Annotated in this window: 50 protein-coding genes and 1 pseudogene (1 of these 51 running past the window's edge); 21 read left to right on the forward strand and 30 right to left on the reverse strand. The window is 72.9% G+C overall.

Going from position 1 to position 56,691, the window contains the following annotated elements; all coding sequences use genetic code 11:
- Positions 1-517: the 5' portion of a LysR family transcriptional regulator gene (locus ACFY0D_RS13360; protein WP_390798452.1), read on the reverse strand. Its footprint begins 362 nt before the window's first position; 517 of the gene's 879 nt are visible here — the first part of the coding sequence; the start codon lies at positions 515-517; its stop codon lies beyond the left edge, outside the window.
- A gap of 308 nt (positions 518-825) precedes the next feature.
- On the opposite strand from ACFY0D_RS13360, the gene ACFY0D_RS13365 reads away from it, so the two are divergent.
- The 4 genes from ACFY0D_RS13365 (at position 826) to ACFY0D_RS13380 (ending at position 5,078) form a co-directional block, all read left to right on the forward strand.
- Positions 826-1,530, forward strand: a complete 705-nt coding sequence (locus ACFY0D_RS13365) for a succinate dehydrogenase (protein WP_390798453.1) — start codon at positions 826-828, stop codon at positions 1,528-1,530.
- A gap of 2 nt (positions 1,531-1,532) precedes the next feature.
- A complete protein-coding gene (locus ACFY0D_RS13370; protein WP_390798454.1) occupies positions 1,533-3,572 on the forward strand; it encodes a fumarate reductase/succinate dehydrogenase flavoprotein subunit in 2,040 nt (679 codons plus the stop codon).
- Positions 3,569-4,315, forward strand: a complete 747-nt coding sequence (locus ACFY0D_RS13375) for a succinate dehydrogenase/fumarate reductase iron-sulfur subunit (RefSeq protein ID WP_390798455.1) — start codon at positions 3,569-3,571, stop codon at positions 4,313-4,315. The genes ACFY0D_RS13370 and ACFY0D_RS13375 overlap by 4 nt, the downstream gene beginning before the upstream one ends.
- A gap of 103 nt (positions 4,316-4,418) precedes the next feature.
- A complete protein-coding gene (locus tag ACFY0D_RS13380) occupies positions 4,419-5,078 on the forward strand; it encodes a hypothetical protein (protein ID WP_390798456.1) in 660 nt (219 codons plus the stop codon).
- A 3-nt stretch (positions 5,079-5,081) separates the two neighbouring features.
- Here the strand turns inward: ACFY0D_RS13380 and ACFY0D_RS13385 are convergent, their stop codons facing one another.
- From ACFY0D_RS13385 to ACFY0D_RS13395, 3 genes are read right to left on the reverse strand one after another with little or no spacing between them, the layout of a single operon-like run.
- Complete coding sequence (locus tag ACFY0D_RS13385; RefSeq protein ID WP_390798457.1) at positions 5,082-5,420, reverse strand: hypothetical protein; 339 nt, start codon at positions 5,418-5,420, stop codon at positions 5,082-5,084.
- A gap of 10 nt (positions 5,421-5,430) precedes the next feature.
- Complete coding sequence (locus tag ACFY0D_RS13390; RefSeq protein ID WP_390798458.1) at positions 5,431-7,863, reverse strand: ABC transporter; 2,433 nt, start codon at positions 7,861-7,863, stop codon at positions 5,431-5,433.
- Positions 7,864-7,887: 24 nt separating this feature from the next.
- Entirely contained in the window at positions 7,888-8,877 is a 990-nt protein-coding gene (locus tag ACFY0D_RS13395) for an LLM class flavin-dependent oxidoreductase (RefSeq protein ID WP_390798459.1), read from the reverse strand.
- Positions 8,878-8,933: 56 nt separating this feature from the next.
- Between ACFY0D_RS13395 and ACFY0D_RS13400 the strand changes: the two genes are divergently transcribed.
- Complete coding sequence (locus tag ACFY0D_RS13400) at positions 8,934-9,425, forward strand: hypothetical protein (RefSeq protein ID WP_390798460.1); 492 nt, start codon at positions 8,934-8,936, stop codon at positions 9,423-9,425.
- A gap of 78 nt (positions 9,426-9,503) precedes the next feature.
- On the opposite strand, the gene ACFY0D_RS13405 is transcribed toward ACFY0D_RS13400, so the two are convergent.
- Positions 9,504-9,719 (reverse strand): dodecin, encoded by a 216-nt coding sequence (locus tag ACFY0D_RS13405; protein WP_390798461.1) that lies wholly within the window; start codon positions 9,717-9,719, stop codon positions 9,504-9,506.
- A gap of 164 nt (positions 9,720-9,883) precedes the next feature.
- On the opposite strand from ACFY0D_RS13405, the gene ACFY0D_RS13410 reads away from it, so the two are divergent.
- The 3 genes from ACFY0D_RS13410 (at position 9,884) to ACFY0D_RS13420 (ending at position 13,111) form a co-directional block, all read left to right on the forward strand.
- Entirely contained in the window at positions 9,884-11,146 is a 1,263-nt protein-coding gene (locus ACFY0D_RS13410; protein ID WP_390798462.1) for an extracellular solute-binding protein, read from the forward strand.
- Positions 11,147-11,312: 166 nt separating this feature from the next.
- Positions 11,313-12,164: a GNAT family N-acyltransferase gene (locus tag ACFY0D_RS13415; RefSeq protein WP_351158117.1), complete on the forward strand. Its 852-nt coding sequence runs from the start codon at positions 11,313-11,315 to the stop codon at positions 12,162-12,164.
- On the forward strand, positions 12,161-13,111 hold the full coding sequence (locus ACFY0D_RS13420; protein WP_390798463.1) for a lysophospholipid acyltransferase family protein: 951 nt from the start codon (positions 12,161-12,163) through the stop codon (positions 13,109-13,111). Before ACFY0D_RS13415 ends, ACFY0D_RS13420 begins: the two co-directional genes overlap by 4 nt.
- On the opposite strand, the gene egtD is transcribed toward ACFY0D_RS13420, so the two are convergent.
- Genes egtD through egtA form a run of 4 tightly spaced genes read right to left on the reverse strand, consistent with a single transcriptional unit; the run spans position 12,994 to position 17,391 of the window.
- Positions 12,994-13,968, reverse strand: coding sequence for an L-histidine N(alpha)-methyltransferase (gene egtD / locus ACFY0D_RS13425; protein ID WP_390798464.1), 975 nt, complete (start codon positions 13,966-13,968; stop codon positions 12,994-12,996). The two genes, ACFY0D_RS13420 and egtD, sit on opposite strands and share 118 nt — an antisense overlap.
- Positions 13,965-14,723 (reverse strand): ergothioneine biosynthesis protein EgtC, encoded by a 759-nt coding sequence (egtC, locus tag ACFY0D_RS13430; protein ID WP_390798465.1) that lies wholly within the window; start codon positions 14,721-14,723, stop codon positions 13,965-13,967. Before egtC ends, egtD begins: the two co-directional genes overlap by 4 nt.
- On the reverse strand, positions 14,723-16,081 hold the full coding sequence (gene egtB / locus ACFY0D_RS13435) for an ergothioneine biosynthesis protein EgtB (protein ID WP_390798466.1): 1,359 nt from the start codon (positions 16,079-16,081) through the stop codon (positions 14,723-14,725). The genes egtC and egtB overlap by 1 nt, the downstream gene beginning before the upstream one ends.
- On the reverse strand, positions 16,078-17,391 hold the full coding sequence (egtA, locus tag ACFY0D_RS13440) for an ergothioneine biosynthesis glutamate--cysteine ligase EgtA (protein ID WP_390798467.1): 1,314 nt from the start codon (positions 17,389-17,391) through the stop codon (positions 16,078-16,080). The genes egtB and egtA overlap by 4 nt, the downstream gene beginning before the upstream one ends.
- A 107-nt stretch (positions 17,392-17,498) precedes the next feature.
- Here egtA and ACFY0D_RS13445 point away from each other — a divergent pair, with 107 nt between their 5' ends.
- Positions 17,499-18,332, forward strand: a complete 834-nt coding sequence (locus ACFY0D_RS13445) for a TIGR02452 family protein (RefSeq protein ID WP_390798468.1) — start codon at positions 17,499-17,501, stop codon at positions 18,330-18,332.
- 70 nt (positions 18,333-18,402) lie between these two features.
- On the opposite strand, the gene ACFY0D_RS13450 is transcribed toward ACFY0D_RS13445, so the two are convergent.
- The 8 genes from ACFY0D_RS13450 to ACFY0D_RS13485 all read right to left on the reverse strand — a co-directional run bounded on the left by ACFY0D_RS13450 (position 18,403) and on the right by ACFY0D_RS13485 (position 26,890).
- Complete coding sequence (locus tag ACFY0D_RS13450; RefSeq protein WP_390798469.1) at positions 18,403-19,974, reverse strand: immunity 49 family protein; 1,572 nt, start codon at positions 19,972-19,974, stop codon at positions 18,403-18,405.
- 152 nt (positions 19,975-20,126) lie between these two features.
- A complete protein-coding gene (locus ACFY0D_RS13455; protein WP_390798470.1) occupies positions 20,127-20,591 on the reverse strand; it encodes a type II toxin-antitoxin system PemK/MazF family toxin in 465 nt (154 codons plus the stop codon).
- A 124-nt stretch (positions 20,592-20,715) separates the two neighbouring features.
- Positions 20,716-21,012 carry a protealysin inhibitor emfourin gene (locus ACFY0D_RS13460; protein WP_390798471.1) on the reverse strand — a complete coding sequence of 99 codons (297 nt, stop codon included), beginning with the start codon at positions 21,010-21,012 and terminating at the stop codon, positions 20,716-20,718.
- Between the two features lie 43 nt (positions 21,013-21,055).
- A complete protein-coding gene (locus ACFY0D_RS13465; RefSeq protein ID WP_390798472.1) occupies positions 21,056-22,267 on the reverse strand; it encodes a M4 family metallopeptidase in 1,212 nt (403 codons plus the stop codon).
- 338 nt (positions 22,268-22,605) lie between these two features.
- Positions 22,606-23,268, reverse strand: a complete 663-nt coding sequence (locus ACFY0D_RS13470; protein WP_390798473.1) for an O-methyltransferase — start codon at positions 23,266-23,268, stop codon at positions 22,606-22,608.
- A gap of 78 nt (positions 23,269-23,346) precedes the next feature.
- On the reverse strand, positions 23,347-24,753 hold the full coding sequence (locus ACFY0D_RS13475) for an amidase (protein WP_390798474.1): 1,407 nt from the start codon (positions 24,751-24,753) through the stop codon (positions 23,347-23,349).
- A 61-nt stretch (positions 24,754-24,814) separates the two neighbouring features.
- Positions 24,815-25,510 carry an alpha/beta fold hydrolase gene (locus ACFY0D_RS13480; protein WP_390798475.1) on the reverse strand — a complete coding sequence of 232 codons (696 nt, stop codon included), beginning with the start codon at positions 25,508-25,510 and terminating at the stop codon, positions 24,815-24,817.
- 111 nt (positions 25,511-25,621) lie between these two features.
- On the reverse strand, positions 25,622-26,890 hold the full coding sequence (locus ACFY0D_RS13485) for an MFS transporter (RefSeq protein WP_390798476.1): 1,269 nt from the start codon (positions 26,888-26,890) through the stop codon (positions 25,622-25,624).
- A 271-nt stretch (positions 26,891-27,161) separates the two neighbouring features.
- On the opposite strand from ACFY0D_RS13485, the gene ACFY0D_RS13490 reads away from it, so the two are divergent.
- The 4 genes from ACFY0D_RS13490 to ACFY0D_RS13505 all read left to right on the forward strand — a co-directional run bounded on the left by ACFY0D_RS13490 (position 27,162) and on the right by ACFY0D_RS13505 (position 31,934).
- Positions 27,162-28,211, forward strand: a complete 1,050-nt coding sequence (locus tag ACFY0D_RS13490; RefSeq protein ID WP_390798477.1) for a LacI family DNA-binding transcriptional regulator — start codon at positions 27,162-27,164, stop codon at positions 28,209-28,211.
- A 429-nt stretch (positions 28,212-28,640) separates the two neighbouring features.
- Complete coding sequence (locus ACFY0D_RS13495) at positions 28,641-29,840, forward strand: thiolase family protein (RefSeq protein WP_390798478.1); 1,200 nt, start codon at positions 28,641-28,643, stop codon at positions 29,838-29,840.
- A 152-nt stretch (positions 29,841-29,992) separates the two neighbouring features.
- Entirely contained in the window at positions 29,993-31,432 is a 1,440-nt protein-coding gene (locus ACFY0D_RS13500) for an aldehyde dehydrogenase family protein (protein WP_390798479.1), read from the forward strand.
- A gap of 94 nt (positions 31,433-31,526) precedes the next feature.
- On the forward strand, positions 31,527-31,934 hold the full coding sequence (locus tag ACFY0D_RS13505) for a thioredoxin family protein (RefSeq protein WP_390798480.1): 408 nt from the start codon (positions 31,527-31,529) through the stop codon (positions 31,932-31,934).
- Between the two features lie 49 nt (positions 31,935-31,983).
- Here ACFY0D_RS13505 and ACFY0D_RS13510 read toward each other — a convergent pair whose 3' ends face one another.
- Positions 31,984-36,282, reverse strand: coding sequence for a trypsin-like peptidase domain-containing protein (locus ACFY0D_RS13510; protein WP_390798481.1), 4,299 nt, complete (start codon positions 36,280-36,282; stop codon positions 31,984-31,986).
- On the reverse strand, positions 36,279-36,683 hold the full coding sequence (locus ACFY0D_RS13515; protein ID WP_390798482.1) for a CU044_2847 family protein: 405 nt from the start codon (positions 36,681-36,683) through the stop codon (positions 36,279-36,281). Before ACFY0D_RS13515 ends, ACFY0D_RS13510 begins: the two co-directional genes overlap by 4 nt.
- A 226-nt stretch (positions 36,684-36,909) precedes the next feature.
- Here ACFY0D_RS13515 and ACFY0D_RS13520 point away from each other — a divergent pair, with 226 nt between their 5' ends.
- Both ACFY0D_RS13520 and ACFY0D_RS13525 read left to right on the forward strand, forming a co-directional pair.
- A complete protein-coding gene (locus ACFY0D_RS13520) occupies positions 36,910-37,497 on the forward strand; it encodes a TetR/AcrR family transcriptional regulator (protein ID WP_390798483.1) in 588 nt (195 codons plus the stop codon).
- A 56-nt stretch (positions 37,498-37,553) separates the two neighbouring features.
- On the forward strand, positions 37,554-37,946 hold the full coding sequence (locus ACFY0D_RS13525) for a hypothetical protein (protein ID WP_390798484.1): 393 nt from the start codon (positions 37,554-37,556) through the stop codon (positions 37,944-37,946).
- Between the two features lie 112 nt (positions 37,947-38,058).
- On the opposite strand, the gene ACFY0D_RS13530 is transcribed toward ACFY0D_RS13525, so the two are convergent.
- The 3 genes from ACFY0D_RS13530 to ACFY0D_RS13540 are packed head-to-tail and all read right to left on the reverse strand — an operon-like array spanning position 38,059 to position 41,768.
- On the reverse strand, positions 38,059-40,164 hold the full coding sequence (locus ACFY0D_RS13530; protein WP_390798485.1) for a xanthine dehydrogenase family protein molybdopterin-binding subunit: 2,106 nt from the start codon (positions 40,162-40,164) through the stop codon (positions 38,059-38,061).
- A gap of 42 nt (positions 40,165-40,206) precedes the next feature.
- Positions 40,207-41,214: an FAD binding domain-containing protein gene (locus ACFY0D_RS13535; protein ID WP_390798486.1), complete on the reverse strand. Its 1,008-nt coding sequence runs from the start codon at positions 41,212-41,214 to the stop codon at positions 40,207-40,209.
- On the reverse strand, positions 41,211-41,768 hold the full coding sequence (locus ACFY0D_RS13540; RefSeq protein ID WP_390798487.1) for a (2Fe-2S)-binding protein: 558 nt from the start codon (positions 41,766-41,768) through the stop codon (positions 41,211-41,213). Before ACFY0D_RS13540 ends, ACFY0D_RS13535 begins: the two co-directional genes overlap by 4 nt.
- A 241-nt stretch (positions 41,769-42,009) precedes the next feature.
- On the opposite strand from ACFY0D_RS13540, the gene ACFY0D_RS13545 reads away from it, so the two are divergent.
- From ACFY0D_RS13545 to ACFY0D_RS13560, 4 genes are all read left to right on the forward strand, one after another.
- Positions 42,010-43,437 carry a dihydrolipoyl dehydrogenase family protein gene (locus ACFY0D_RS13545; RefSeq protein WP_390798518.1) on the forward strand — a complete coding sequence of 476 codons (1,428 nt, stop codon included), beginning with the start codon at positions 42,010-42,012 and terminating at the stop codon, positions 43,435-43,437.
- A gap of 219 nt (positions 43,438-43,656) precedes the next feature.
- Positions 43,657-44,196, forward strand: coding sequence for a hypothetical protein (locus ACFY0D_RS13550; protein ID WP_390798488.1), 540 nt, complete (start codon positions 43,657-43,659; stop codon positions 44,194-44,196).
- Between the two features lie 43 nt (positions 44,197-44,239).
- Positions 44,240-45,988 carry a hypothetical protein gene (locus ACFY0D_RS13555; protein ID WP_390798489.1) on the forward strand — a complete coding sequence of 583 codons (1,749 nt, stop codon included), beginning with the start codon at positions 44,240-44,242 and terminating at the stop codon, positions 45,986-45,988.
- Between the two features lie 92 nt (positions 45,989-46,080).
- Positions 46,081-46,881, forward strand: coding sequence for a metallophosphoesterase (locus ACFY0D_RS13560; RefSeq protein ID WP_390798490.1), 801 nt, complete (start codon positions 46,081-46,083; stop codon positions 46,879-46,881).
- Here the strand turns inward: ACFY0D_RS13560 and ACFY0D_RS13565 are convergent.
- Positions 46,854-47,171: a DUF2087 domain-containing protein gene (locus tag ACFY0D_RS13565; RefSeq protein WP_390798491.1), complete on the reverse strand. Its 318-nt coding sequence runs from the start codon at positions 47,169-47,171 to the stop codon at positions 46,854-46,856. The two genes, ACFY0D_RS13560 and ACFY0D_RS13565, sit on opposite strands and share 28 nt — an antisense overlap.
- Positions 47,172-47,336: 165 nt before the next feature.
- Between ACFY0D_RS13565 and ACFY0D_RS13570 the strand changes: the two genes are divergently transcribed.
- On the forward strand, positions 47,337-50,087 hold the full coding sequence (locus tag ACFY0D_RS13570; protein ID WP_390798492.1) for a penicillin acylase family protein: 2,751 nt from the start codon (positions 47,337-47,339) through the stop codon (positions 50,085-50,087).
- 76 nt (positions 50,088-50,163) lie between these two features.
- Here ACFY0D_RS13570 and ACFY0D_RS13575 read toward each other — a convergent pair whose 3' ends face one another.
- From ACFY0D_RS13575 to ACFY0D_RS13600, 6 genes are all read right to left on the reverse strand, one after another.
- Positions 50,164-50,814, reverse strand: coding sequence for a hypothetical protein (locus ACFY0D_RS13575; protein ID WP_390798493.1), 651 nt, complete (start codon positions 50,812-50,814; stop codon positions 50,164-50,166).
- Complete coding sequence (locus ACFY0D_RS13580; protein ID WP_390798494.1) at positions 50,811-51,275, reverse strand: DUF6114 domain-containing protein; 465 nt, start codon at positions 51,273-51,275, stop codon at positions 50,811-50,813. The genes ACFY0D_RS13575 and ACFY0D_RS13580 overlap by 4 nt, the downstream gene beginning before the upstream one ends.
- Positions 51,266-51,898: a DUF6230 family protein gene (locus ACFY0D_RS13585; RefSeq protein WP_390798495.1), complete on the reverse strand. Its 633-nt coding sequence runs from the start codon at positions 51,896-51,898 to the stop codon at positions 51,266-51,268. Before ACFY0D_RS13585 ends, ACFY0D_RS13580 begins: the two co-directional genes overlap by 10 nt.
- A 107-nt stretch (positions 51,899-52,005) precedes the next feature.
- Entirely contained in the window at positions 52,006-52,839 is an 834-nt protein-coding gene (locus ACFY0D_RS13590) for a MerR family transcriptional regulator (protein WP_390798496.1), read from the reverse strand.
- Positions 52,840-52,867: 28 nt separating this feature from the next.
- On the reverse strand, positions 52,868-54,070 hold the full coding sequence (locus ACFY0D_RS13595) for a methyltransferase (protein ID WP_390798497.1): 1,203 nt from the start codon (positions 54,068-54,070) through the stop codon (positions 52,868-52,870).
- A gap of 61 nt (positions 54,071-54,131) precedes the next feature.
- On the reverse strand, positions 54,132-54,482 hold the full coding sequence (locus ACFY0D_RS13600) for a tetratricopeptide repeat protein (RefSeq protein WP_390798498.1): 351 nt from the start codon (positions 54,480-54,482) through the stop codon (positions 54,132-54,134).
- A 105-nt stretch (positions 54,483-54,587) separates the two neighbouring features.
- Between ACFY0D_RS13600 and ACFY0D_RS13605 the strand changes: the two genes are divergently transcribed.
- Positions 54,588-55,553: a pirin family protein gene (locus ACFY0D_RS13605; protein ID WP_390798499.1), complete on the forward strand. Its 966-nt coding sequence runs from the start codon at positions 54,588-54,590 to the stop codon at positions 55,551-55,553.
- A gap of 582 nt (positions 55,554-56,135) precedes the next feature.
- On the opposite strand, the pseudogene ACFY0D_RS13610 reads toward ACFY0D_RS13605, so the two are convergent.
- A pseudogene (locus ACFY0D_RS13610) lies at positions 56,136-56,544 on the reverse strand (NUDIX hydrolase).
- Between the last annotated feature and the right edge of the window lie 147 nt (positions 56,545-56,691).

Here is a 56,691-nt window from a genome sequence, read left to right on the forward strand (position 1 = left end):
CCGAGGAGACCACCACGAGGTCTTCCGTCAGCAGCTCCACCGTGGTCAGGGCCGGTGCCGAAGGGGGCAGCGGCAGCGCGATCAGGGCCAGGTCCAGGGCTCCGCGCGCGAGTTCCCGTACGAGGTCGAGCGAGCCGCTCTCCTCGATCAGCAGCTCGATCCCGGGATGCGCGTCGTGGAAGGCCCGCAGTACGTCCGGCAGCAGGCCCGTGCAGATGCTGGGAGTGGCGCCGAGCCGGACACGGCCGCGCCGGAGCTGCGCCAGTTCCTGCACCTCCAGCCGCGCGGTGTCCGCGTCCGCCAGGATCCGGCGGGCCAGCGGCAGCAGCGTCTCACCCGCGTCGGTCAGCGTGATGTTGCCCCGGGCCCGGCTGAACAGCTCGGCCCCGAGTTCCCGTTCGAGCGCCCTGATCTGCTGCGAGAGCGAGGGCTGGGCCACGTGCACGCGCTCCGCGGCCCGGGTGAAATGCCGGGTCTCGGCGACGGCCACGAAGTACAGAAGCTGCTGGAACTGCATACGCCCAGGCTAGGGGGTGCCTTGGCCAGGCTAGGGGGTGTCTTGGCGATCAGGGCGGGCTCGCGGCGCCCGGCACCGCGCCTCGCCGCGTTGTCCTCGGCCGGCGACGCTCCGCGTCGCCTCCCTCGTCCGCCGTGCGAGCCTTCCCCTCGGCCCTGTCGGGCCTGGGGAGACCCCATGGCACCGGCCACCGCTCCCTGATCCGGCCTGATCGACACGACACCCGCGCCCTCGATAGTTACCGTCTATCGATATCAGCTCCATCATGTCTTGGACCTTTCGGGACCCTCGTCCGTACCGTCGAGGACATGGTTCTGGCAACGCGGACGGATCGACGGCCGTCCATCGCACGCACGATCTGGGACTCCTCCGTCGGCAAGAAGTCCGTGATGGCCGTGTCCGGCCTGATCATGCTCGGCTACCTCGTCGTGCACATGCTCGGAAACCTCAAGATCTTCTTCGGGGCCGACGAGTTCAACGGCTACGCCCACTGGCTGCGCACCCTCGGCTCGCCCTTCCTGCACCACGAGTGGGCCCTGTGGCTCGTCCGCGTGGGACTGCTCGCCGCGGTCGTCGCCCACGCCGTGTCCGCGTACCAGCTCAGCCGCCGCGACATCAAGGCCCGCCCGGTGAAGTACGCCCACAAGCGCCGCCGCGCGAGCTACGCCACCCGCACCATGCGCTGGGGCGGCATCATCCTCGGCCTGTTCATCGTCTGGCACCTGCTCGACCTCACCACGCTCACCGTCAATGAGCGCGCCTGGTCCGGCCACCCGTACGAGAACGTCCTGTCCACCTTCTCCACCTGGTACGGGAACACGATCTACATCGTGGCCATGGCCGCCCTCGGACTGCACGTCCGCCACGGCTTCTGGAGCGCCGCGCAGACCCTCGGCGCGGGCAGCGCCCGACGCGAGCGGACGCTGAAGTTCCTGGCCAACGGCCTGGCCCTCGTCCTCTTCGCCGGCTTCGTGTCCGTCCCCGTAGCCGTCATGACCGGAGTGGTGAACTGACCATGAGCGCACACCAGCACGACCGCGATCAGCACGCCCACCAGCAGGACCTCCACCAGCAGGACCTCCACCAGCAGGACCCCCACCGGCAGGGCCCTCACTACGCCGCATACACCACCGGCGACCCCGTCTCCGACGCCAAGGCCCCCGAAGGCCCGATCGCGGACCGCTGGGACCGCCGCCGCTTCGAGGCCAAGCTCGTCAACCCGGCCAACCGCCGCAAGCACACCGTCATCGTCGTCGGTACCGGCCTGGCGGGCGGAGCGGCCGGCGCGACACTCGCCGAACAGGGCTACCACGTGGTCCAGTTCTGCTTCTCCGACTCCCCGCGCCGCGCCCACTCCATCGCCGCCCAGGGCGGCATCAACGCCGCCAAGAACTACCGCAACGACGGCGACTCGGTGCACCGTCTCTTCTACGACACCGTCAAGGGCGGCGACTTCCGCGCCCGCGAGTCCAACGTCCACCGCCTCGCCCAGATCTCCGTGGAGATCATCGACCAGTGCGTGGCCCAGGGCGTCCCCTTCGCCCGCGAGTACGGCGGCCTCCTCGACACGCGCTCCTTCGGCGGCGTCCAGGTCTCCCGCACCTTCTACGCCCGCGGCCAGACCGGCCAGCAGCTCCTGCTCGGCGCCTACCAGGCACTCTCCCGGCAGATCGCCGCCGGCAACGTCGAGATGCACGCCCGCACGGAGATGCTCGACCTGATCGTCGTGGACGGAGTGGCCCGCGGCATCGTCGCCCGCGACCTGATCACCGGCGAGATCTCCACGTACTACGCCGACGCCGTGGTCCTGGCGAGCGGCGGCTACGGCAACGTCTTCTACCTCTCCACCAACGCCATGAACTCCAACGCGACCGCCGTCTGGCGGGCGCACCGGCGCGGCGCGTACTTCGCCAACCCCTGCTTCACCCAGATCCACCCCACCTGCATCCCGCGCACCGGCGACCACCAGTCCAAGCTCACCCTCATGAGCGAGTCCCTGCGCAATGACGGACGCATCTGGGTCCCCAAGGCCGAGGGCGACACCCGCGCCGCAGCCGACATTCCCGAGGCGGAGCGCGACTACTACCTGGAGCGGATCTATCCCTCCTTCGGCAACCTCGTGCCCCGCGACATCGCCTCCCGCGCCGCGAAGAACGTCTGCGACGAAGGCCGCGGCGTAGGCCCCGGGGGCCAGGGCGTCTACCTCGACTTCGCGGACGCCATCCGCCGCATGGGCCGCGACAAGGTCGCCGAGAAGTACGGCAACCTCTTCGAGATGTACGAGCGGATCACCGCGGAGAACCCGTACGAGGTCCCCATGCGGATCTACCCCGCCGTCCACTACACGATGGGCGGCCTGTGGGTCGACTACGACCTCCAGACCACCGTCCCCGGCCTCTTCGCCATCGGCGAGGCCAACTTCTCCGACCACGGAGCCAACCGCCTCGGCGCCTCCGCGCTGATGCAGGGCCTCGCCGACGGCTACTTCGTGCTCCCCTCCACGATCAACGACTACCTCGCCCGCCACCCCCACCAGGACACCGTGGACGACAGCCACCCCGAGGCCGCGGCGGCGATCCGCGAGACCCGCGACTGCCTGGCGAAACTCCTCGCCGTCGACGGCGACCGCACCCCCGATTCCTTCCACCGCGAGATCGGCGAACTGATGTGGGAATACTGCGGCATGGCCCGCAGCGAGGAGGGCCTGCGCAAGGCGCTCGACCGCATCCCCGAGATCCGCGAGGAGTTCTGGCGCCGGATCAAGGTCCCGGGCAGCGGCGAGGAGTTCAACCAGTCGCTGGAGAAGGCCAACCGCATCGTCGACTACTTCGAACTCGCCGAGCTGATGTGCCTCGACGCACTCCACCGCGCCGAATCCTGCGGCGGCCACTTCCGCGAGGAGTCCCAGACCCCCGACGGCGAAGCGGCCCGCCGCGACGAGGAGTTCGGATACGCGGCCGCCTGGGAGTACCAGGGCACCGGCGCCGCCCCCGTCCTGCACAAGGAAGACCTCGTCTTCGAGTACGTCCACCCCACCCAGCGGAGCTACGCATGAAGCTCACCCTGCGCGTCTGGCGCCAGCGCGACGCCGACGCCCCCGGTCACATGGCCTCCTACGAGGTCGACGGCATCTCGAAGGACATGTCCTTCCTGGAGATGCTCGACACCCTCAACGAGGGCCTCATCCTGCGCGGCGAGGACCCGGTCGCCTTCGACCACGACTGCCGCGAGGGCATCTGCGGCGCCTGCAGCCTCGTCATCAACGGCGACGCCCACGGCCCGGAACGCACCACCACCTGCCAGCTCCACATGCGGTCCTTCGCCGACGGCGACACCATCGACGTCGAGCCGTGGCGGGCCGCCGCCTTCCCGGTGGTCAAGGACCTCGTCGTCGACCGTGGCGCCTTCGACCGGATCATCCAGGCCGGCGGCTACATCACCGCCCCCACCGGCGCCGCCCCCGAGGCGCACGCCACCGCCGTGCCCAAGGCCGACGCCGACTTCGCCTTCGAGCACGCCGAGTGCATCGGCTGCGGCGCGTGCGTAGCGGCCTGCCCCAACGGCTCCGCGATGCTCTTCACCTCCGCCAAGGTCAACCACCTGAACGTCCTCCCGCAGGGCTCGCCGGAGCGCGAGACCCGGGTGCTGGACATGGTGGCCCGCATGGACGAGGAGGGCTTCGGCGGCTGCACCCTCACCGGCGAATGCGCCACGGCCTGCCCGAAGGGCATCCCGCTGCCGTCGATCGCCGCGATGAACAAGGAGTGGCTGCGGGCCGTGCGCAAGGGCCCCCGCTGAGCCCGGGGTCCAAGGCTCCCGCCCCTGCGCCGATCGGCTGACCGGCACGGCCCGTACCGCGCCGTGTCCCGGCGCCGCCCGGGCCGTGGGGGACAGTGGCGCCATGCCAGAAGCCCCCTCCGGGTCCGGACCGCGTCGCCGAGCCGTACTGGCCGCCGCCCTCGTCCCGCTGGCCGGGGCCGGAGCCGGGTGCTCGGGCGGGGAAGCCCCGCGCCCCCCGGCACCCGGTGCGCCGGCCGGACCCAAGGACGCCCTGGTCATGGTGATCCGGCACGCGGAGAAGCCGTACGCCGGCGGCGCCGGCCGGGACGAGGAGGGCGAGGACGACCCCGGTTCGCTGGCCGGCCGCGGCTGGCGCCGGGCCGAGCGCCTCCCGCGCCTCTTCCCGCCGGCCCCCGGCTCCTCGCTGCCCCGCCCCGCGGCGGTCTTCGCGGCAGGCGGGAAGGGAACCGCCGCTCCCGCGCGGTGCAAGCAGACGGTGGCGGCGCTCGCCACCGCCCTGCGCACCCCCGTCCGCGCCGAGTTCGCGGTCGGCGCCGAAGCCGCCCTCGCGCAGGCCGCGTTGGCCGCTCCCATGCCCGTGCTCGTCTGCTGGGAGCACAGCGGGATCCCGCGCCTGATCCGGGCCCTCGGCGCCCACCGGATCCCCGGAACCCCGGCCACCTGGCCCGACCGGCACGACCTCGTCTGGATGTTCACCCGCCGCCAGGGCCGGTGGAGCTTCCGCGAACTGCCACAGCACCTGCTCCCGGGCGACGTCTGAGCCTCACCAGCGGAACAGTTCGTTCCCGGAGGCGTCCTCGACGGTCGTCAGGCTGCCGTTCGCCCAGACCACCAGCATGTCCGCGCAGTACTGGAGCTCGAAGGGCTCGTCGGGCGCCCGGGTGCCGGACCAGGGCCGGGCGCGGTCCGCCGAGCCGACGGTGATCACGGTGACCTTCTCGCCCGGCTCCAGCCATATTTCCGAGGCCCAGGGTTCGAGGATCAGCGACAGCGGGTTCCGCCCGTCGTTCGTCACGGGGAGCCGCGCGACCGGCCCCGCCGGAGGTACGGCGGCGGGCGCCTCCGCCGCCGGAGCCGGTTCACTCCGGCGTTTCCACAACATGCCCGGCAGCCTATGCCTGCCCCGCCTCCCCGTCGCGGCCGGACCCGAGGGCGCGCGCCAGGTACGGGGCCGTACGGCTGCCCGTCGCGGAAGCCACCTCCCGCGGCGTACCCGCGGCGACCACCCGGCCGCCCGCCGTGCCACCGCCCGGACCGAGGTCGATCACCCAGTCCGCGCCCGCCACCACCTCCATGTCGTGCTCCACGACCACCACCGAGTGCCCCGCGTCCACCAGCCCGTGCAACTGCCGCAGCAGCACCCGCACATCAGCCGGATGCAGCCCGGTCGTCGGCTCGTCCAGCAGGTACAGCGTGTGGTCCCGGCGCAGCCGCTGCAGCTCCGTCGCCAGCTTGATCCGCTGCGCCTCGCCGCCCGACAGCTCGGTGGCCGGCTGCCCCAGCCGCAGGTAGCCCAGCCCGATCTCCTCCAGCGCCCGCAGGCTGCGCGCCGCCGCCGGAACCTCCGCGAAGAAGGCGGCCGCCGACTCCACCGTCAGGCCCAGTACCTCCGCGATGTTCAGGCCCTCGTACCGGACCTCCAGGGTCTCGGCGTTGTACCGGGCCCCCGCGCACTCGGGGCACGGGGCGTACGTACTCGGCAGGAACAGCAGCTCCACCGAGACGAAACCCTCGCCCTGGCAGGTCTCGCAGCGGCCGCCCGGCACGTTGAAGGAGAACCGGCCCGCCTTCCAGCCGCGCGCCCGCGCCTGCGGAGCCGCCGTGAAGAGCTTGCGCACCACGTCGAACAGCCCGGTGTACGTGGCCAGGTTGGACCGGGGCGTCCGGCCGATCGGCTTCTGGTCCACCTCCACCAGCCGCCGTACGGGGAAGTCCGCCTCCGCGAGCCGCTCGCCGACCTCCCGGGCCAGCACCTGGCCCACCAGCGTGGACTTGCCCGACCCCGACACCCCGGTGACGGCCGTGAACACCCCGAGCGGGAACTCCGCCTCCAGCTCCCGCAGGTTGTGCCGGTCCACCCCGGTCAGCCGCACCGCCCCGGTCGCCCCGCGCACCTGCCTTGGGGCCGTGGCGGGCTCCCGCGCCGCGAACAGGTGCCGGGCCGTCGCCGACCCCGCCACCCCGGCCAGGTCCTGCGGCGGCCCGCTGTGGAGCACCTGCCCGCCGTGCTCCCCGGCCAGCGGGCCCACGTCCACCAGCCAGTCCGCGTGCCGCACCACGTCGAGGTGGTGTTCCACGACGAAGACCGTGTTCCCGGCCTCCTTCAGCCGGTCCAGTACGCCGAGCAGCGCCTCGGTGTCGGCCGGGTGCAGCCCCGCCGACGGCTCGTCCAGTACGTACACGACCCCGAACAGCCCCGAGCGCAGCTGCGTCGCCAGCCGCAGCCGCTGCAGCTCGCCCGCGGACAGGGCCGGCGCGGTCCGGTCCAGGCTCAGGTAGCCCAGCCCGAGCTCGGTGACGGGCCCGATCCGGAAGCGCAGGTCCTCGGCGAGCACCCGCGCCGCCTCCCCGTCCAGGGACGCGGAGGCCAGTACGGCGTCCAGGTCGGTCAGCGCCAGTGCCGCGAGCTCCGCGATGGTCCGCCCGGCGAAGGTCACGGCGAGGGCCTCCGGCCGCAGCCGCCGCCCCTCGCACACCGGGCACGGCGAGTCGGCGAGGAACTTCTCGGCGCGGGCCCGCAGGGTGGCGCTCTTGCTGTCGGCGAAGGTCCGCATGACGTACCGATGGGCGCTCATGTACGTACCCTGGTAGGGCCGTTGGATCCGCTCGGCCTCCCGCACCGGGTGCACGGTCACCACCGGCTGCTCCTCGGTGAACAGGATCCACTCGCGGTCCTTCGCGGGCAGCTCCCGCCAGGGCCGGTCCACGTCGTGGCCGAGGGTGTCCAGGATGTCCCGCAGGTTCTTGCCCTGCCAGGCGCCCGGCCAGGCGGCGATCGCACCCTGACGGATCGACAGCCCGGGGTCGGGGACGAGGAGCTCCTCGCTGGTGCGGTGGATCCGGCCGAGCCCGTGACAGGACGGGCAGGCCCCGGCGGCGGTGTTGGGCGAGAACGCGTCGGAGTCGAGCCGCTCCGCACCCGGCGGATAGGTCCCGGCCCGGGAGTACAGCATCCGCAGGGAGTTGGACAGCAGGGTCACCGTGCCGACCGAGGAGCGTGAGCCGGGGGAGGAGCGCCGCTGCTCCAGCGAGACGGCCGGCGGCAGCCCGGTGACGGAGTCCACCTTCGGCGCGCCGATCTGGTGGATCAGGCGGCGGGCGTACGGGGCCACGGACTCGAAGTACCGGCGCTGGGCCTCGGCGTAGAGCGTGCCGAAGGCGAGCGAGCTCTTCCCGGAGCCGGACACCCCGGTGAACACGGTCAGCGCATCGCGCGGGATGTCCACGTCGACGCCGCGCAGATTGTGCTCCCGGGCGCCCCGGACCCGCACGTAGGGGTCGAGGGACGTGGGGGGAGGGGCGGGGGTACCGGCGGCCTGATGCATTCGTCCTATTTTAGAGGCTTGCCTTCAGAGGCCCGCGATCCGGGCCAGGCGTGCGTAGGAGTCCAGCAGCGCCGTGCGGTCGTACGTGGAGGTGGTGACCAGCAGTTCGTCCGCGCCGGTCCGGTCCGCGACCTCCGACAGTTCCGCCGCCACCCGGTCCTCCGTGCCGTGGACGTGGCCGGCGAGGGCGCCCTCGTAGAGCTCGCGCTCCTTCGGGGTCATCTCCAGCGCCTCGATCTCCTGCGCCGGGCGCAGCGGCGGGAAGCTGCCCCGGGTGCGGGAGTGCGCGAGGGCCCAGGCCTCCGGGACCAGGATGCGGCGGGCCTCTTCCTCGGTGGCCGCGACCGCCACCGTGCCCGAGACCACGACGTACGGCTCCACCGCCCGGGCGGAGGGCCGGAACTCCTCGCGGTACGCCCGGACGATCTCGCTCACCCGGCCGCGGGCCCGCAGGTCGCCCACCACCAGCGGCAGCCCGGCCCGGGCGGCGATCCCGGCGCCCTCACCGGTGGCCAGGACGTAGGCCGGGATCCGCAGCCCTTCGGCGGGGCGGGCGTGTACCTCGGGGTGGGCCCGCTGGGTGCCGTCGAGCCAGCCCAGCAGTTCGGCCAGCTGTTCCTCGAAGCGGTCGGCGTCGCCGGTGTCGCGGCCCAGCGCCCGCCGGATGCCGCCCGTGAAGCCGACCGAACGCCCGAGGCCCATGTCGATCCGGCCGGGGAACAGCGACTCCAGGACACCGAACTGTTCCGCCACCACCAGCGGCTGGTGGTTGGGCAGCATGACCCCGCCCGTGCCGACCCGGATCCGGTGCGTCGCTCCGGCGACGGCGGCGGCCAGCACCGTCGGCGCCGAGCCCGCGACACCGGGCACGCTGTGGTGCTCCGAGACCCAGAAGCGGTGGTAGCCGAGTTCCTCGGCCGTCCGGGCCAGCTCCACGGTGTCGCGCAGGGCCTGTGGGGCCGGGTGGCCCTCGCGGGTGCGCGACCGGTCGAGTATCGAGAGTTTTCGGATCACACAGGACTCAACGTCCGGCGGCCCGGGGGATTCCCCGGCTCTCTTAGGCTGGCGGGATGAGTGAGCACACGTCCCGGCCGCTGGCCGTCTTCGACATCGACAACACCCTGGCGGACACCGGTCATCGCCAGCACTTCCTGGAGCGCCGGCCCCGGGACTGGACGGGCTTCTTCGCCGCGGCCCCGGCCGATCCGCCGCTCGGGCGCGGGGTCGCGCTGGCCGTGGAGAGCGCGGCCGACTGCGAGGTGGTGTACCTGACCGGGCGCCCCGAGCGGTGCCGCGCGGACACGCTCGACTGGCTCGCCCGGCACGGTCTGCCCGAGGGGCGGCTGTTCATGCGCGGCAACCAGGACCGGCGCCCGGCCCGCACGACGAAGATCGAGGTGCTGCGGCGGATCTCCCGGGGCCGGGAGGTGCGGATGCTCGTCGACGACGACGAGCTCGTCTGCCAGGCCGCGCGCGCCGCCGGATTCCGGGTGGTCCTGGCCGACTGGGCCGCGGACGCGCCCGAGCTGCTGTCCGCCCAGGAGGTCGACGGACGGACGTGAGGTGACCGGGGGCTCGGCTATCGGAGGCCAGAGGCCAGGGGCCAGGGGCCAGGGGCCAGGGGCCAGGGGCCCGGGTGCTCAGTCCTCGCCCTCAAGGCGGAAGCCGACCTTGAGCCCCACCTGGTAGTGGGCGATCTCCCCGTTCTCGATGTGGCCGCGTACCTGAACCACCTCGAACCAGTCCAGGTTCCGCACGGTCTGGCCCGCCCGGGCGATCCCGTTGCGGATGGCCTGATCGATGCCCTCGTCGGAGGTGCCGACGATCTCGGTCACCCGGTACGTGTGATTGGACATGGAGGTCTCCCGACAGTGGGTGGCTTTTGCCTGGTTCTACGGTGCCCCAGTAAGTCCGGGTCCGCGAACTTTGGGTGAACAGTCCCGAGCGAAAGGCCCTTGACCGGCCTATTGGTCTATGCCAATTTCGAGCCATCTGAGACCGAGCCCAGAAGGTGACCCTCTTGAAGATGCGCTTGCTCGCCGTCTGCACCGCCCTCGCGGCCGCTACCGCCCTCACGGGCTGCAGCCGGTCGGCCGACCCGGCCGGAGGGTCGCACAAGGTCACGCTCTGGCTGATGAAGGGCAGCGCCTCGGAGGACTTCATCGGCAAGTTCACCGCGGACTTCGAGACGGAACACCCCGGCATTGACCTGGACGTCAGGATCCAGGAGTGGACGGGCATCGGCGACAAGGTCAACGCCGTCCTCGCGGGCACGAGCAAGGAGAGCGCCGACGTCATCGAGGTCGGCAACACCCAGGTCGCCAAGTACATCGAGACCGGCGGCCTCGAAGAGCTCACCCTCGAAGGCCTGCGCGCATGGGGCAGCAAGGACTGGCTGAAGGGCCTCGCCGACCCGGGAACCATCAACGGCGCCCAGTACGGAATCCCCTGGTACGCCGCCAACCGGGTGGTCATCTACCACAAGGACCTCTTCGCGAGCGCCGGCATCAAGACCCCGCCCAAGAACCGCCAGGAGTGGATCCAGGCCACCCAGAAGCTCGACAAGGGCGACCAGCAGGGCATCTACCTCGCGGGCCAGAACTGGTACGCCCTCGCCGGCTTCATCTGGGACGAGGGCGGCGAACTCGCCGTCGAGACCAACGGCAAGTGGGTCGGCGCGCTCGACGACGACAAGGCCCTGGCCGGCATGGACTTCTACAAGCAGCTCCAGGCCCTCGGCGACGGCCCCGAGGGCGCCGACGAGGAGACGCCCCCGCAGTCGCAGGTCTTCGCCCGCGGCCAGGTCGCCCAGATCATCGCCCCGCCCGGCCAGGCCGCCGAGATCGAGGCGGCCAACCCCGCCCTGAAGGGCAAGCTCGGCTTCTTCCCGATCCCCGGCAAGACCTCCGACAAGCCGGGGGCCGTCTTCACCGGCGGCTCCGACCTGATCATCCCGGCGCGGACCGGACAGCGGAAGGGCGCCGTGGACGTGATCACGGCCCTCGTCAGCGAGAAGTGGCAGACCGAACTCGCCCGCACGATGAGCTACGTACCCAACAAGACCACCCTCGCGCACGTCGTCGACGGCAACGAGGGCGCGGCGGCCATGGCCCCCGGCGCCGCCCAGGGCCGCGCCACCCCCACCTCCGCCCGCTGGGCCGAGGTCGAGGCGAAGAACCCGATCAAGCCCTTCATGACGGCCGTGCTCACCGGCCGGGACCCCAAGCAGGCCGCCCGGGCCGCCTCCGAAGAGATCGGCAAGGTCCTCAGCTCCGACCGCTGAGCCGGTGCCCCGGCCACCGCCGGGACGGGGGTACCGCCGAGTTCAGCGTCCGCACATCCAAGGGCCGCTGAGCGGTCATGTCGAATCCAGCCGGTCACGGAAGAAGTAAAGGAGCCAGGCCACGCACCTGCGGGCCTGGCCCTCCGTGCCCGGATCAGGAGCCGCCATGACGATCGCACCCCTGTCCCCGTCCCCCCTCCCCGCCTCGGCGCCGGCCCCCTCACCCGCGCCCGCCACCCGCCTCGCCCCCGTCAGGGCCCAGGCCGCGGCACCCGGCGCGCCCTCCGAAGGACCGCGCTACGCCGTCCGCCTCGCCCGCGACGAGGACGAGGTGCGCGCCGCCCAGCGGCTGCGCCACCAGGTCTTCGCCGGGGAGCTCGGCGCCCGCCTGGACGGGCCCGAGCCCGGCCTCGACGCCGACGCCTTCGACGCGTACTGCGACCACCTCCTCGTCATCGACGAGGAGACGGAGCAGGTCGTCGGCACCTACCGGCTGCTGCCCCCGGAACGCGCCGCTGTCGCCGGCCGCCTCTACTCCGAAGGGGAATTCGACCTCTCGGCCCTCGCCCCCATCCGCCCCGACCTGGTCGAGGTCGGCCGCTCCTGCGTCCACCCCGACCACCGCAACGGCGCCGTCATCGCCCTCATCTGGGCCGGCCTCGCCCACTACATGGACCGCACCGGGCACAACTGGCTCGCCGGCTGCTGCTCGATACCGCTGGCCGACGGCGGGGTCCTGGCCGCCGCCACCCGCGAGACCGCCCTCACCCGCAGCCTCGCCCCCGAGGAGTACCGGGTCACCCCCCACCTCCCCTGGAGCCCCGAGGGCATCACCTTCCCCGACCGCATGGAGCTGCCCCCGCTGCTGCGCGGCTACCTCCGCCTCGGTGCCTGGGTGTGCGGAGAGCCCGCCCTCGACGCCGGGTTCGGCTGCGCCGACCTGTACGTACTGCTCTCCCTGCGCCGCACCAACCCGCGCTACCTCAAGCACTTCCGCTCGCTCGTCCCGGGCGCATGAGCGTCTGGCTGCCCACCTCGCCCTGCACCCCCGAGGCCTGCGCCGGGCACGAGGGGGACACCGCGAGCGTTCCCCGGGCGGTGCTCAGACTCACCGCCGCCGTCGCCCTGATCCTGCTCGGGATCCTGGGCGCCCCGCCGGTCCGGCTGCTGCCGGCCGGCCCCCGGCACCGAGTGGTACGGGCCTGGTCCACCGCGCTCGTACGGGCCTTCGGCATACGGATCACCGTGCACGGCAGCCCGGGGCCGGGCGGCGGCCGGCTCCTTGTCGCCAACCACATCTCCTGGCTGGACATCCCGCTGGTGGCCGCCGCCCTGCCCTGCCGGATGCTGGCCAAGAGCGACATCCGGGCCTGGCCGGTGCTCGGACGCCTCGCCGGACAGGCCGGCACCCTGTTCATCGAACGCGACCGGATCCGCGCCCTGCCCGCCACCGTCGAGGCCCTCACCGGCGCCCTGCTGGCCGGGGACCGGGTCACCGTCTTCCCCGAGGGCTCCACGTGGTGCGGGCGGGCCCAGGGCACCTTCCGCAGGGCCGCCTTCCAGGCGGCCCTGGACGCCCGGGTCCCCGTACAGCCCCTGCGGCTCACCTACCTGCGGTGCGACGGGAACCCGGCCGGGGCGCCCGCCTTCGTCGGGGACGACCCGCTGACCGCCTCGCTGTGGCGGATCGCCCGGGCCCGCGGGGTGCGGGCCGAGGTCAGGCTGCTGCCGCGGATCCCGCCGGGCCGGTACGCGCACCGGCGGGACCTCGCGGCAGCGGCTCAGCGGGCCGTCGCCGGCGCCTGGACCGGCCCCACCGACCCGAACCCGCTACCGGGCATTCCCGCTCAGCCGACCGCGCCGTCGGCGACCGACAGGGACAGCGCGAACCGGCCCGCCGCGTCCGTCCACCACTGGGTCAGCTCCAGCCCGGCCGCCGCCAGCTCCTTGCGCACGCCCTCCTGACGGAACTTCGCGGAGACCTCCGTCAGGATCTCCTCACCCGCCGCGAACGGCACCACCAGATCCAGGGCCCGGATCTTCACCACCAGTTCCGACCGGGCCCGCAGCCGCATCTCGATCCACTCCTGCTCCTTGTTCCACACCGCCACGTGCGCGAAGTCGGCCGTGTGGAAGTCCGCCCCCAGTTCCCGGTTGATGACCGCCAGCACGTTCTTGTTGAACTCGGCGGTCACCCCCCGCGCGTCGTCGTACGCCGCCACCAGCACGGCCTCGTCCTTCACCAGGTCCGTCCCCATCAGCAGCGCGTCCCCGGGCGACAGCATCGCCCGTACGGACGCCAGGAACACCGCCCGCTCCGGCGGCAGCAGATTCCCGATCGTGCCGCCCAGGAACACCACCAGCCGGGGCCCGGGGGAGTCCGGCAACTGCAGCGCACGCGTGAAGTCGGCCAGCAGGGCGTGCACCCGCAGCCCCGGATGCTCCGCCAGCAGCGTCTCGGCCGCCCCGCGCAGCGCGCTCTCGCTCACGTCCACCGGCACGTACGTGTCCAGCGCGGGCATCGCCTCGATGAGGTGCCGGGTCTTCTCCGAGGACCCGGAACCCAGCTCCACCAGGGTGCGGGCGCCGCTCTCGGTGGCGATCTCCCGCGCCCGCTCCAGCAGGATCTCCCGCTCCGCGCGCGTCGGGTAGTACTCGGACAACCGGGTGATCTCCTCGAAGAGCTCACTGCCCCGCGCGTCGTAGAACCACTTGGGCGGCAGGAGCTTCGGCGTGTGCGTCAGCCCGTGCAGCACATCCGTGCGCAGCGCCGTCTCCGCGGCGTGCTCGTCGAGTGTCCGGGTCAACCGAAAGTCGTTCACAGGGAGTTCTCCTTGAGCGGGGTCAGTTCGACCCTGGTGCGGGTGGCGGTCAGCAGGGTCCGGTCGGGCACTTCGCGCCACCGGGTGTCGTCGTCGTACGGCTCGGAGGCCACCACGGTGCGCCGCCGCTCCGCGTCGGCCAGGTACCAGAGCGAATCGCCCCAGGCCGTCGCGGCGATCGTGACGCCGTCCGTGAGCAGCAGGTTCAGCCGGGAGCCGGGAGCCGCCGAAGCCAGGTCACGGACCGGCTCGGCGAGCGCCGTACCCAGGTCGTCCCCGGCCCGCAGCCGGTGCAGGACCAGCGCCCAGACCAGCGCCGAGTCCGTGCGCGCGGCCAGCCGGAGCAGTTCCGCAGGTGGCAGCCCGGCCGCGAGCGCGGCGGCGGACCCGGGCCAGTCGCGCACCGAGCCGTTGTGGCTGAACAGCCACGGCCCGTCCGCGAACGGCGCGGCGGCCGCCTCCCCGTCGGCCCCGGGGGCCGTGGCGTCCCGCACAGCGGCCAGCGCGGCCCCGCTGCGGACCACCCGGGCGAGATCGGCGAAGGTCAGGTCGCCCCAGATGGGCCCGGACCGCCGGTAGCGGGCGGGCACCGGGTCCCCCTCCGCGTACCAGCCGATGCCGAAGCCGTCGGCGTTGACCGTCCCGGACACTTGGCGGCGCGGTTCCCAGGACTGGCGCACCAGCGAGTGCTCCGGCTCGCTCAGCAGCTCTCCGAGCGCCACCACCGGTCCCAGATAGGCGAGGTGACGGCACATCAGACGTCCCTCGCGGTCCGGAAGCCGGAGAAGATCTGCCGCCGCACCGGAAGGTCCCAGTTGCGGAAGGTGCCCCGGCAGGCCACCGGGTCCACGGCGAAGGAGCCGCCGCGCAGCACCTTGTGCTCCGGGCCGAAGAACACCTGCGAGTACTCCCGGTACGGGAAGGCCCGGAAGCCCGGGTACGGCAGGAAATCGGAGGAGGTCCACTCCCACACGTCGCCGATCAGCTGGCGCACCCCCAGCGGGGAGGCCCCGGCCGGGTAACTGCCCGCGCGCGCCGGGCGCAGGTGCCGCTGCCCGAGGTTGGCGTGCGCGGGGGTCGGGTCGGCGTCGCCCCACGGGTAGCGGGTGGACCGGCCGGTCGCCGGGTCGTGCCGGGCGGCCTTCTCCCACTCCGTCTCCGTGGGCAGCCGCCGCCCCGCCCAGCGGGCGTACGCGTCCGCCTCGTACCAGCTGACATGCAGAACCGGTTCTTCGTCCGGCACCGGTTCGATCACCCCGAAGCGGCGGCGCAGCCACTGGCCGGCCTCCCGGTGCCAGAACAGCGGGGCCTCGATGGAGTGCTCGCGGATCTGCTCCCAGCCCGGCGCCGCCCACCAGCGCGGATCGCGGTAACCGCCGTCGGCGATGAACGCCAGGTACGCGGCATTGGTCACGGGAACCGTGTCGATCCAGAAGGGCGCGGTGTCCCGGACGTGCGCCGGGCGTTCGTTGTCCAGCGACCACGGCTCCGCGGAGGTGCCCATCGTGAACGGGCCCCCGGGGACGAGGACTTCGGCGGCGGGTGGCGGATCGTAGGCGCCGTCCGGTTCCGGGGCGGTCAGCACGGGCGCGCCCCGCCGGAGCTGATGGGTGATCAGCATGGTCTCGTCGTGCTGCTGCTCGTGCTGGGCGATCATCCCGAAGGCGAAACCGTCGTCGAGGAGCGTGCTGCCCTCCAGTGGCGTCCGCTCCAGCAGGTCGAAGACCCGGCCGCGCACCTCGGCCGCGTACCGGCGGGCCTCCGCGGGTCCGAGGAGCGGCAGCTTGGGCCGCTCGGCGCGGGGGTGCTGGAAGGCGTCGTAGAGGGGCTCGATCTCGGGGCGCATCGACGCGCGTCCGGCGACGCGCTGCAGCAGCCAGAGCTCTTCCTGGTTCCCGATGTGCGCCAGGTCCCAGACCAGCGGCGACATGAGCGGGGAATGCTGGGCGGCGAGGTCCTCGTCGGTCACGGCGTCGGTCAGGCCGGCCGTGCGTATGCGTGCCGCGGTCAGGGCGGCGGCCGCCCGCTCCCGCAGGCGGGAGTCGGAGTCGGAGTCGGAGGACGAGGCGGGGGAGGGGGAGGAGGGGGCGGCGGGGGGAGATCCGGTGGTCATCGGCGGGCCTCTTTTCCGGTGAGCACCTGTGTGGACCAGTCGTCGGCCGGACATCGGCCGCGCAGTACGTAGCGTTCGGTGAAGGCACCGACCGTGTCCCGGACGTGCGTGCTCGCGCCGAGCCGGGGCAGGGCCTCGGCGGCGGCCCGGAAACAGGCCTTCGCGGACGCCCGCAGCTCCGGATCGGTCAGAGCGTGCCGGGCCGCCGACCGCCAGAGCGGGTTGCGGGGCGCGGGGTGCGTGCCGTAGGAGTCGGCCAGCCCCTTGGCCACCCGGTACGCGGTCTCGGCGGCCTCCGGATCGTCGAACAGCGCGTGCACGACGGCCACCGGGACCAGCCAGCCGTCGTCGCCGGACTGCGCGTCGATCATCCGCAGCTCCAGGTGGCCGCGCGGCCGGACCGGCGGGAAGAGCGTGGTCAGGTGGTAGTCCAGGTCCTCGGCGGTGGGCGGCCGCAGCGCGGGGTGCCCGCCCGTGCGCAGCCAGTCGCGGAAGGTCGTGCCGGGCGGGGTCTCCCACGGGCCGTCGTCCTCGTACGACCGGACACACATCACCTCGGTGTCCAGGGCCTGCCGGGTCCACGCGGTGCGAGGTTCCGCGTCCAGGGGCGGGGCGAGGGCGCGCCGGGTGTCCAGGTCGCTCCAGATCCCCTGGCGGGCGCAGCGCCAGCCGGCGTACGGGCCCTCGTCGGCGGGGGAGTTGGCGAAGGCGGCCACCAGAATCGCACCCAGCAGGTGCGCCAGCCGCCAGCGCCGGCCGTGGCCGAGCACGCCCGGCTCGTCGTAGCCGGCGTCCACGCAGACCTGCACGGAGGCGGAGGCGCACATCATGGCGCGACCGGCCGGGCCGGTGCGGTCGAAGTAGGCCTCCATGGCGTCGTAGCGCGGGCTGTTCAGCAGCCGGCGGTACGGGCGGCGGGGATCGCGGCCTACGCCGCGCAGGACCAGGCCCTGGGCCAGCAGAGCGGCGCGTACGGCGGTGAGGTCGGCCTGCAGGTCGTCCACGCAGCCGCTGAGGGAGGTGGCGGGGGCCGAGCTGAGTTCGAGCTGGCCGCCCGGTTCGACGGTCACCCGGGAGTGCAGGGGCAGGGCGCGGGCCGCGGTGTGGGCGGCCCGTAGCCGCTCGGGAGGCAGGGGCTGCTCCGGGCGCTCGGCGTCCAGGACGAGCCATTCGAGCTCGGCGCCGAGGAGGCGGGGCGGGCCGGTTTTGAAACAGATGCCGTGGATCAGGTCCTCGGCCTGCTTCTCGCTGATCGAGGGCACGGGGGTCGGGCCGGGCGCGGGTGGGGGAGCGGATGGGTCCTGGGACATGACCGGGTCCTCGTCTCCTGTCGTCGGTCGTGACATCACCCGTGCCTACCCCTCCTCGGGACGCAAAACCCTTTGCCGCCGGGAATCGCAGTGCGGAGGATGGCGGCGTGAGCAGCAGATTGCGCGAGATCGCGCGGGAGAACGCGGAGATCCTGGCGGCCGGGGGGTACCGGACGCGGTCGGGACGGCAGGTTCCGCTGGCCGCCGCCCTGGCGGAAGCCAAGGCCGGAACCAGGATATATGGACCAAACCGGGTCATTCCAGATGAAGTGATCGCTTCCGGCGGCAGCGCGACCGTCGTCGAGGTCACCGGAGAGAGCAGCACGGTCGCCGCCCGTAGGCTCGCGACCGCCACCCCGGCCGACCCGGATCCGTCTCCTGTCGCGGTCCTGAACTTCGCCTCGGCCCGTAACCCCGGGGGCGGTTACGTCCGCGGGGCCAAGGCCCAGGAGGAGGCGCTGTGCCGCGCCTCCGCCCTCTACGCGACCCTGCTGGAAGCCCCGGAGTACTACGAGGTCCACCGCGCGGAGCGGAGCACCTTCTACACCGACCGGGTGATTCACTCGCCCGGGGTCCCGGTCTTCCGTGACGACCGGGGCGATCTGCTGGAGACCCCCTTCCACGTCGGCTTCCTCACCTCGCCGGCGCCCAACGCGGGCACGATCCGCCGGCAGGAGCCGGAGCGGACCGCCGAGATCCCGGCGGCGCTGGTACGGCGGGCCGGGCTCGTCCTGGAGGTGGCGGCGCTGCACGGATACCGGCGGCTGGTGCTCGGGGCCTGGGGCTGCGGGGTGTTCCAGAACGACCCGGCGCAGGTGGCCGGGGCCTTCCGGGGGCTGCTCGCGGACCGGTTCGCCGGAGTCTTCGAGCACGTCGTGTTCGGCATCCTCGACCGCGACCCCACCACCCGCGAGACCTTCGACCGGGTCTTCCCGAGCTGAGATACGGGGGCGGTGGGGCCGCGGGGCGGTGGGGCCGCGGGGCGGCGGGGCCGCGGGCGGCCCGTGGCGCTCAGAACGGGTTCGCCGCCCCCAGCAGGATCTCCGGCAGATAGGGCGACGAGACGCGGATCCGCCAGCCCCGGCGGCGGGCGTGGCAGGCCAGGGCCAGGACGTCGAAGTCGACCGCGGCGTCGGCCCCGGCGCCGAAGAGCCGGTCACCCACCGAGTGGTAGTCCCGGTGAGCCTCCAGTGCATCGGCCAGAGCCAGGTTGAAGCTCTCCTCGTCGCCCTCCACCAGCTGGGAGAAGAGCACGGCCGGCGCCGGGAGGAAGCCCCACTCCCGGGTCTGCCCGACGTCGGCGACGGCCCGGTCGGTGGCGGGCTCCGGGTCCTCGCCCCGCAGGTAGTCGTGCAGGGCCTGCCGGTACGAGGCGTACGCGGACCGGTCCTCCTCCAGCGCGGCGGGGCCGCTGAGGACCAGCGGCGCGAGTTCCGCACGGCTGCCGGTGATCAAGGCGTGCTTCAGGGACTCGTACCAGTACCCGGGGCCGAGCGGGCGGTCCGGGCGGGCGGAGTCCCCGGACGCGCCACCCGCGCGGGTGGCCTCGTACAGCGTGCGTACGAGGTGGTCGGCGTGCCCCGCAGGCTCCGGCATCTCCGGGCGCTCGACGACCAGGGGGCCCGTGGCCAGCGCCGCGACGGCGTCCGCACGCCGCTCGCGCCCGTACGGCCCCACCCGCGGCGGCGGGGCCTCGAAGCCGGTGACCAGCGCCCGCGGCAGGTAGCCGGACTCGACGGGCGGCTGCCAGCCCTCGCGGCGGTAGCCGAGCGCGGCCAGCGCCAGCGGCAGCAGGGGCAGCAGGCTGCGCGGCTCGGCCCGGAGGTCCTCCAGACGGGAGTACGGGAGCAGCAGTGCGGCGAGCTCGGCGGCAAAGGCCTCCCGGTCCCGGGCGGCCAGCGCGCGCAGGGCGCGCAGCGCGCCGGTCGCGGGGTCGGCCGCCCCGGTCCTGTCGGCTCCGGCTCCGGCCCTGGCCTGCCGGTCGGCGATCCGGGCGAGCGCGGCATCGAGGGCGGCGAGCTTCTCCTGCGGGGAGGGCGGGAACTTCTGGTACTCGACCCCGATGTCCCCGCTGACGTACGCCAGCAGGCCGTTGATCAGCTCCACCGGCGGGAGCCCGGGCCCGCCGGCCCGCTGCGGTGCCGTACGGGCGAAGTGGAAGGCCTCGCCGTGCCGTTCGGCCTTGTCGGCGAGGACCGCCACACAGAACGCGTCGATCCAGCGCGCGGCGCTGACCGGCTGGGCGCTGCCGCCCGCCCCGGATTCGTAGTCGCGGCCGAAGTCGACGTAGTTGAGGAAGACGCGGAAGGACGCGTTCGGGTAGGCGGCGAACGACACGGTGGCGGCGGCCGTTTCGGCCGCGTCGCCCAGGATCGCCCTCGCCTCCGGGGTGTCGAGGTCGGGGGTCACCGCCGAGTACGCGCCGAGGCCGTCGAGGAACCGCAGCGTGATGTCCCACCAGTCGTAGGCGTCGATCAGACCGGCCCGGGACCTGGAGTACACGTCCGAGATCATCTTGTTCGCGAAGTCCTCGCGTACCGCTGCCAGGGCGGCCTCGCTCACCCTGTGTCGTTCTATTCGCATGCCCGCTACTCCCTGTGTCCGCCTACGGGCCTCACCCTAGGAGATCACCAGGACCGTCCGGGCCAGGGACACGGGAGGCCGGGGCCGGTCCCGGGCGGTGGCCGCGGGCACGGCCGCGACCACGGCCGCGACCACCGCCCGGCCCGATTGCGTCACCGCCAGCCGTAGCGCTCGCGCAGCCGGTCCACGACCAGGTCGAAGCGGCCGCGGTCGAGCGCGCAGGCCTCGCGGCGCATCCCCGGCTCGTGCACCCGCAGCACCCGGTCCACGTCCACCCAGGACTCGCGCCCGGCGCTGTCCCACGGACCCGTCCCGATCGGCACCCACTCCCGGTCGTGGTCGTGCCGCTTGCTCGACAGCTGTACGGCGAGCAGGGTCCGTCCACCCGCCTCCCGGGCCACGACCAGCACGGGACGGTCCTTGCCGCGCCCGTCGTTCTCCTCGAAGGGGACCCAGGTCCACACGATCTCGCCGGGGTCGGGATCGCCGTCGGGGTCCGGGGCGTACTCGGTCCGCACGGGGCCGATGGCGTGCGGATCGGCCTCGGTGGTCGCGGTGTCGCCGTCGCGGCCGGGCTGCTCGACGTGGCCGTTGCTGTGGTGGGAAAGTGCCGTCATTTCGCGGAGATTACTAGGTCGTCCCTTTCGGATCTTGCCAGGCGGCGCGGGTCAGGCGAGATCCGAGAGAGAGGATTCCGTCCCCCGGTGTCCAGCGGGTGAGGCTGTCTGACCCGTCGCCCGTTCACTGCCCGGCGAAGTGTCTCCGGAGCCACGTGAGCAAGGCCGCGAAGGCGGGGGTCATGGCGGCGTCCGACTGTTCGAGGAGCGTCGAGCGTCCGCCGTCCTCCACCGTGATCGCGTAGCTCCGCGCATCCCTGGCGCGTCCGGTGTCGGCTTCCACGGGCATCGCTACGGCGGCCGCCACCAGCCGGGCCAGCTCGCTGGCGGGGCTCTCGGGCAGGCCGGCCGTGTCCACTACCTGGGGCCGGCGGCGGAAGTCGGCGGCCGCCGCCAGCCCGCCGTATGTCTCCAGGGTCACCTTCACCGCGCGCGACCCGCGGATCGGTGGCGATTTCCGGTGGTCACCCGGTGGCCTTCAGTGCGGCCACTTCCCTGGCAAGCACCGTCAGCTTGTCACTCAAGGCCGTGACCTGCCTGGTCAGCTCTGTCAGGCCGTCCTCCCGGCCCAGGCCACCGCGCCCGTCGACCGGATAGCTCCGTGCCCGGGCGAGCCCGATGGGGACGCCTCTGACCTGGATTTCGACCTCCTGCCACGCCGCCAGCACGGCCGACTGCTCGGGGCTGCCGGTGCCGAACAGTTCCCCGGCCTTCAGGTAGGTGGTGTCCGCGAAGTCCTGGAACTGGTCCTGGGCGGTGGACGCCTTGAGCGACTCGTACCAGACGGGCCCGGCAGCCTCCCAGGAGAATCCGCCGATGCCCGCGGCCGTCAGGAAGAAGGCCTTGTTCGGAATGCCGGAGTTGTAGTGCACCGCACCGTTGTCCCCTGCCCGGGTGTCGGGCATGTGGACGAATCTGCTCATACGGTCGGGCTGGGGGTCCTTTCCGACCAGCGGGTGGTTGAATGCCGTCCCCGGGGCTTTCATCGATCGCAGGGCATCGCCTTCGATTCCCGGGGTCCAGACGTCAGCGCCGATCAGCCAGTCGGCCTCTTCGGCCGTCTCCTTGCGCTTCCACTGTTTGACCAGCGACCCGAAGACGTCCGACATCGACTCGTTCAGGGCCCCTGACTGCTTGTGGTACTCGAATGCCGAGGTGTGATCGGTGACTCCGTGCGTCAACTCGTGGGCGATCACTTCGAGGGATCCGGTGAGGTCACCGAATTCCACTCCGTCCCCGTCGCCGAAGAGCATCCGCCGTCCGTCCCAGAAGGCGTTGCCGACCTTCTCGCCGAAGTGGACGAACCCGTCCATGCGCATTCCCCGGCCGTCGATGGAATTGCGCTGGAACACCTCCTTGTAGAAATCGCGCGTCAGTCCGAGTGCATCGAATGCCTGGTTGACGGACTCGTCCGCGGACTCCGGTCCGTCCTCCGTCCGGGCCAGGACCGCGGACTGGACAAATTCCGAGTGCTCGCAGTCGAAGACGGTGCGCCGGGCGTTGCCGGGGGCTGCCGCGCCGGCCAGAGACGCTCGGACGGTTCGCTCACCCCGCAGGCGAGCGGTCGTCAACAGGGTGTTCAGGGCGGCTTGGCGCACTTCCTTGTCTTTGCTCTCCGCGAGCTTGTCGAGGATGTACGGGGGAATGATGCAGTTGATCGGGCGTGTTCTCCTCATGGGGTACCTCCTGAGTGAGAGAGCCGATGGTTCGGCATTCATCAACACGAGGAAGATGCGCGACGTTCAACGTGGCGTGGCCGGACGCGGCGTTGCCCCGGGACCTCCGGGAAGGTCTCGCAGACAGAACGGCAGGTGCCCACTGGGTGTGGCAGCAGCGGGAGAAGCGTTGGCGCCGACCAACCCCGTTTGCAGAGGCGGGGCCACGCTGATATCACCAGTCTCCGGCCGCCCGCAGCGGCTGGCAAACGCAACGCGAGCAGAAGGCGGCGCCAGCAGCCCGGTGTCCCCCGAATGTCCCCCGCTCGCACGGAAACGGCCCGCGCCCGCGCCATGGGTCAGTCGGTGACCAGGGCCAGGATGAGCCCGTCGTAGCCCTTGCTGCCGACGGTCTGCAGGGCGGTGGCGGTCAATTGCGGGTGCTCGGCGATGAGTTCGGTGAACCGGCGGACGCCCTGCACGCGGGGGTCGGAGCTGTCCGGGTCGACGACGGCGCCGTCGCGGACGACGTTGTCGCCGATGATGACGCTGCCGGGCCGGGTGAGCTTGAGGGCCCACTCCAGGTACTCGGGGTTGGACGGCTTGTCGGCGTCGATGAAGACCAGGTCGAACGGCTCTTCGCCGGTGAGTGCGGGCAGCAGGTCGACGGCGCGGCCGCGCCGGATCTCGACGACGTGGTCCAGCCCGGCCCGGGCGATGTTGGCGGCCGCGACGTCGGCGCACCGCTCGTCGACCTCCAGCGTGACCAGCCGACCGCCGGCCGGGAGCGCGCGGGCCAGCCAGATGGTGCTGTAGCCGCCCAGGGTGCCGATCTCCAGAATGCGGCGTGCGCCGCGGACGCGGGCGAGGAGGTTCAGCAGCTTGCCCTGGTTGGGGGCCACCTGGTGGGCGGGCAGGCCGGCGGTCCCGGTGGCGGCGGCCGCGGCGAGCAGGGCCTCGTCCTCCTCGACCAGCAGTCCGTCGAAGTAGTGGTCAACGGCCGTCCATGTGTGCTGAGCCATGGGTCGCGTCGCTCCTTCCGGTGATGGGGCGTTCGAGAGTTCCTCATGGGAACTTACAGGAGCGGAAGGGCTCGCCGCCTACCGGCCCGGCCGCACCGCCGCCCAGTCCTCCGCCGCCTCCACCTGCGCGGCCAGCCCCAGCAGCAGCGGCTCCGAGTCGGCCGGGCCCAGCAGTTGGGCTCCCATCGGCAGGCCGTCGGCCGTGAGGCCCGCCGGGATGTTCACCCCCGGCCAGCCCAGCACGTTCCACGTCCAGGCGTACGGGCAGGCCGCTATCATCGCCCGGTCCGTGGCCATGGCCCCCAGCCCGGCCAGGGCGCCGATCCGCAGGGGCGGGGTGGCCGTCGTCGGGGTCAGCACCACGTCGAAGCGGTCGAAGACCTCGCCGACCCGCCGCCGCAGGGCCGTCTCCGCTCTGCGGGAGGCCCGCAGGGCGAGCCCGCCCAGGACGCGGCCCGTCCGTACGGCCTCGTGCGTGCGCGGGTCCAGCAGCGCGGGATCGGGCACCCGCGCCACCCAGTCCCGTACGCCGCTGGTCGCGCGGGGCACGAAGGTCAGGCCGATCGGGCCGTAGCGCGGGTCCTCCGGGATCACCTCGTGGCCCAGCGACTCCAGCCGCGCGGCCAGCCGCTCCACGGCGGAACGGACCTCCGGGTCCAGGCACTTGGGCGTCGCCGTGAAGGCCATGGCGAAGGAGAGGGCGATCCGCAGCCGACGGGGCGTGCGCCGGGTCGCCTCGACCGCGGAGATTCGTGCCGGGCGGTGCAGGTCCTCGGGGTGCGGGCCGCTCGCGGCATCCAGCAGGAGCGCCGCGTCGGCGACGGTGCGGGCCAGTACGCCGTTGACCGTGAGCCCGTGGAAGGACTCCGGCTCCGGCCAGGTGGAGATGCGCCCGCGCTGGGGTTTCACACCCACCAGATGGGTCCAGGCCGCGGGGATCCGGACCGAGCCGGCCCCGTCCGAGCCCAGGGCGGCCGGAACCAGGCCCGCCGCCACGGCCGCCGCCGAGCCGCCCGAGGAGCCGCCGGGCGTGTAGGCCGGGTTCCACGGGTTGCGGGTCTCACCGAAGGCCTCGCCCTCGGTGAAGGGCCACTGCCCCAACTCCGGCGTCTGGGTCTTGCCGACGATCACGGCGCCGGCCGCGCGCAGCCTGCGTACCGCCTCGCTGTCGGCGGTCTTCGGGGCGAAGGCCCCCGCGCAGCCGAAGGCGGTCGGCTCCCCGGTCACGTCCATGTCGTCCTTGACCGCCAGCGGCACGCCCAGCAGCGGCAGCCGCTCGCCCGCGGCCAGCCGCCGGTCCGCCGCGTCCGCCTCGGCGAGCGCGGCCTCGGCGCGTACGGTCCGGAAGGCGTTGAGCTCCGGCTGGGCCGCGGCGATCCGGCGCAGTGCCTCCTCGGTCAGCCGCCGCGCCGACACGGTTCCTTCGGCGAGGGCGCCGACCATGTCGACCAGGCCGGAGGCCGTCGGAACAGCTGAATCGGACATCGCGTACCACTCCCCATTACCGGTCGGTAGGGAGACCGTAGTGGGGAGTGGCCGGATGGTTCTAGAGCCAGCCCTCCAGGGAGGCCATGAACCCGTCGAAGTCGTCCCGGTGGATGGTGTGTCCCGCCCCGGCGACCGAACGCACCTCGAAGCCACGGCTCTTGAGCAGTCGCGTCCGCTCCTCGTCGATGAGGACGCTCGGATCGGCGAGCTGCACGAGGGAGGGGACCACCGGTGCGGGCGGCATCAGGTCGGCGCCGACCAGCGGCGCGAGGCTCAGTGCGGTCCGCTCGTCCCAGACCGCCAGCGTCTCCAGCTCGATGTCGACGTCCACCTCCTCCCAGCGCGGGCTCATCGCCCGTATCTGCTCCTTGGTCGCCGTCTTGAACTGCGCGAGCACCTCGGGGCCGAAGCCCTCGGCCGGGGCGGCCAGGTGGAACGCGGGGTCGGAGAACACGGCCCGCGCGGGCCGCAGCCGGTCCACCGCGAGCGACAGGGTCAGGCCGCCGAGGGAGTGGCCGATGGCGAGTTCGGCGCCGGCCGGGAGCGTCTCGACCACGTCGTCCGCGAACAGCGCGGGGCTGTACTCGCCGCGGCCGCTGGCGCCGTGGCCCCGCAGGTCCACGGCGATGACGCGGTAGCCGTGGTCGGCGAGTGCGGGGCCGACCCGGCGCCAGGTGCGGTGGTCGGCCATGATGCCGTGGATCAGGAGGGCGACGCGGTCGCCCTCGCCCCAGGTCTGGGTGTGCAGGTACACGGTGTGCCTTTCTCGGTGGTGGACGTCGGTCGAGGTGGGGAAGCGCGGAACGTGCGGAGAGTGCGGGCCGCCGGTGCGGCGTGCCGGTCGGCGCGGCAGGGCGCCGGCGCGTCAGCGCACGCTGCGGATCGGCTTCACGGCCAGGGCCCCCGCCACGGCCAGCACGGCCGCGACGACGAACAGCGCGGTGTAGCCGCCGCTGAGGGAGACGACCACCGAGGCGACGAACGGCGCGATGATCTGCGGGCCGGCGTTGGCGATGTTGAGTACGCCCATGTCGCGGGCGGCGTCCTCGGCCTTGGGCAGCACCATGGTCACCAGAGCGGTGTCCACGGCCATGTAGCACCCGAACGCCAGCCCGTTGACCACGGCGAAGGACAGCATGGCGGTCCAGCTGGTCGACACGGCCGGGATGACGAGTGCGACGGCCGACAGCAGCGCGGAAGCGCCGACGAAGAGCTTGCGGCGGTCGAACCGGTCCGACAGATATCCGCCGAGGACCGTGGAGACGACCATCGCCACACTGGTCAGCGGCATCAGCACCGCCACCGCGGCCTCCGGCCTCATGCCGGCGGGCAGCACGGTGTGGTCCTGCAGGATGTAGAGCTGGTAGCCGCTCACGGCGAAGTAGCCGAGGACGAGCAGCGCCCGCCCGATGAAGGCCCACCGGAAGTCGTGGTCGCGCAGCGCGCTCGTGAAGGCGGCGAGCTGCTCCTTGACGGGCATCGGGGCACGGGCCGGGAGCCGCTGCTCGCGGCCGCAGGCGGTGAAGAGCACCGCGGCGCCCGCGACGAGGGCGCCGAAGACGAGGTATCCGGTGCGGTAGTCCTCGGAGAAGGCCGCGCCGACGAGCGCGCCCAGGGTGGAGCCGAAGGGCAGGCCGAGGCCCACGGCCGCGGAGGCCTTGCCGCGGGCGTCCAGGGGTACCCGGTCGGGGACCACGGAGGTGATGGCCGCCTGGTAGACGTTCATGACGGCCTGCCCGAGGCACCAGGCGATCGTGATCAGCAGGATCGTGTCGGCGAGGCCCAGCAGGAACATCGCGGGTACGGCGGCGAGTCCACCGCCGAGGATCCAGGGATTGCGCCGTCCGCTGCGGTCGGACAGGGCGCCGGCGACGGGGTTGAAGACCGTGGCGAAGATCGCCGAGACCCCCGCGATCAGGCCGAAGTTCGCCACCTTGTCCGCCGGATCGATGTCCTCGACCTGGAGCGCGAGCAGGACGCCGGCCACGCCGATGTAGAGCGCGTACATCGCGCTGTTGCCGACGAGCAGCAGGGACAGCAGACCGCGCCGTGCGGGGTCCGGTCCGGGGCCGGGTCCGGGGGACGCGTCGGTGGTGGTGGCGGCGGAGCCGGTGCCGGGGGAGGAAAGGGCCACGGTGCCCTCCTGGGCTGATGCGGGCGGATAAGGGAAAAGGGACGTGCGGGGTGGGGTGCGCAGGGGTGCGCGCCGCCCTGTCGCGACGGCGGGGGTGCGACGGAGCGCGACAGGACGGCGGCACGGCGGGGCACGGCGTCGACACATCGGCCGTAGAGGGATGTGACGCCGTGGTTACACGTGTCAATGACTCGTGTAACCACTGTGTAGCATTCGTTTCCGGCCATCCGCTAGCCCTCGGGCGTGATCGGTCTGGAAAGATGCCACGGCAATGTCTCAGTCATCGAAATCGCCGAAGCCGACCGACCCGGCCTCCGGATCGGCCACCCCGCCGCCGCCCCCCGTTCCGACGAGCGCCGACGTGGCCCGCCTCGCCGGCGTCTCGCGCGCGACGGTCTCGTACGTGCTGAACAACGCGGAAGCCGTACGCATCAGCGAACCGACCCGCCGCAAGGTCCGCGAGGCCGCCGAGGAGCTCGGGTACGTCCCGCACGCCGCCGCCCGCAGCCTGCGCGCCGGACACACCAGGATCGTGCTGCTGCCCACCTCCCACGTGCCGGTCGGGCCGCTCTACAGCACCTTCCTCAACGAACTCCAGTGGGCGCTGCGCCGCCTCGACTACACGGTGGTGCAGTACGGGAGCCTCGGACTCAGCGGCGACGAGGCCGTGCGGGCCTGGGCGGAACTGCGCCCGGTGGCCGTGATCTCCCTCGGCGAGATCACCCTCTCCGCACGCAACGTGGCCACCCTGAAGCGGGCCGGAGCCCGCGCGGTGATCACGATGGGGCCCGTCGGCGTGCCCGGGGCGCACGCGCTCGTCATGGACCAGCAGGAGGTCGGGGTCCGGGCCGCCGCCCATCTCGTGGAGCGCGGACGCGGGCGGATCGGTGTGGTCGTTCCGGAGGAGGAGGGCCTGGAGCTGTTCTCCGTGCCCCGGCTCACGGGCGCCCGGTCGGTGGCGGGCGCCGAGGTCACGGCCCTCCCCATGGCCTACTCCGAGGAATCGGCCGCGGCCCTCGCCGCCCGCTGGCGCGGGCTCGGGCTGGACGCGGCGTTCGCGTACAACGACGAGTACGCGATGCTGCTGATGCGCGCCCTCCAGGACGAGGGGCTGCGCGTCCCCGAGGACGTCGCCGTCATCGGCGCCGACGACCTGCTGATCGGGCGGTTGCTGCGGCCGCGGCTGAGCACCGTACGCCTGGAGATGCCGACCGGCGCCGATCTGGCCACGCTGGTGGACCACGCGGTGCGCGAGCCGTCGGAGGTCACCGAGCGGCACGACCTGATGGCGGCCGCAGCCGTCCCCCGGGAGTCGACCTGACGGTGCCCGGGCCCGGCAGGATCCGGAAGGGGCGGCGTAGGCCGTGTCCGCGAAGTAGCGCCGGCCGCCCGGAGAGCGGGCCCCGCGGCGTCTGGCGCCGTTGGATCTCCCCCCGCTACCGCTGGGAGGTGCCCCCGGGCGGAGGGCCGCCCGTGTACGGGACGTACTCGGGCGCGCCCGGCAGCCTGGGGGTCCCCCCGGACGGGGTCTGGGGGATGACGGAGTCCGGGGGATGAGGTGCGGTGCCAGGCGTCGCGGGGCAGGCGGGACTTTGCGGACACGGCCCAGGTCCGGGGAGCCGTTGACAGGCGGTGACGTGCGGACGGAGACTGCGGGCGCGCCCCACCGGGCGTGCCCGGCGGCGTGCCCCGGTGTCCACACCGGCACCGGCGCGCCACCGCCCGTACGGATCCGCCCAGGAGAGACCCCATGAGCATCCGCACCGTCCGCGACGTGTACGTCGTCGACGCCGTCCGCACCCCGATCGGCAAGTTCGGCGGCGCCCTCGCCGGGGTCCGGCCGGACGACCTGGCCGCGCACGTCGTGCGCGCGCTGGTGGAGCGTACGCCGGACCTCGATCCGGCCCGTATCGACGACGTCGTCTTCGGTGACGCCAACGGCGCGGGCGAGGACAACCGGGACGTGGCCCGCATGGCGGTGCTGCTGGCCGGGCTGCCGGTGAGCGTCCCCGGGGTCACCGTCAACCGGCTCTGCGGGTCGGGCCTCGAAGCCGTGATCCAGGCCGCCCGCGCCATCGCGCTTGGTGACGCCTCCGTGGCCATCGCGGGCGGGGTCGAGTCGATGAGCCGCGCCCCCTGGGTCGTGCAGAAGCCCGAGCGGGCCTTCCCGGCCGGGCACCAGCAGATGTGGTCCACCACCCTGGGCTGGCGCATGACCAACCCGCGCATGCCCGAGGAGTGGACCGGCTCGCTCGGCGAGGGAGCCGAACTCGTCGCGGACAAGCACGGCATCACCCGTGACGCGCAGGACGCCTTCGCCCTGGAGAGCCACCGCAAGGCGGCGGCCGCCTGGTCCGCCGGGCTGTACGACGACGAGGTCGTCCCGTACTCCGGCGTGGACCTGGTGCGGGACGAGTGCATCCGGGAGGGTTCCACGCCCGAGGCGCTGGCCCGCCTGAAGCCGGCCTTCCGGACGGACGGCACGGGCACGGTCACGGCCGGCAACGCCTCCCCGCTCAACGACGGCGCCGCCGCACTGCTGCTGACCGACGAGGAGGGCCTGGCGGCCACCGGCCGGGAGCCGCTCGCCCGGATCAGCGCGTCCGCCGTCACCGGGATCGAGCCCCAGCTCTTCGGCCTGGGGCCGGTGGATGCCGTCCAGCGGGCGCTCGCCAAGTCCGGCCGCGGGTTTGCCGATCTGACCGCCTTCGAGCTGAACGAGGCTTTCGCCGCGCAGGCGTTGGGCTGCCTCGCGGCCTGGCCGGAGCTCGACCCGGCCGTGGTCAACCCGCGGGGCGGCGCCATCGCGATCGGCCATCCGCTCGGCGCCTCGGGCGCCCGCCTGGCCGGTTCGGTCGCGCACCAGCTGGCGGCGGCGGGTTCCGGTACCGGCATGGCGGCCCTGTGCATCGGGGTCGGGCAGGGCATCGCGCTCGTCCTGGAGCGCTGACCCGGGCCGGTGCCACACGGGCGTCGATCGTTTCCGGTCACCGCTCGGCGTCAACTGCCCAATAACTGAACAGATGTGGAGCCTCCGGTCTGGCACGATGGCGCGTGCTGCCGCCCCCCGCCCCGCCCATCCCCACCCGGAGGCCCCGCGCCATGCCGCTCCTCGATCCGACGCTCTGGCAGGACGGACCCACCCTCACCGGCGGCCCCGCCCCGGTCGTCGAACCCGCCACCGGCCGCACCCTCGCCACCATCGACCTCGCCGCGCCCGCCGATGTGGCGGAGGCCGCCGTACGGGCCCTCGCGGCGCAGCGGGACTGGGGGCGCGCCGCCCACCCGGAGCGGGCGGCCGTGCTGCGCCGCGCCGGGGACCTGTTCACGGCCCACGCCGACGAGCTGCGGGAGTGGCTGGTCCGCGAGTCCGGCTCGATACCGGGCAAGGCCGACTTCGAGCTGCACGTCGCCGCGCAGGAGTGCTACGAGGCCGCGGCGCTCGCCTCGCGCCCCACGGGGCAGGTGCTGCCGAGCGAGGCGCCCCGGCTGTCCTTCACCCGCCGGGTGCCGGCCGGGGTGGTCGGGGTCGTGGCCCCCTTCAACGCCCCGCTGATCCTGGCCATCCGCTCGGTCGCGCCCGCGCTGGCACTCGGCAACGCGGTGCTGCTCAAGCCGGACCGGCGCACCGCCGTCTGCGGCGGCCTCGCCCTCGCCGCGGTCTTCGCCGCCGCCGGGCTGCCGGGCGGGCTTCTGCAGGTCCTGCCCGGCGGCGCCGGGACGGGCGCCGCGGTGGTCGCCGACCCGCACGTGCGGGTGGTGTCCTTCACCGGATCCACCGCCGCGGGCCGCTCCGTCGGGGAACTGGCCGGCCGTCACCTCAAGCGCGTGCACCTGGAGCTGGGCGGGAACTCCGCCCTCGTCGTGCTCCGCGACGCCGACATCGAGGCCGCCGTGGCCCAGGCCTCCTGGGGTTCCTTCTTCCACCAGGGCCAGATCTGCATGACCGCCGGGCGGCACCTCGTGCACGCCTCGCTCTACGACGAGTACGTCGAGCGGCTCGCCGCGCGCGCCGAGGAACTGGCCGTGGGGGACCCGTACCGCGAGCGGGTCCACCTGGGCCCGCTGATCGACCGCGCCCAGCTGGACCGTGTCCGCGCCCTGGTGGAGGCCAGCACCGGGCAGGGGGCCAAGCTCGTGGCCGGCGGCACGCACCGGGACCTCTTCTACCGGCCGACCGTCCTGGCGGGCGTCGCCGAAGACACCCCCGCCTACACCGAGGAGGTCTTCGGCCCGGTGGCGCCCGTACGGTCCTTCGCGACGGAGGAGGAGGCGGTGGCGCTGGCCTCGGCGGGCCCCTACGGCCTCTCCCTCGGGATCGTGACCCGGGACGCGGCGCGCGGGCTCGACCTGGCCGAGCGGATCCCGACCGGGATCGCGCACATCAACGACCAGACGGTCAACGACGAGGCCGTCGCCCCCTTCGGCGGAGTCGGGGCCTCCGGCACCGGTGCACGCTTCGGCGGCGAGGCGAACCTGGACGCCTTCACGGAACTGCGCTGGACCACGGCCCGCAGCACCCCCGCCGGCCACCCGTTCTAGGGGGTGTCGCGACGGCACCCCCGCAGAGGCGGAATGCGGAAGGCAGGCCGTTCGTTCAAGGGAGCAGACGGCTCAATCAGGAGGTCTGGACACCGTGGCTACAGTCGAGCTCACCAAGGAAAACTTCGACCAGACGGTCAGCGAGAACCCGTTCGTGCTGATCGACTTCTGGGCGGGCTGGTGCCGGCCGTGCCTGCAGTTCGCCCCGGTCTACGAGCGGGCCTCCGAGGCCCATCCCGACCTCGTGTTCGCCAAGGTGGACACCGAGGCGCAGCAGGAGCTGGCCGGGGCCTTCCAGATCACCTCGATCCCGACGCTGATGATCGTCCGGGACCAGGTGGCCATCTTCGCGCAGCCCGGCGCACTGCCGGAGGCGACCCTGACGGACCTCATCCGCCAGGCCCGGGACCTCGACATGGACGAGGTCCGCGCGAAGATCGCCGCGGAGCAGCAGGGCTCCCAGGGCGCGGGCAGCGCGGACCCCGGTACGACGGAGGCCTGAGGATCCGCCGGGCTCGCGAGCCCGGCGGATCGGCGCCGGCCCCGGCGCCTCAGACCGGTGCGCACAGCGGCTGCGCCGGGATACGGACCGGCAGGCTCCTGCGCTCCTCGGCGGTGAACGTCCGGTTGCCGATGGCCTTGCACAGGTCGCGCTGCCACGCCCGGGGGTCGAGCGGCAGGACACCGCCGGGACCCGCGGGGTCGGCGTAGATCACCGTCCTGGCGTCCTTGGAGATGTCCATGAAGGCGTACGGACGTGCGGAGGAGTCAAAGACGGAGGTGGAGGCCCCGCTCGGCGGCTGACCGAATTCGTACGACTCCAGGAGGGCGCGTTCCTCGATGCCGTACGTCCGCACGGCGTTGTTCGCGGCGATCAGGAAGTGGCCGTCGCCGTCGAGGAACTGGGTGACGGTCGGGGTGGCGGAGTCCTCGGCGGTGCTGCGCAGGGGACCGATCTCCTTGCGCAGCGGGTCGCGCCGCCACAGCTCGACGATCGATCCCCGGCGCATCAGCCCGAAGTAGCGGCCGCTGGGGTCGAACTGCACGGCGAGGACGTCCTCGGTGGTGCGGACGGTCTCCGTGACGGTGCCCGTGATGAGGTCGACGATGCGGACCGAGGGGTCGCCCCAGACGGTCACGGTCACCTTGTTCGGGGCCGGGTACGGGCCGATACCGGTATGCGGCGCGGATCCCGTGGTGGGCAGCAGGGCCTTGGCGTCGTAGTGGGCGAGTTCGCGTCCCGTACGCGCGTCCCACTGCTGGACCAGGGTCCCGGAGACGGTCAGGACGTTGCCGGCGACGTCGAAGAAGTGCTGGAAGTCCGGTTCCTCGCTGCCACCGAGGATCGGCGGCGACGTGGTGGCGGCCGGGGCGGGCGGTTCGGCCGCGGTGATGGTGGCCAGCCGGCGCAGGGTGGAGGCATCGAGGACGGACACCACGTTGGGCCCCTCCTGGTCCGCGAGCAGGCGTCCGTCCTTGCTCAGCCTCAGGAGGTCGGTGCTCGCCGGCTTCCGGTACGGCGTCCGGCGCGGGGCCTCGGCGATGAGCCGGTCGTCGGTGCCCGGTGCCGTGGGCCGCACCTGCAGCGCGGATCCGTCGGCGAGCACACTGATCGTGCGGCCGCCGTCGTGGGTGAGGATCTGCTGGCCCACCTGGAGTACGGATTCTCCGGTGGGGAGTTCGGTGTAGGTGATCAGGGAGTCCTTGAACCCGACGTAGTAGAGCTTGCCGTCGGCCGACGCCAGCTGCCGCGACCAGCGCGTGGAGGGTGAGGGAACGGTGGAGACCACCGTGTCCTGGAGCAGGTCGACCAGGCGCAGCGTGTCGTCGAACCACAGCGCCACCCGCGTGCCGTCCGTGCCGACCGCCTGCGGAAGGCAGATTCCGGACTTGAACCGCTTGTCCTGCTCGTTGTACTCCTTGCCCTGCGGGGCGCCGTCGGAGATCCGCACCAGGCGCAGGGCCGTGCCGTCGCCCCGCTTGCTGCACACCACGGCCGCCGTCCGGTCCCCGGAGAGCTCGATGCCGGCCACCTCGCCGGCGACGACGCGCGTCGCGTCGGCCGCCGGGTCGTAGGCGAGCAGGGCCGTGTCGTTCTCGCCCGGTCCGCCCCGCCGCAGCAGCAGGGTCCGGTTGTCCGCGCCGATCCACAGGTCGTCGTTGCTGCCGTCGTTCCGGTCCGTGGGCGCGCGCGTCGAGCGGGCGATGGCGCCGCTGTCCAGGTCCCACCAGACCAGGTGGTCCAGCACCCGGTGGACGATCAGTGTCCCGTCCGCCGACATGGAGGGGTCCAGCCCCTTCTCCGTGCCGACGGCCGCTCCCGGGGCCGCGGCCAGCTTGTGCAGCTCGCCCATCGGCTCCTCACGGTCGGCGTGCACCGGGAACCACGCGGCGACCCCGTCCTCCTGGACGTAGCCGGCCCGCTTCCCGTCGGCCGAGACCATCGGGTACTTCACCTGCCCGACCGAGGGAACCTGCGCGCTGCGGACCTTGCCGGTGGTGACGCCCGTGAAGAGCATCGCCCTGCCGTTCTTCGAGGTGGCCAGCACCACGTCGCCGTCGAGGCTGGTCTGCAGGCTCCGTACCGTTCCCAGCAGGCCCGAGACGACACGGCTCTTGTCCGAGTACGCCAGGTGCTGGCGCAGGAGCTGGTTGCGGGCCTCCTGGGTCGGCGAGGTCCGGTACGCCGCGAGCGCGAGCATCACCGACTGGGCGGGGTCGGTGGCCGCGGCGTCCTGCGATGCCTGCGTCAGGGCGCGCGAGGTGGCGAGCGCGTCGCGTCTGCGGCTCTCCTGCCGCGTGACGAGGAACAGCGACCCCAGCAGGACGGCCGCGATCACGATGAAGGAGACCGCGGACCAGGCGCCGCGCACCCGGCGGGCCCGGGAGCGCTGGTGGGCGCGCCCGGCATCCAGGTAGGCACGTTCCCCGGGGCTCAGGTCGTCGGCGCGCCCGGGCAGCCACTGGTCGGCGCCCGCGAGGGCCACCTTCGTCGGCAGCAGCTCGGAGGTACGCTCGGCCCGCTCCCAGCGGTCCATGTCGTGGCGCAGGGACTCCCGCCACACCAGGAAGGCCCGGTCCTTCTCGACCCACCGCGCCAGTTTCTCCCAGCCGCTGATCAGGGCCTCGTGCGTGAGCTCGACCGTCTCCCCGCCTTCGGCGCTGCGGCCGGTCACCAGGAGCCGGGTGGCGGCGAGCCGCTGGGCGATCCGCCACTGTTCCTCGCCCAGGTCGGTGCGCAGGGCGATGCGGCGCGTCGCGGCCGGTGATCCCACGGGGACCCGGATGAGCTGGGTGAACAGCCGCCGGGCCGCCGGCTCGTCCCCTTCGGGGACGTACTCGGCCCAGACCTGATCGGCGTGCAGGCTCAGCGCCCCGGTGACACCGCCGAGGTCCTGGTAGGCCTGGTAGGTGAGCAGTCCTCCGCGCTGTTTCTGCCACAGCAGGTCGAGGGTGAAGCCCAGCAGGGGCAGCGCGCCCGGCTCGGTACCGGTGTCCTGCAGGATGCGGTCCACGAGGCCGGTTTCGTAGCGCACCGCCGGGACCGCGTCCACGGGCGCGGTCACGACCTCGCGCAGCCGCTCGGGGCCCAGGGGGCCGAGGGCGTGGACGCGCCGGCCGATGACGGCCCCGAGCCGGGGATGCGCCAGTGCCATCTCCAGGAAGTCGGCGCGTAACGTCGTGAGGACCCGGACCGGTTGCGGCAGGGCGTCGTCGAACAGGACACCGGCCAGTTCGTCGACGGCTTCCGGAGCGAGAGCGAGCAGTTCCTCGAACTGGTCGACCACGACGAGCAGTCGACGGCTGCCGGACAGATCGAGCACCCGGGCCACGATGTCGGCGAGGCCGCCCTGGCGCAGTACCCCGGTCAGTTCGGAGATCCGGGCGAGGCGCCCCGTCTCGGACAGCCCGGGCTCCAGCAGGGGCAGCAGCGCGGCCGCGAGGACGGCCAGGGGACTGCTGCCGTGGGTCGGCCGTACGACGACCGCCGCCGCCCCCGACCGCCGCAGCCGGGGGACGACCCCGGCCAGCGCCAGGGAGGACTTGCCGGATCCGGAGGCGCCGACGATGGCCACCCATTGCTCGCCGGCCAGCGCGAGGTCCAGCTCGTCGCTTTCGGCCCGCCGGCCGTGGAAGTGCGGGGCGTCGGACTCCCGGAACGCCGTGAGGCTGCGGAACGGCGAGGGCGGGAGGGCCAGCGGGCGCAGCTCGGGCCAGGCCTGAAGGATGCCGGCCGTCGGGATCAGGTAGCTGACCGGGGGCCGGCCCGACTCGGCGACGGCGATCATGCCGACCACGCCGACGTGGTTCTCGTCCCAGACCGGCGTGCCGCTGAACCCGCGGGAGACCGGGTAGCCTCCGTCGGCCAGGTCCGCCTGTATCCATCCGTAGGCCTGTGACTCCCGCAGGACTCCGGAGTGCCAGACTCCGCCCGGGCGGCCTGCGGGGAAGCCGAAGGCCCGTACCGGATGCCCCCACACCCGCTCGGCCTCGATCAGCCGCACGGGGTGGGCGCCGGGCAGCGGGGCGTCCAGCCGGAGGACCGCCATGTCCCCGCCGCCCGGCTCACGTGGCGCAAGCCAGCGTTCGACGCTCGCGGTCACCCCGGCGGCGTCCGGGGCGAAGGCGGACATCAGGGGAAGGTCGACGCGGATCCGGGAGCCGGGCCCGGGCTCCTCGTCCTGCGGCGTGCCGAGCGCCGCGGACACCACGTGGGCACACGTCAGCGCGAGCTCGGGGGAGATCAGGAAGCCCAGGCCGACGGCATCCCCGCGCAGGTCGCGGATCCGCAGCACCGCCGCGTTCAGGGCCTTCGGGCCGACACCCTCCGAGGTCTGCGGCCCCGTCACGGCGCCGGCTCCGCCGCGACGGAGCCGGCAGCGGAGTCGGCGGCCGGGCCTGCGGCCGAGCCGTCGGACGGGGAGCGGGTCCAGGTGAGCGAGATCTTGAAGTTGGCCTCGGCCGCCGTACTGGAGATCACGACGTCGGCCTCGGCGGAGATCGACAGCCCGAACTCCAGGTTGAGCTCGTCGGGCGCCTGGGCCATACCGCGGAACCCGTCGACGAAACTCTGCGCGACCGGCCGGATCCCGGTCACCATCTCCCCCAGCGACCGTGAGGCGCGCGCCATCACCTGCCCCGGCCGGGCCACCCGGACCAGGCCGTCCTCGCCGCTCTCCACGACCTCGACCCGCACCACGTCCTGTGACCCGCCCACCCCACCGATCGGTAACTCCACGTGGAACACCATGTCTCCCCCTCCTCGTATCCGAACCGCCCCCGCGGTCGCACCCGTTGCCGCGCGCGGCGGCTCCGCTCCACGGGAACCCTCCGGCCGAGGCGCAGCCCAGTGTGGGCCCCCCGCTCACAGAATGGAAAGTCTTTCTAGAAAAAAATCTAGTAATGGTGCTTTAGGCTCAACCCGACGAGGATCTGAGGTGATCCGCCGCCGTGAAGAGACCGAGGACGCCTGCCCGATGCCGAAGCAACAACGCGGCGAAGCCACTGTCGAACAGGTCCTGGACGCGGCGCTCCGCCTCTACGCCTCGTCCGGGGAAGCCGGTCTCACCCTCGGAGCCATCACCAGCACCAGCTCGGTCAGCTCCGGGAGCATCTACCACCACTTCGGCAGCCTGGACGGGGTGGTCGCCGCCCTCGCGCTGCGCTCCCTGGAACAGCTCCTGAAGGAACTGGGCGCGGCGCTGCTCCAGGCCACCGACGCCCGCTCCGGCGTCCGGGCCGTCGTCCTGGCCTACCTGGACTTCGTACAGGCCCATCCCGACGCGGCCCGCCTCGTGCACTCCGTCACCGCGGACCGCCTGGGCATGGCCCGCGCGCGCGAGATCCGGGACACCCAGGAGGCCCGGCTCACACCGATCACCCTCTGGATCCACGCGCACCAGGAGTCGGGCGAACTCGCCTCGCTCCCCGCCCCCTTGATCGAGTCCCTCGCCCTGGGCCCGGTCGTCGCCGTCGTCCGGCGCTGGCTCACCGTGGGGGACCTCGATCTGGAGGAAGCCGCCCGCGAACTGCCCGACCGCATCTGGCGGTCGGTCGGCAACTGACCCGGCCGGCGTGGGCCGGCCCGGCGTTCGTGATTCTCTGTGGGGGAGAGCAGTCCGTGAGCTTTGACATCTTCGTGTGCCGGTTCGAAAACGGCGAGCCGGCGACGCTGGACATGAGTGCCGCGCGCGAGGTCCTCGAGCCCCATGCGGTGGTGCGGGACCCCGAGACGGACTTCCTGCTGGTGAGTACGGCGGAGGGAGAGGAGGCAGGTGTGTACTTCAACAGCCCCACCGGAATCACCTTCAACCGATTCGGAGGGGACGGAATCATGGACCTCCTCGCCGCCCTGCTCCGACGGCTGGATGCCGTGCTCGTCGTTCCGGGCGGGCCGACCATGATTCGGCAGAACGAGGACCGCGAGCTTCTGCCCGCCTCCCTCAGGGACGAGTGGCCCGTCGTCGTGGCCCGTACCGGCGCGGAGATCGACCGGGCGATCCGGGCTTCCTGAACCGACGGACTCGATGTCCCGCGCGGTTCTCGGGGTACCTCGACGGCCCCCGCCCCCACCGGCCCCGCGGCCGCCCGGAGCCGATCGTGGCTCCGGACGCGCTCGGGCTTCCTCAGCCGAGGGCCGCCAGGACGCGGTCCGGGGTGAGGGGGAGTTCGCGGATCCGGCGGCCGGTCGCGTGGTGGAAGGCGTTGCCGATGGCCGCCGCCGTGCCGACGATGCCGATCTCGCCGATGCCCTTGCCTCCCAGCGGGTTGAGGTGCTTGTCGTGCTCGTCCAGCCAGTGCACCTCGATGTCGGGCACGTCGGCGTGAGCGGGGACGTGGTAGGAGGCGAGGTCGTTCTCGGTGAAGTCCCCGAAAGCCGGGTCCATGGTGCTGTGTTCGGTCAGGGCCATGCCCAGACCCATGACCATGCCGCCGACGAACTGGGAGCGGGCGGTGAGCGGGTTCAGGATGCGGCCCGCGGCGAAGACCCCCAGGAGCCTGCGGACCCGGACCTCGCCCGTGACGGTGTCGGTCTGCACCTGCGCGAAGTGGGCGCCGAACGCGTGCCTGGAGTAGGGGGACTTCTGCTTGGCGGAGGCCGTCGTATCGGCGGGGACGGACACTCCGGCCTCCGGGATCGGGCCGGAGCGGCGGGCGAGCAGGGCGACCAGGCTGGTGCAGGCGTCGTGGACCGCCCAGCCCCAGGAGGCCGTACCGGCCGAGCCGCCGGCCACCGAGCCCTGCGGCAGCGCGGAGTGCCCGATCTCCACCGTCACCCGGTCCAGGGCGACCCGCAGCGCGTCGGCGGCGATCTGCGCCAGGACGGTGCGCGCGCCGGTGCCGAGGTCGGTGGCGTTGGTCTGCACGAGGTACCTGCCGTCGGGGAGGGCGTGCGCCCGCGCCGAGGAGGGGGCGACGTACACCGGGTAGGTGGCGGCCGCGACCCCGGTGCCGATCAGCAGTGGGCCGTCCCGGCGCGGCGTGCGGTGCGCGGCCCAGTCGAACCGGGCGGCTCCCTCGCGCAGGCATTCCACCAGATGGCGGCTGCTGAACGGGTGGCCGCTGTCGGGTTCTGCGCCGGGCTCGTTGCGGATGCGCAGCTCGACCGGGTCGATGCCGAGGGCGCAGGCCAGCTCGTCCATGGCCGACTCCAGGGCGTACATGCCGGGACACTCGCCGGGCGCCCGCATCCAGGAGGGCGTGGGCACGTCGAGGGGCACGACGCGGTGGGTGGTGAGGAGGGCGGGCGCGGCGTACATGACGCGGGCGGGGACGGCGGCCTGTTCGACGAACTCCCGGACGCGGGAGGTGTGGGTGGTGACCTCGTGGGCGAGGGCGGTGAGCGTGCCGTCCTCACGGGCGCCCAGGCGCACGCGGTGCAGGGTGGGCGCGCGGTGGCCGACGACGGCCGCGAGGTGGCGCCGGGGCAGGGCGAGGGTGACGGGACGGCCGGTGTGCCGTGCGGCCATGACGGCGAGGACGACGTGCGGGCGGGGGGTGCCCTTGCAGCCGAAGGCACCGCCGACGTGCTCGGAGACCACCGTGACGCGGTCCGCGGGCAGCTCGAAGAGAGCTGCCAGAGTGGAGCGTACGAGTCCGGACCCCTGGCTGGAGTCGTACACGGTGAGGGTGCCGGCGTCGGCGTCCCAGTGGGCGGTGGCGGCGTGCGGCTCCATGGGGTGGTTGTGCAGCGGCGGTACGGCGTACGCGCAGTCCACCCGGACCGGCGCGGAGGCGAACGCGGCCGCCGCGTCGCCCTTCTCGCGGTGGGCCGGATAGCCGCCGTTGACCTGTTCGGGGGTGTAGGCGGCCGGGTGGCCGCTGTGCAGTACGGCGTCGTGGGGCTCGGCGTCGTAGCGGACGCGGACGGCGGCGGCCGCGGCCCGGGCGGCCTCCGGGGTCTCGGCTACGGCCAGGGCCACGTACCAGCCGCGGTGGGGCACTTCGGGGTCCTGGAGCACGCGGAGGGTGGGGTCGTCGGCGGGGCCCACCCGCGGCGCGTCGTACGGCGTGAGGACGGCGAGGACGCCGGGCAGCGCGAGCGCGCCAGCGGTGTCGACGGCGGTGACGCGTCCACGGGCCACGGTGGCGGGCACCGGCCACGCGTACGCCCGGTCCGGCAGGGCGTACTCGGCCGCGTAGCGGGCCTTCCCCGTGACCTTCTCCCGGCCCTCCAGCCGGGTGGCGGGGCTGCCGAGGGAGGGCGCCGGGGCGGCGGGGCTGGAGTCCATGGCGGGTCCTCGCGATCGGGGCCGGCGGGGCGGAGGGACGTTTCAGGAGCGGGAGCCGCGGGAGAGGGCACTCGCCGAGAGGGAGTTGAGGACGTCGCAGGCGAGGTTGCGGGCGAGGGGGACCTTGAAGGCGTTGTCGCGCAGCGGCTCCGCCCGGTCGAGCTCGGCCTCGACGGCCTCCCGTACGGCGCTCTCGGTGGGGGCAGCGCCCAGCAGCCGTTCCTCGGCGGCGGTGGCGCGCCAGGGGCGGTGGGCGAGCCCGCCGAATGCGAGCGCGACATGGCGGACGCGTCCCCCGGAGATGTCGAGCACGGCGGCGACGGAGGCGAGCGCGAAGGCGTACGAGGCGCGGTCGCGGGCCTTGCGGTAGCCCGACGGGAGGCCGGCGCGGTCCGGCGGGAGCGTGACCGCCGTGACGATTTCGCCGGGCTCGATGACGGTGTCCCGTTCGGGGTGGTCGCCGGGCAGCCGGTGGAAAGCGGTCGCGGGCACCGTACGGGCGCCGCCGGGGCCCTGGAGTTCGACGGCCGCGTCGAGCGCGACGAGTGCCACGGCCATGTCGGACGGGTGGGTGGCGATGCACTGCGGGGAGTGGCCGAGGACTGCGTGGTCGCGGTGGACTCCGTCGCGGGCGGCGCAGCCGCTTCCGGGCTCCCGCTTGTTGCAGGGCTTGGCCACGTCCTGGAAGTAGGGGCAGCGGGTGCGCTGGAGCAGGTTGCCGCCGGTGGTGGCGACATTGCGCAGCTGCGCGGAGGCACCGGCCAGGAGCGCCTGGGACAGGGCGGGGTAGCGGGTGCGGACGAGGGGGTGGAGCGCGAGGTCGCTGCCGCGCACCCCGGAGCCGATCCGCAGGCCGCCGTCCGCGGTCTCCTCGACGGAGCCGAGCGGCAGGCCGGCGAGATCGACGAGGGTGTCGGGGGCTTCGACCCCGAGCTTCATGAGGTCCACGAGGTTGGTGCCGCCGCCGAGGTAGCGGGAGCCGGGCCGCGCGCCGTGGGCGGCGATGGCCTCGGGGAGGCCGGTGGCGCGCACGTACGCGAACGGCTTCACGCGACCCCCCGCCCGTCACCGGGAGCCTGGGCCGGGGCAGCGGCCTGCGAGAGCGCGGCCACGTCCCGTACGGCGTCCACGATGCGGGGGTACGCGCCGCAGCGGCACAGGTTGCCGCTCATGGCCTCGGCGATCCCGGACCGGCTGAGGTCCGCGGCCCCGGGGTCGGCGGCCGTCTCGGCGAGCAGGCCGGCGGCGGAGCAGAGCTGACCGGGCGTGCAGTAGCCGCACTGGAAGGCGTCCCGTTCCACGAAGGCCTCCTGCAACGGGTGCAGGCCGCCTGTTCCGTCGCCGCCCAGTCCCTCCACGGTGGTGACCCGGGTGCCGTCGTGGGCGACGGCGAGCAGCAGGCAGCTGTTGGCGCGCCGGCCGCCGACCAGGACGGTGCAGGCGCCGCACTGGCCGTGGTCACAGCCCTTCTTGGCGCCGGTCAGGCCGAGGTGCTCCCGCAGCAGGTCCAGGAGGGTGACCCGGTGGTCCACGTCGAGCTCGTAGCGCCGGCCGTTCACATGCAGCCCGACGCTGGAGCGGGTCTCCTGCACTGGATGCGCCACTGGTGCCCCTTTGTCCCGGAATCTCGATAGACCTCCACTCGGATAACCGGCCGGGGCGGATCTCACACCTCCCGTGTGGGACAAGCGGGTGCCGTGGCGGCGGGGTGGCGGCGTCACCACGCCGACGCCGACCGTCATCTCAGGCATGTCTCGCAGGCCACACGTAGAGTGACGGGACGTTAGCCCCTGACCGGGATTCCCATGGGTCCTGGTGGACCTCTGGAACCCTTGGAAGGTGTCTGTGTCGGAAGCGGTGGAGTACGACGTCGTGGTCCTCGGCGGGGGACCGGCCGGTGAGAACATCGTCGACCGGACCCGCGCCGCCGGGCTGAGCACGGCGCTCGTCGAGAGCGAACTGGTGGGCGGCGAGTGCTCGTACTGGGCCTGCGTCCCGAGCAAGGCGCTGCTGCGCCCGGCGCTGGCCCGGGCCGACGCCCGCCGGGTGCCCGGCCTGGCCGGTGCCGTCCAGGGGCCCCTGGACACGGCGGCGGTGCTCGCGCACCGCAACTACTGGACCGGCGACTGGAAGGACCAGGGCCAGATCGACTGGCTCGACTCGATCGGCGCCCACCTGTACCGCGGCCACGGCCGGCTCTACGGGGTCCGCAAGGTCGCCGTCACCAGCCCCGAGGGCGAGCACCACATCCTGTCGGCCCGGCACGCGGTGGTCGTCGCCACCGGCAGCCGGGCCGTCATCCCGGACCTCCCGGGGATCGCCGGGGCCCGCCCCTGGACCAGCCGTGAGGCGACCTCCGCGCAGGAGGCCCCCGGCCGGCTGCTGATCGTGGGCGGCTCGGTGGTGGCCGTCGAGATGGCCACCGCCTGGCAGGCCCTCGGCTCGCAGGTCACCGTCCTCGCACGCGACTCCGGGCTGCTGCCGCGGATGGAGCCCTTCGCGGGGGAACTGGTCGCCGACGCGCTGCGCGAGGCCGGGGCGGTGGTCCGTACGGGGGTGTCCGTCGAGGCGGTGGTACGGGACGGCTCGACGGGCCCCGTCAGTGTGGTCCTGGAAGGCGGCGAGACACTGGAGGGCGACGAACTGCTGATGGCGACGGGCCGCGCGCCGCGGACCGAGGACATCGGGCTGGACACCGTCGGCCTGCCCCCCGGCCGGTGGATCGACGTGGACGACACCTGCAGGGCGCCCGGACACGACTGGCTGTACGCCGTCGGGGACGTCAACCACCGCGCGCTCCTCACCCACCAGTGCAAGTACCAGGCGCGGATCGCGGGAGCCGTGATCGCCGCCCGCGCGGCCGGCACCCCGCTGGACACCGCGCCCTGGGGCGCGCACACGCCGACCGCCGACACCCGCGCCCTCCCGCAGGCGGTCTTCACCGATCCGGAGGCCGCCGCCGTGGGCCTGACCCTGGCCGAGGCCGAACGGGCTGGGCACCGGGTGCGCGCGGTCGACTACGACCTGTCCAAGGTCTCCGGCGCCGGTCTGTACGCCGACGGCTACAAGGGCCGGGCCCGAATGATCGTCGACCTCGACCGCGAGGTCCTTCTCGGGGTGACCTTCGTCGGCCCCGGCGCCGCGGAGATGATCCACGCGGCCACCGTCGCGGTCGCGGGGGAGGTCCCGATCCCGCGCCTGTGGCATGCGGTGCCGTCGTTCCCGACCATCAGCGAGGTCTGGCTGCGGCTGCTGGAGACCTACCGGGGGTGAGGCCCCGGCATCCTGGACACGGCCCGGCCGCGCCGCACGGCGCAGCCGGGCCGTTGCGTTGCCCTCGCCTCTTCCCGCTCCCGGATCGGCGCGCGGGAACGGAGTTGACCGGCCGTCACGGCACGGGAGATGGCGTGAAGCAGGCGTGCAACCTTGATCAATATTAGGTTAGCCTTACCTCAGCTTTGCGATTCCCTGTGCCTGAAAGGTGTTCCAGTGATGCGTGCTGCCTCCCTGCCCCGTACCGCCGCCCGCGCGGCCGTCGCCGCCTCCGCCGCCGTCGCGCTCGCCGTCGGCGCGGCGGGCTCCGCCTCGGCCGCCACCTCGACGCGTACGGTCACCGACGGCGCGACCACCTTCAACCTCAGCCTCACCGCGCCCTCCTCCGCCGCCGCGGCCGGTCAGAACGTCACGGTCACCGGCAGCGGATACAACACCGCCAAGGGCGTATACGTGAGCCTCTGCGCCGTCAGCGGCGCACCGGGTGCGAGCAAGCCCACCCCCTGCCTGGGCGGTTCGGACCAGTCGGGCACCACCGGGGCCTCGCACTGGGTCAACAACATCTTCGGCGGGACCCTGGCCAACACCTCCAAGTTCGGTACGGGCGGCACCTTCAGCGTCACCATCCACGTCAAGGCCGACCTCGGCGGCGGCCAGATCTGCGGCGAGACGGTCGAGTGCGCCATCGTCACGCGCGCCGACCACTTCAACTCCTCGAACCGCAAGTACGACGTCCACGTCCCGGTGACCTTCAACTGATCCCGCTCCGGGACCGATTCCCCGACCCGCCGACGAGGAAGCCATGACACCCCGACACCCCCTCACCCCCGGTCGTGCGGGCGCCGCATCCGCCGCGCTCGCGCTCGTACTGGCCTCGGCCGCCACCGGAAGTCCCGTATCGGCAGCCGGGGGTGAGGGGGCCGACGTACCGCAGGGCACCGTCGCGTACCGGTCGGTGGCACAGTTCACCACGGCGGGCAAGCCCCGTGACCTGCTGCTGCACCCGGACTCGAAGAAGCTCTACGTCGGTTCGGACGACCTGCCGGGGACCGCCGACGTCAACGAGAGCGGGCTGCACGTCCTGGACCCCGCCGACGGCAAGGTGCGCAGCACCGTCGGCCAGGCTCCCGGGCCCACCGGCACGCTCGGCCGGCGGGCGGTGCGGCAGCTGCTCGCGCCGCTGCCCGGTGACGGGGCGGTGTTCTTCTATCCGCTGCGCGGGATAGGTACCGCGAAGGACGGCGACGCCGCCGCGGCGGGCGCGTGGGTGCCGGGTGCGGCCGTCACGTACGCCACCGCCGGGCTCACCCCCTCGACGGTGCTGGTCGCGCAGGGCCCCGTCCTGTCGGAGGTCGACATCGCGACCGCCGCCGTGAAGCGTTCCGTCACGCTGGAGGGCGGGGACGCGTTCGCGGTCGACGCGGCGCGCGGCACGGTGTGGTTCACGGACATCGGCAACCGCCGGATGTACCGGATCGACGCGGCTACCTTCCAGGTCGCCGCGAGCGTCGGACTTCCGGACGGCGAGGGATTCGGCGGGTTCACGGAGGTGGATCCGGAGACCGGCGCGGTCTGGGTCGGGCTGGACTCCTCCGTCGTCGTCCACGACGCGACCGGCAAGCGGCTGGGCACCCTCCGGGGCGCGGGCACCGACATGCCCCGCGCGGCGGGTTTCGACGCCACCACGCACGAGGCGTTCGTCGTGTGGCAGGACGCGGGGGACACCTCGCAGCCGGGCAGCGACAACGACGGAACACTCACCGTCCACCGCACCCGCGACCTCCACGAGGCCGTGAAGCCGGTCGTACTGCCCGCAATGCACGTGCAGTTGGGCAGTGCCGCCGTCGCCGTCGAGCCCGGAGGCGCGGCCGTCTTCGTATCGGACCCGGTCGCCGGCCGGATCACCCGGCTGGAGCGGGCGACGTCCCCGAAGGTCACCAGGAACCCCGCGGACCAGACGGTCACCGCCGGCTCGCGCGTCTCGCTCACGGCCGAGGCCGAGGGGACCCCGCGGCCCACCGCCGCCTGGCAGGTCAGTACGGACGCGGGCCGGACCTGGCAGGCCGTGGCGGGCGCCACCTCGCCGACGTACACGTTCACCGCGGCGCTCTCCGACAGCGGCCGCCGCTACCGGGCGGAGTTCGGCAACGACGTCGGCGTGGGCCGTACCGCTGCCGCCACCCTCACCGTCACCATCGCGGACCCCGCGACGGGCGGCAACGGCGACGGCGGATCCGCCACGACCGGGGGCACCGGCGGGACCGGCTCCACGGGCTCCACCGGCTCGGCCGGGAGTGCGACAGGCGGTTCCGACGGCGGCTCCGGTGGTGCGGGCGGCTCCGCCGGCACGTCCGGCACGTCCGGTACCCCCGGCAGCGTCGGCGGCGGTTCGGCCGGTGCCACGGTCGGCGGCGGCGATCACACCGCTCCCGGCCCCGGCGCGCTCGCCTCCACCGGAGTGGCCGTCGCCTCCCTCGCCGGGAGCGCCGTCGTGCTCACGGCGGCCGGGTGGGTGCTGATGCGCCGCACACGGCCGCGCGGCACCGGCTGAGGGCGGGCAATCCGCAGCGGGCGGGCGGTGGTTCGGCGTGTTGAATGGGTGTCCACCCCCTGTCTTGACCAGAGACGAAGGAGACACCGCACGTGATCGTGATCGCCCACCTCAGCGACGTCCATCTCGACGGTGACCGGCGCGCGGCCGACCGCACCCGCGCCGTCATGGAGTACCTCGACGCCCTGCCGTACGACCTGGACGCCGTACTCGTGAGCGGGGACATAGCCGACCACGCCGAGGGCGCCGAGTACGAGGAGGCCGCGAAGCTGCTGCGCTCGCGTCACCCCCTGGTGGTCTGTCCCGGCAACCACGACGAGCGCGTCGCCTTCCGCCGCGGCCTGCTGGGGGAGGGGTCCACGGGGGAGAATCCCGAGGGAGCACCCGGGGAGCCGCTTTCCAGCGGGCCCGTCGACCAGGTGCTGCGCGGCGAGGGCTTCGTCCTCGCCGTGTGCGACTCGTCCGTTCCCGGCGAGCACCACGGCTTCCTGGAGGAGTCCACCCTGGCCTGGCTGGACGGCGTACTGACCGACACCCCGCGGGAGATCCCGGTCCTGGTCGCCTTCCACCACCCGCCGGTGCCGCTGAACACGCCGTACGTGGACGAGATCCGCCAGTTCGGGGAGGAGCGGCTCGCCGGCCTCGCCGAGCGGCACCCGCACCTCACCGCCTTCCTGTGCGGGCACGCGCACACCGCCGCGGCCACCACCTTCGCGGGCCGGCCGGTGCTCGTCGCGCCCGGGGTGGTCTCCACGCTCCGGCTGCCGTGGGAGGCGCCGACCGGGTCCTCCGAGCACGTGTACCTCGACGAGCCGCCGGCCGTCGCCTTCCACGTGATCGGCGACGACGGCCGGCTGACGACCCACTACCGGGTGGTCGTCGCCCGCCGGTAGGTACGTCCGTCACGGGTCCGCGTGAGCCGGCCCGAGGTGATCAGATACCGCCGCAGCGCCGAGCAGTCCTCGTGCACGGTGCGCAGCGCGTCGTTCACCTCGGGCTCCGTGTACTCCCGGTCCGCCGTGAAGAGGGTCTCCGCGAGGTGGTCGAGCAACTGCTCGCGGCGGGCCACCTTGCGCGGGATCACGGTGAGGCGGCCGCCGGAGAAGAGGTCGGAGACGTCCCGTCGTATCGGGCGCGGGGCGGCGGCGGACTGCGACGGCTGGTGTTCGGTGCTCTGGGACATGTCGGCGAGCTTCGTCCGTCCGCGCCGGTGGCGGCAACGCATTTTCCGTACGGGGCCGTTCGGCCGAGCCGCCGACAAGAAGTGACGGTCGCTCATCTTACTGAGTGGTAGTTCCGCCAGTACCCTCCCCGTGACCGGTTCCTGCCCCCCCACGGAGGAGCACGTATGCGACGTCCCACCGCACGCATGAGAACCGTCGTGGCCACCGGGCTGTTCGCCCTCGGTGCCGCGCTGCTGTCCCCCCTCGCCCCCGCTGCCGCCGCCGCGGACCCCGTACCGCTCCCCATCGCCGACTACTGCGGCAACCAGTGCTCCGACATCCTGCCGCCCGGCCAGAACGGCAACGCGACGCTCGCCCAGATCCTCCTGCACAAGGCGTTCGGCACCATGCCCGCCCACGCCTCCGACCAACTGGCGCGCTACGACTCCCTGGTGGCCGGCTATCCCGGGCTCACGGACGCCAAGATCAACGACTTCTTCAACACCGCCTCGTTCGGGGTCCCCGCCGACCAGGTCGAGTCCACCACCAGCCCGCGCCCCGACGTCACCATCACCCGCGACAAGAAGACCGGCGTCCCGCACATCAAGGGCACCACCCGCTACGGCACTTCCTTCGGCGCGGGCTACGCCGCCGCCCAGGACCGCCTCTGGCAGATGGACCTCTTCCGGCACGTCGGCCGCGGGGACCTGACCCCCTTCGCCGGCGGCGCCCTCGCCAACCAGGGCCTGGAGCAGCAGTTCTGGCCGCAGGCCCCGTACACCGAGACCGACCTCCAGGCCCAGGTGGACCGGATCCGCACCACCGAGGGCGAGCGGGGGCGCCTCGCCATGGAGGACGCCCAGGCGTACGTGGACGGCATCAACCTCTACCGCACCCAGTCCAAGAACGGCCGCTACTTCCCCGGCGAGTACGTCCTGACCGGGCACATCGACTCGATCACCAACGCCGGTGAGATCCAGCCCTTCAAGATCACCGACCTGATCGCCCTCGCCTCCGTCGTCGGCGGCCTGTTCGGCGGCGGGGGAGGCGGCGAGGTCCAGGCCGCGCTGTCCCTGCTGGCCGCCCAGCAGAGGTACGGCCTGGAGGAGGGCACCCGCGTCTGGGAGTCCTTCCGCCAGCGCGACGACCCCGAGGCCGTGCTCACCGTCCACGACGGCACGAGCTTCCCCTACGCCCAGAAGCCCGCGAACCCGCAGGGCACGGCGCTCCCGGACGCCGGATCGGTCGTCGCCGAGCGGCTCGTGTACGACCGTACGGGCGCGGCGACCGCACAGGAGGCCGCCGACCCGCCGAAGCCGGTCAAGCAGAGCATGTCCAACGCCCTGCTCGTCTCCGGAGCCCACACCGCGAGCGGCCACCCGGTGGCCGTGTTCGGGCCGCAGACCGGCTACCTCGCGCCCCAGCTCCTCATGCTCCAGGAGCTCCAGGGCCCCGGCATCAGTGCCCGCGGCGCCTCCTTCGCGGGCGTCAGCATGTACGTCCAGCTCGGCCGCGGCCAGGACTACGCGTGGAGCGCCACCTCCGCCGGGCAGGACATCACCGACACCTTCGCCGTGGAGCTCTGCGAACCGGGCGGGCAGGCGCCCACCCAGGCCGGCGCGCACTACCTCTACCGCGGCACGTGCACGCCCATGGAGAAGCTGGAGCGCACCAACGCCTGGAAGAAGTCCGTCGCCGACCCGACCCCCGACGGCTCCTACCGGATGCAGGTGTGGCGCACCCACTACGGCATCGTCACCCACCGGGCCACCGTCGCGGGCACACCCGTCGCGTATGCGGCGCTGCGCTCCACCTACCGCCACGAGGCCGACTCGATCATCGGCTTCCAGATGCTGAACGACCCCTCCTACGTCAAGGACGCCCGCACCTTCCAGCAGGCCGCCGAGCATATCGGCTACGCCTTCAACTGGTTCTACGCCGACTCGCGCGAAGCGGCGTACTACAACAGCGGGTCGAACCCGGTCCGGGCCCCCGGAGTCGACGCCTCCCTGCCCGTGCACGCCCGGCAGCAGTACGAGTGGCAGGCCTTCGACCCGGCCGCCAACACCGCCGCCTACACCCCGCCCGCCGAGCACCCGCGGTCCATCGGGCAGGACTACTACATCAGCTGGAACAACAAGCAGGCCAAGGACTACGGGGCGGCCGGCTTCGGCATGGGCGCCGTGCACCGCGGCGACCTCCTCGACCGCCGCGTCAAAGCGCTGGTGGCGGCGGGCGGGGTGACCCGCGCCAAGCTGACCCAGGCCATGGCCGAGGCCGCGGTCACCGACCTGCGCGCCGAGAACCTGCTGCCCGAGCTGCTCGCCGTCCTGCGCAGCGCACCGGTCACCGATCCGGCGGTGAGCGCGGCGGCCGACAGACTGGCCGCCTGGCAGGCGAGCGGCGCCAAGCGCAAGGAGAGCGCCCAGGGTTCGAGGACGTACGCGCACGCGGACGCCGTCCGGATCATGGACGCCTGGTGGCCGCTGCTGATCGAGGCCGAGTTCAAGCCCGGCCTCGGGGCCCCGCTGTACGACGCCCTGCGCGCCTCGCTGACCGTGGACGAGGCGCCCAACGCGGGCCACGGGCCCACCGGTTCGCACGCCGGATCGGCCTTCCAGTACGGCTGGTGGAGCTACGCGGACGAGGACCTGCGCAGGGTGCTCGGGCGACCGGTCGCCGACCCTCCGTCCCAGGTCTACTGCGGCGGCGGCTCGCTCCCCGCGTGCCGGGACGCCGTGGCCGCGACGCTGAAGCAGGCGGCCGCCGCCACCCCCGCGGCCGTCTACCCGGCCGACGGGACCTGCGCGGCCGGCCACCAGTGGTGCGCCGACTCGATCGTCCAGCGCCCCGTCGGCGGACTCGCCCACCCGCAGATCAACTGGCAGAACCGGCCCACCTACCAGCAGGTGACGGAGTTCGCCGCGCACCGCTGAGCACCCGGGGTGCACAGCGGCCCGCCCGGTCCCGGATTCCTCCGGGACCGGGCGGGTTCGTCCGGCGCGCAGCGGGTCAGGGACCGACGGTGATCTGCTGCGCCGGGTCGGTGGTGTCGGTCACTTTGTAGACCGCGTTGAAGATGGAGGTGGTCGCGCTCGTCGGGCAGCCGAACCCGCCGGTGACCGTGACCGGTACCGAGGCGTTCGTGAAGGTCAGCGTCGACGGAGCACCGTTGACCCAGGTGCCGCCGACGTTCGCCGGGGCCGTGGGGGCGGCGGTGACCGTACAGGAGGCGAGCCCGCTCGTCTGGACCACCAGACCGCCGACCGGCAGCCCCATGGTGGCGGTGATCGGGGCGCCGTCCTGCATCGACACCGACCAGGCGCCGCTGGTGGTGACCGTGGGCGTCACTCCCCACATGCTCGACGTGCACGAGCTGTACGTGGGCGCCGAGATCGGCGAGGACACCGGCCCGGCCGGGTTGCTGTTGCCGGGGGCTCCCGGCACGCTGCCGGTGGCGACGGAGACCGTACAGGTCACGGTGACCGAACCGGCCTTGAGGGTGGCCTTCCCGCTGAGGGTGGCCTTGAACGCGTGCCCGGCCGGGGTGACGGTGGTCGACCCGGCCAGCGGTAAGGGGGCGGCGGAGGCGGTGACCGAGGCGAGCGCGATGGCTCCGGCGACGGCGGTCCCGAGGGCGAGCGCGGTGCGCGTACGGCTCATGGCTGTGCTCCTTGGGGATCGTGGTGCGGGGTGGGGGGAGGGGATGCGGCCACGGCGGACTCCGCTTTCCCGGCATCCGCGGCTTCGCCAGCTTTGTTGTTACGCCGTGCGGCGTGCGGCTGCCAGGCGAACATCAGGCCGCCGCCGAGGGTGCCGAGCAGGGTGCCGATCAGGAACCCGCCGAGGTTCGACAGGACCAGAGCGGCGGTGGCGATCAGGGTGGTGAGGACACCCGCGAGAGAACGCTGAGGGGGAGAGAACCAGGCGGTGAGCCCGAGCACGATCATCACGATGCCCATCAGGACGGACGGGATCCCCGCCACCCCCTGCTGGAGCATGATCTTCAGCGGTGCCAGCGGCAGGACGCAGATCCACGACCCGGCCAGGACCGCGAACAGCCCGCCCCAGAAGGGTCTGCTGCGCCGCCACCGCCGCCAGCGCCGCAACAGGTTCAGAAGCATTCCTTCTTGCCCTTGCTGACGTCCATGCTGAGCCCGGAGAGCTTGAAGGTGCCGGCGTTCGTCGCCCAGGCCGTCTGCTGGAGATCGGTGATGCTGACCGTGTCGGCCTGCTGGGCGAAGAGGTCCTGCATCCCCTGGGCGTCGGCCGGACCCTTGTCGAGGGTGGAGGCGTCGCGCCCGATCTCGATGTTGCTGAAGACGGCGTCGCCCGAGAGCTGGGTCGCGTCGACGAAGAGGTTGCTCGCCTCGACTGGGTTCTTGCGTCCGGCGGTGAGGTTGAGCGAGATGTCCCCGATCACCGGGAGCGAGGTGACCACGGACTGGCAGAGGCTGTGGAGCTTGGCCTCCCGGATGGCGGTGACGGCCACCGGGATGAGCTCCTGGCGTGCATTGACGTCCACGCTGCCGTACTGGGCGAAGCCCTCGCCCTCCAGACTGCTCGCCGACACCTTGAACTGCTGTCCCGACACGGCGAACGAGGCGGCCAGCACGCCCTGCGCGAGAGCGATGCCGAGGCCGGCGGTCACGGCCACGGCGGGGATGGTCAGGACGGCGAACCGGCGCCAGCGGACACGGCCGGAGTCATCGTCGGAAGGGTCGGATAAATGCGGGGAACCGGTCATGAGAACGTCCCTTATTTCGGCTGTGCACCGTTGTTACCGACGAGTTGAATGTAAGAGTGCCAATGGGGGTTGGCAAGGTTGTGCGAGTGCACCCTTTGAGCCGACTCCTACTGCTCCGTACGCAGCAGTTCGGCGACCTCCGTGTCCACCCGCCGGGCCATCGCCCGCGCGAACTCCGTGGCCACCACCTCACCGGCCACCGGCCGCAGAGCCGCCACCGCAGCCGTGATGTGCTGCAGCTGTGTGGCCGAAAGTCGCTCCAGGCCCTCCGGGCCCGCCGCGCCGTCGGTGCCCGCCGAGCCGCCCGTGCCCGCCGCGCCGTCGGTGCCCGCCATGCCGTCCATGCCCGCCGCATCGATCACGTACCGCCGGAAGAGCCCCACGAACCGGTCCGCGACCGCCGCCGCCTGCGCCTGTACGAACTCCCCGGCATCCAGGATCTCGGCGAGCGGCACCCCCTGCCGCACCAGCGCCAGCGTCGACTCCAGCAGCCGGCGGTTCGGGTACGTGACCAGGTCCCCGTCGATCGTCACGTAGCCGAGCTCCGCCGCGCGCCGGGTGTCCGCGGCGGTCGCCGTCGGACCGAACAGCTCCCGCAGTTCGCCGCGGGAGAGCGTCACCGGCTCCTCCTGGACCCAGTCCCGGGTCATCTCCCGTTCCAGGCCCAGCAGTTGGGACAGACCGCCACCCTGCTCCCACGCGTGCAGCAGCTCGGCGATGCCGTTGACCGTGTAGCCGCGCCCCAGCAGATCGCTGATCAGCCGCAGCCGGGTCAGGTGATCGTCGGAGTACCAGGCGATCCGGCCCTCCCGGCGCGGCGGCGGCAGCAGCCCGCGCTCCTGGTAGTAGCGCAGGTTGCGCACCTTGACGCCGGCCGCCCGGGCCACGTCCTCGCGGCGGTAGCGCCCGCCACCGCTTCCGTCCTCCACCTGGCTGCTCACGCGCCAGAGTGTAGGAGCTACCGGCAGGTCACATGGGCCGTGGACGATCCTGCTTGACCGCCCGCAGGACCACGAACTTCGGCTCGCTCGCGACGACTTCGCTGTTGCCGAACAGCCGGCGCAGATGGGTGTGGTAGCCCATGTGCCGGTTGGCGACGATCCACAGCTCACCGCCCGGCCGCAGCACCTTGCGCGACTGCGCGAACATCCGCAGCGCCGTCGCGTCCGTCGTGGCCTGGTGGGAGTGGAAGGGCGGGTTGCTCAGCACCAGGTCCACCGAGGCGGGGGAGAGCATCGCGACCCCGTCGCCGACGTGGAACTCGGCGGTGTGCCGGCCCTCGCGGATGTTCGCCCGGTAGGTCGCCCGCGCCGAGGCGACCGCCTGGTAGGACTCGTCGGTGAACACGACCTCGGCGTCCGGATCGTGGGCCTGGACGGCCGTGCCGACGACGCCGTTGCCGCAGCCCAGGTCCACGACCCGGGCACCGTCGGTGTTGGTCGGCAGGTTCTGCAGGAAGAAGCGGGTGCCGACGTCGAGCCGGTCGGCGCAGAAGATCCCGGCGTGGTTGACGACGGACAGGCCGGAGGCCGACCCGGCGTCCTCGTCCACCGTGTACGTCAGCGGCCAGGGCCCGGCGGACGCGGGGCGGGTCGCCCCGGGGGTGCCCGGCGTGCAGAAGATCAGCCGTGCCTTCTTCTCCGCGAGCGAGGTCTTCGTCGGGCCGAGGATCTTCTCGAAGAGGCGCAGCGTGGAGGTGTGGATCTCCTTGACCATGCCGGTGCCGACGACGACGGTGCCCGCGTGCACGTGCGGGGCCAGCCGGTACAGCTGGTCCTCCAGCAGCGCCAGGCTCTTGGGCACGCGCACCAGCAGGACGTCGATCCGCTCGGGCGGCGGGTCCTGGGTGGTCAGCAGGGTCACCGTCGACTTGGACGTCCCGATTCCGGCCCGGTCCAGGTTCCCGGCGGTGGCGGCGCGGGTGAGGGCGGAGTCGGTGATCTGCGTCGGGTGGTACGCCGCGAGCGCCGTCGTCAGCGTCCCCCAGCGGTCCCCGAGCACGACGATCCGGCCGGCGGCGGCCAGGTCCACCGGGCCGCGTTCCCCCGTACCGGAGTCGAGGTGGCGCAGCAGGTACTCGTCGGCGGCGTCCCAGGCGCGGAGCCGGTCGCGCGGGTCCTCGGGGAAACGGGTGAGCTCGTAGGAGCCGAAGGGTGTGGTGAGGCGGTTCATATGGGCCCCAGGCTATCCGAGCCGGAGGCCCGACCCCGCATGCGCGGGGCCGGGCGGCGCCCTACTCGGGGAACTCTCCCGCCATGGCGGCAGCCATCCGCAGGTGGGGACGGGCCTCGGCGGCCCGGCCGAGACGCTCCAGGGTGCGACCGAGCATCAGCTGTGCGTAGTCCTCCACCGGCCAGCGTTCCAGGATGGCGCGGAGCTCGCGCTCGGCCCGGGAGAGCTGGGCGGAGTGGTAGTAGGCGCGGGCCAGCAGCAGCCGGGGCGCCAGCTGCTCGGGGGCCTCGCCCGCCAGCGCCTCCAGGATGCGGGCGGCCGTCGCGTACTCCTTCGCGTCGAAGAAGAGCTGGGCGCGCGCCCAGCGCTCGGCTGCCGTCCCGTGCTCGAAGTACGTCGTCGGCGCGTTCATCGCTTCCCTTCCGCCGTTCAGGTGATCTGTCCGCTGCCTCCAACACGCCTTGGCCGTCGAACATTCCGCTCTCCGCCGCCACCGCCTCGGGGCTAGGTTGTCCACATGAGCAATCTCGATCGCCAGCCCGCTCTCTCCGCCTGCGGCGGCCGCGGCTTCGTCGTGGCCGAACCGGTGCGCGAGCTCCTCAGCCCGCGCACGGTCAAGCTCGGAGAGTCCACCGAGGTCCGCCGACTCCTGCCCAACCTGGGCCGCCGCATGGTGGGCGCCTGGTGCTTCGTGGACCACTACGGCCCGGACGACATCGCCGACGAGCCCGGCATGCAGGTCGCGCCGCACCCGCACTCCGGGCTGCAGACGGTGAGCTGGCTCCACGAGGGCGAGGTGCTGCACCGTGACAGCGTCGGCAGCCTGGAGACGATCCGGCCCCGGGAGCTGGGCCTGATGACCTCCGGCCGCGGCATCAGCCACTCGGAGGAGAGCCCGCGACCGCATGCGCGCTTCCTGCACGGCGCCCAGCTGTGGGTGGCCCTGCCGGACGCCCACCGCAGCGTGGAACCGCACTTCCAGCACCACGCCGACCTCCCGCGGGTGACGGCCGCGGGCCTGACGGCGACGGTCATCCTGGGCACCCTGGACACGGCCACCTCGCCGGGCACGGCGTACAGCCCGATCGTGGGAGCGGACCTGACCCTCGCGTCGGGCACCGAGACCCGGCTCCCGCTGGACCCGGACTTCGAGTACGCGGTCCTGTCGATGTCGGGCGAGGCCCACGTCGACGACGTCCCGGTCCTCCCGGGCTCGATGCTCTACCTCGGCTGCGGCCGCACCGAACTCCCCCTGCGGGCGACCTCGGACGCGAGCCTGATGCTCCTGGGCGGCGAGCCGTTCGAGGAGGAGATCGTGATGTTCTGGAACTGGATCGGACGGTCCCAAGAGGATATCGCACAGGCCCGCGAAGACTGGATGAACGGGTCGCGATTCGGTGAGGTCAAGGGCTACGACGGTCCTCCGATTCCGGCCCCCGAGCTCCCGCCGACGCACCTGAAAGCCAGGGGAAGAGTGCGTTGACCTGCTGGTCTGTGTGGGGCGAGGGTCGGGTGCGGTGCTCGCTCCCGGCCCTCCGCTTTTGACTTCGCAGGGGAGGTCGCCGGACATGGTGCGAGAGCCTTCGACGCCGACGGTCGAGTCTCATGTGTTGCAGGCTGTTACCAAGTTTGGTCGAACGAATGCTGACCTTTTGCTGACTCTACTGACGAGTAGTTAGATCTAGCCGCTGGCTGGTCGAGTCCTCTTGCCTCCGAAGGACAGTGGTGGCCGCCGCTGCACCGTCGGCTCCTACGATCGTGCCGTCGGACCCGGCCGGGGCGTTCGATCCGTGGATGAAGTGTGCGTGGCGGATTTTGTGCGCAAGTGACAACCGCCCTAGCCTGTCCAGTTCCCTCCGCCAGGCTGTGACGGAACGTCGTGCGCGCGCCGGAGGCCCACGGCTCTGAGGTGACTGGATGCTTCAGCGGCGTGCCCTCTCTGAGGAATCGGGCGGCCGCGTCCAGAGGTCCTACAACCCACCGAGTGTGGGCCGCTACGAGAGGGCACCACGCCCATGGACTGCTGCTGCGGGGTGTCGAGGTATTCTCGCCCTGGTTGCCGTGGTCAAGATCGAAGGACAACGTCCAGGTGTTGCTGGACCGGCTCGAAGAGTCCGTACGGGATGTACTGCGGGATCTCCGACGGGGGCACCCACGCGATCAGCGATTTCGTCAGCGTCTGCCACGTGCGCGGCCCCGCCGACCACCTCGCAGGCCGTGTACGACACTTGCCGACTGGTGATTGGATGGACCCGCTCGCCCAGCCGAACAACGGCGACCACGTCCAGGCCGGCCTCCTCCTTCGTCTCGCGGACGGCGGCCTCCTCGCAGGACTCGCCCGGTTCGACTTTGCCCGCCGGGAACTGCCATGAGAGTTGGCCCTCCTCAACTCGTCGCCGTACGAGCAGTACTCGACCCTCATGAACCACAACGGCCCCGGCAACCCGACGCTGAGGTGGAGCACTGTCATTCAGCGACGTCTCTCGGTCACTCACGGCAGCCGCCGCCGTTTGGGGTAGGGAGGTCTTTGGGCGTCGGCGGGACGCCGGGGCCTGGTGACTGTCGCGAGCCCCTCGTCGTTACTGCGATGAGTTGCATGGGTGCGGCTCTCCGATCCTCAT

This window comes from Streptomyces sp. NPDC001502, from assembly GCF_042894785.1.
Classification (GTDB): Bacteria; Actinomycetota; Actinomycetes; order Streptomycetales; family Streptomycetaceae; genus Streptomyces; species Streptomyces kutzneri.

Bases quoted from the DNA above. Each gene is read 5' to 3' on its own strand.
- ACFY0D_RS13475 (WP_390798474.1), bottom strand. From the start codon at position 24,753: ATGTCCGATTCAGCTGTTCCGACGGCCTCCGGCCTGGTCGACATGGTC.
- ACFY0D_RS13450 (WP_390798469.1), bottom strand. From the start codon at position 19,974: ATGCGAATAGAACGACACAGGGTGAGCGAGGCCGCCCTGGCAGCGGTA.
- egtA (WP_390798467.1), bottom strand. From the start codon at position 17,391: ATGTCCCAGGACCCATCCGCTCCCCCACCCGCGCCCGGCCCGACCCCC.
- ACFY0D_RS13415 (WP_351158117.1), top strand. From the start codon at position 11,313: ATGACGATCGCACCCCTGTCCCCGTCCCCCCTCCCCGCCTCGGCGCCG.
- ACFY0D_RS13405 (WP_390798461.1), bottom strand. From the start codon at position 9,719: ATGTCCAATCACACGTACCGGGTGACCGAGATCGTCGGCACCTCCGAC.
- ACFY0D_RS13565 (WP_390798491.1), bottom strand. From the start codon at position 47,171: ATGTCCCAGAGCACCGAACACCAGCCGTCGCAGTCCGCCGCCGCCCCG.
- ACFY0D_RS13595 (WP_390798497.1), bottom strand. From the start codon at position 54,070: ATGAACCGCCTCACCACACCCTTCGGCTCCTACGAGCTCACCCGTTTC.
- ACFY0D_RS13500 (WP_390798479.1), top strand. From the start codon at position 29,993: ATGCCGCTCCTCGATCCGACGCTCTGGCAGGACGGACCCACCCTCACC.
- ACFY0D_RS13365 (WP_390798453.1), top strand. From the start codon at position 826: ATGGTTCTGGCAACGCGGACGGATCGACGGCCGTCCATCGCACGCACG.
- ACFY0D_RS13605 (WP_390798499.1), top strand. From the start codon at position 54,588: ATGAGCAATCTCGATCGCCAGCCCGCTCTCTCCGCCTGCGGCGGCCGC.
- ACFY0D_RS13585 (WP_390798495.1), bottom strand. From the start codon at position 51,898: ATGACCGGTTCCCCGCATTTATCCGACCCTTCCGACGATGACTCCGGC.
- ACFY0D_RS13455 (WP_390798470.1), bottom strand. From the start codon at position 20,591: ATGACGGCACTTTCCCACCACAGCAACGGCCACGTCGAGCAGCCCGGC.
- ACFY0D_RS13575 (WP_390798493.1), bottom strand. From the start codon at position 50,814: ATGAGCCGTACGCGCACCGCGCTCGCCCTCGGGACCGCCGTCGCCGGA.
- ACFY0D_RS13490 (WP_390798477.1), top strand. From the start codon at position 27,162: ATGTCTCAGTCATCGAAATCGCCGAAGCCGACCGACCCGGCCTCCGGA.
- ACFY0D_RS13550 (WP_390798488.1), top strand. From the start codon at position 43,657: ATGCGTGCTGCCTCCCTGCCCCGTACCGCCGCCCGCGCGGCCGTCGCC.
- ACFY0D_RS13380 (WP_390798456.1), top strand. From the start codon at position 4,419: ATGCCAGAAGCCCCCTCCGGGTCCGGACCGCGTCGCCGAGCCGTACTG.
- ACFY0D_RS13385 (WP_390798457.1), bottom strand. From the start codon at position 5,420: ATGTTGTGGAAACGCCGGAGTGAACCGGCTCCGGCGGCGGAGGCGCCC.
- ACFY0D_RS13390 (WP_390798458.1), bottom strand. From the start codon at position 7,863: ATGCATCAGGCCGCCGGTACCCCCGCCCCTCCCCCCACGTCCCTCGAC.
- ACFY0D_RS13495 (WP_390798478.1), top strand. From the start codon at position 28,641: ATGAGCATCCGCACCGTCCGCGACGTGTACGTCGTCGACGCCGTCCGC.
- ACFY0D_RS13470 (WP_390798473.1), bottom strand. From the start codon at position 23,268: ATGGCTCAGCACACATGGACGGCCGTTGACCACTACTTCGACGGACTG.
- ACFY0D_RS13555 (WP_390798489.1), top strand. From the start codon at position 44,240: ATGACACCCCGACACCCCCTCACCCCCGGTCGTGCGGGCGCCGCATCC.
- ACFY0D_RS13600 (WP_390798498.1), bottom strand. From the start codon at position 54,482: ATGAACGCGCCGACGACGTACTTCGAGCACGGGACGGCAGCCGAGCGC.
- ACFY0D_RS13465 (WP_390798472.1), bottom strand. From the start codon at position 22,267: ATGAGGAGAACACGCCCGATCAACTGCATCATTCCCCCGTACATCCTC.
- ACFY0D_RS13420 (WP_390798463.1), top strand. From the start codon at position 12,161: ATGAGCGTCTGGCTGCCCACCTCGCCCTGCACCCCCGAGGCCTGCGCC.
- ACFY0D_RS13530 (WP_390798485.1), bottom strand. From the start codon at position 40,164: ATGGACTCCAGCCCCGCCGCCCCGGCGCCCTCCCTCGGCAGCCCCGCC.
- ACFY0D_RS13370 (WP_390798454.1), top strand. From the start codon at position 1,533: ATGAGCGCACACCAGCACGACCGCGATCAGCACGCCCACCAGCAGGAC.
- ACFY0D_RS13580 (WP_390798494.1), bottom strand. From the start codon at position 51,275: ATGCTTCTGAACCTGTTGCGGCGCTGGCGGCGGTGGCGGCGCAGCAGA.
- ACFY0D_RS13570 (WP_390798492.1), top strand. From the start codon at position 47,337: ATGCGACGTCCCACCGCACGCATGAGAACCGTCGTGGCCACCGGGCTG.
- ACFY0D_RS13400 (WP_390798460.1), top strand. From the start codon at position 8,934: ATGAGTGAGCACACGTCCCGGCCGCTGGCCGTCTTCGACATCGACAAC.
- egtC (WP_390798465.1), bottom strand. From the start codon at position 14,723: ATGTGCCGTCACCTCGCCTATCTGGGACCGGTGGTGGCGCTCGGAGAG.
- ACFY0D_RS13520 (WP_390798483.1), top strand. From the start codon at position 36,910: ATGCCGAAGCAACAACGCGGCGAAGCCACTGTCGAACAGGTCCTGGAC.
- ACFY0D_RS13375 (WP_390798455.1), top strand. From the start codon at position 3,569: ATGAAGCTCACCCTGCGCGTCTGGCGCCAGCGCGACGCCGACGCCCCC.
- ACFY0D_RS13515 (WP_390798482.1), bottom strand. From the start codon at position 36,683: ATGGTGTTCCACGTGGAGTTACCGATCGGTGGGGTGGGCGGGTCACAG.
- egtB (WP_390798466.1), bottom strand. From the start codon at position 16,081: ATGACCACCGGATCTCCCCCCGCCGCCCCCTCCTCCCCCTCCCCCGCC.